This is a genomic window from Sediminibacterium sp. FW305-C-49, assembly GCF_058231085.1.
In genome coordinates, this window is sequence record NZ_JBIQXS010000003.1 from 115344 (window position 1) to 173014 (window position 57671).

General features: G+C 42.0%; 54 protein-coding genes and 6 tRNA genes (2 of these 60 cut by a window edge). 40 read left to right on the forward strand and 20 right to left on the reverse strand.

Features of this window, described 5'->3' with window-relative positions:
* Positions 1-308, reverse strand: the 5' portion of a protein-coding gene (locus ACH3Z1_RS14610; protein WP_490822730.1) for a type I restriction enzyme HsdR N-terminal domain-containing protein. Its footprint begins 130 nt before the window's first position; only the first 308 of its 438 coding nucleotides appear in the window; its start codon is at positions 306-308; its stop codon lies off the left edge, out of view.
* Between the two features lie 87 nt (positions 309-395).
* On the opposite strand from ACH3Z1_RS14610, the gene ACH3Z1_RS14615 reads away from it, so the two are divergent.
* Positions 396-1166, forward strand: a complete 771-nt coding sequence (locus ACH3Z1_RS14615) for an AMP nucleosidase (RefSeq protein WP_490822731.1) — start codon at positions 396-398, stop codon at positions 1164-1166.
* 86 nt (positions 1167-1252) lie between these two features.
* Here ACH3Z1_RS14615 and ACH3Z1_RS14620 read toward each other — a convergent pair whose 3' ends face one another.
* Both ACH3Z1_RS14620 and ACH3Z1_RS14625 read right to left on the reverse strand, forming a co-directional pair.
* Entirely contained in the window at positions 1253-1912 is a 660-nt protein-coding gene (locus tag ACH3Z1_RS14620; RefSeq protein ID WP_490822732.1) for a heme exporter protein CcmB, read from the reverse strand.
* Positions 1902-2468 (reverse strand): thymidine kinase, encoded by a 567-nt coding sequence (locus tag ACH3Z1_RS14625; RefSeq protein ID WP_490822733.1) that lies wholly within the window; start codon positions 2466-2468, stop codon positions 1902-1904. The genes ACH3Z1_RS14620 and ACH3Z1_RS14625 overlap by 11 nt, the downstream gene beginning before the upstream one ends.
* 108 nt (positions 2469-2576) lie before the next feature.
* On the opposite strand from ACH3Z1_RS14625, the gene ACH3Z1_RS14630 reads away from it, so the two are divergent.
* The 5 genes from ACH3Z1_RS14630 (at position 2577) to ACH3Z1_RS14650 (ending at position 9629) form a co-directional block, all read left to right on the forward strand.
* Complete coding sequence (locus ACH3Z1_RS14630) at positions 2577-2984, forward strand: hypothetical protein (protein WP_490822734.1); 408 nt, start codon at positions 2577-2579, stop codon at positions 2982-2984.
* Between the two features lie 94 nt (positions 2985-3078).
* The gene (locus ACH3Z1_RS14635; protein WP_490822735.1) at positions 3079-4203 is read left to right on the forward strand and encodes an efflux RND transporter periplasmic adaptor subunit; all 1125 of its coding nucleotides are present in this window, start codon (positions 3079-3081) and stop codon (positions 4201-4203) included.
* A gap of 6 nt (positions 4204-4209) precedes the next feature.
* Positions 4210-7380 carry an efflux RND transporter permease subunit gene (locus tag ACH3Z1_RS14640; RefSeq protein WP_490822736.1) on the forward strand — a complete coding sequence of 1057 codons (3171 nt, stop codon included), beginning with the start codon at positions 4210-4212 and terminating at the stop codon, positions 7378-7380.
* A gap of 11 nt (positions 7381-7391) precedes the next feature.
* Positions 7392-8834, forward strand: coding sequence for a TolC family protein (locus ACH3Z1_RS14645; protein WP_490822737.1), 1443 nt, complete (start codon positions 7392-7394; stop codon positions 8832-8834).
* Between the two features lie 75 nt (positions 8835-8909).
* Positions 8910-9629 (forward strand): DUF8457 domain-containing protein, encoded by a 720-nt coding sequence (locus tag ACH3Z1_RS14650; RefSeq protein ID WP_490822738.1) that lies wholly within the window; start codon positions 8910-8912, stop codon positions 9627-9629.
* Here the strand turns inward: ACH3Z1_RS14650 and ACH3Z1_RS14655 are convergent.
* Entirely contained in the window at positions 9602-10858 is a 1257-nt protein-coding gene (locus ACH3Z1_RS14655; protein WP_490822739.1) for a 3-deoxy-D-manno-octulosonic acid transferase, read from the reverse strand. The two genes, ACH3Z1_RS14650 and ACH3Z1_RS14655, sit on opposite strands and share 28 nt — an antisense overlap.
* Before the next feature lie 123 nt (positions 10859-10981).
* Between ACH3Z1_RS14655 and ACH3Z1_RS14660 the strand changes: the two genes are divergently transcribed.
* Genes ACH3Z1_RS14660 through rfbD form a run of 4 tightly spaced genes read left to right on the forward strand, consistent with a single transcriptional unit; the run spans position 10982 to position 15324 of the window.
* Positions 10982-12112 (forward strand): DegT/DnrJ/EryC1/StrS family aminotransferase, encoded by a 1131-nt coding sequence (locus ACH3Z1_RS14660; RefSeq protein ID WP_490822740.1) that lies wholly within the window; start codon positions 10982-10984, stop codon positions 12110-12112.
* 3 nt (positions 12113-12115) lie between these two features.
* The gene (locus tag ACH3Z1_RS14665; RefSeq protein ID WP_490822741.1) at positions 12116-13417 is read left to right on the forward strand and encodes a UDP-glucose dehydrogenase family protein; all 1302 of its coding nucleotides are present in this window, start codon (positions 12116-12118) and stop codon (positions 13415-13417) included.
* Positions 13418-13474: 57 nt separating this feature from the next.
* Complete coding sequence (locus ACH3Z1_RS14670) at positions 13475-14449, forward strand: UDP-glucuronic acid decarboxylase family protein (RefSeq protein WP_490822742.1); 975 nt, start codon at positions 13475-13477, stop codon at positions 14447-14449.
* A 2-nt stretch (positions 14450-14451) separates the two neighbouring features.
* The gene (gene rfbD / locus ACH3Z1_RS14675) at positions 14452-15324 is read left to right on the forward strand and encodes a dTDP-4-dehydrorhamnose reductase (RefSeq protein WP_490822743.1); all 873 of its coding nucleotides are present in this window, start codon (positions 14452-14454) and stop codon (positions 15322-15324) included.
* Between the two features lie 15 nt (positions 15325-15339).
* Here rfbD and ACH3Z1_RS14680 read toward each other — a convergent pair whose 3' ends face one another.
* Positions 15340-15705, reverse strand: coding sequence for a VOC family protein (locus ACH3Z1_RS14680; RefSeq protein ID WP_490822744.1), 366 nt, complete (start codon positions 15703-15705; stop codon positions 15340-15342).
* Positions 15706-15799: 94 nt separating this feature from the next.
* On the opposite strand from ACH3Z1_RS14680, the gene ACH3Z1_RS14685 reads away from it, so the two are divergent.
* Positions 15800-16306: a GNAT family N-acetyltransferase gene (locus ACH3Z1_RS14685; protein ID WP_490822745.1), complete on the forward strand. Its 507-nt coding sequence runs from the start codon at positions 15800-15802 to the stop codon at positions 16304-16306.
* Here ACH3Z1_RS14685 and ACH3Z1_RS14690 read toward each other — a convergent pair.
* Positions 16303-17178, reverse strand: coding sequence for a hypothetical protein (locus tag ACH3Z1_RS14690; protein ID WP_490822746.1), 876 nt, complete (start codon positions 17176-17178; stop codon positions 16303-16305). The two genes, ACH3Z1_RS14685 and ACH3Z1_RS14690, sit on opposite strands and share 4 nt — an antisense overlap.
* Before the next feature lie 182 nt (positions 17179-17360).
* Between ACH3Z1_RS14690 and ACH3Z1_RS14695 the strand changes: the two genes are divergently transcribed.
* Positions 17361-19268 carry a hypothetical protein gene (locus ACH3Z1_RS14695; RefSeq protein WP_490822747.1) on the forward strand — a complete coding sequence of 636 codons (1908 nt, stop codon included), beginning with the start codon at positions 17361-17363 and terminating at the stop codon, positions 19266-19268.
* A gap of 42 nt (positions 19269-19310) precedes the next feature.
* Here the strand turns inward: ACH3Z1_RS14695 and ACH3Z1_RS14700 are convergent, their stop codons facing one another.
* Both ACH3Z1_RS14700 and ACH3Z1_RS14705 read right to left on the reverse strand, forming a co-directional pair.
* Entirely contained in the window at positions 19311-19808 is a 498-nt protein-coding gene (locus ACH3Z1_RS14700) for a ferritin (RefSeq protein WP_490822748.1), read from the reverse strand.
* A 228-nt stretch (positions 19809-20036) separates the two neighbouring features.
* Positions 20037-21014 carry a GlxA family transcriptional regulator gene (locus ACH3Z1_RS14705; protein WP_490822749.1) on the reverse strand — a complete coding sequence of 326 codons (978 nt, stop codon included), beginning with the start codon at positions 21012-21014 and terminating at the stop codon, positions 20037-20039.
* Between the two features lie 134 nt (positions 21015-21148).
* Here ACH3Z1_RS14705 and ACH3Z1_RS14710 point away from each other — a divergent pair, with 134 nt between their 5' ends.
* The 5 genes from ACH3Z1_RS14710 (at position 21149) to ACH3Z1_RS14730 (ending at position 24465) form a co-directional block, all read left to right on the forward strand.
* The gene (locus tag ACH3Z1_RS14710) at positions 21149-21568 is read left to right on the forward strand and encodes an SRPBCC family protein (RefSeq protein ID WP_490822750.1); all 420 of its coding nucleotides are present in this window, start codon (positions 21149-21151) and stop codon (positions 21566-21568) included.
* 349 nt (positions 21569-21917) lie between these two features.
* A complete protein-coding gene (locus ACH3Z1_RS14715; RefSeq protein WP_490822751.1) occupies positions 21918-22292 on the forward strand; it encodes a DoxX family protein in 375 nt (124 codons plus the stop codon).
* Positions 22285-22656 carry an iron chaperone gene (locus ACH3Z1_RS14720; RefSeq protein WP_490822752.1) on the forward strand — a complete coding sequence of 124 codons (372 nt, stop codon included), beginning with the start codon at positions 22285-22287 and terminating at the stop codon, positions 22654-22656. Before ACH3Z1_RS14715 ends, ACH3Z1_RS14720 begins: the two co-directional genes overlap by 8 nt.
* Positions 22653-23048, forward strand: a complete 396-nt coding sequence (locus ACH3Z1_RS14725) for a VOC family protein (RefSeq protein ID WP_490822753.1) — start codon at positions 22653-22655, stop codon at positions 23046-23048. Before ACH3Z1_RS14720 ends, ACH3Z1_RS14725 begins: the two co-directional genes overlap by 4 nt.
* A gap of 211 nt (positions 23049-23259) precedes the next feature.
* The gene (locus ACH3Z1_RS14730; protein WP_490822754.1) at positions 23260-24465 is read left to right on the forward strand and encodes an exo-beta-N-acetylmuramidase NamZ family protein; all 1206 of its coding nucleotides are present in this window, start codon (positions 23260-23262) and stop codon (positions 24463-24465) included.
* A 415-nt stretch (positions 24466-24880) separates the two neighbouring features.
* Here ACH3Z1_RS14730 and ACH3Z1_RS14735 read toward each other — a convergent pair whose 3' ends face one another.
* Complete coding sequence (locus ACH3Z1_RS14735) at positions 24881-25546, reverse strand: hypothetical protein (protein WP_490822755.1); 666 nt, start codon at positions 25544-25546, stop codon at positions 24881-24883.
* Positions 25547-26003: 457 nt separating this feature from the next.
* On the opposite strand from ACH3Z1_RS14735, the gene ACH3Z1_RS14740 reads away from it, so the two are divergent.
* Entirely contained in the window at positions 26004-29243 is a 3240-nt protein-coding gene (locus ACH3Z1_RS14740; protein ID WP_490822756.1) for a S41 family peptidase, read from the forward strand.
* Between the two features lie 172 nt (positions 29244-29415).
* On the opposite strand, the gene ACH3Z1_RS14745 is transcribed toward ACH3Z1_RS14740, so the two are convergent.
* From ACH3Z1_RS14745 to ACH3Z1_RS14765, 5 genes are all read right to left on the reverse strand, one after another.
* Positions 29416-32571 carry a DEAD/DEAH box helicase gene (locus tag ACH3Z1_RS14745; protein WP_490822757.1) on the reverse strand — a complete coding sequence of 1052 codons (3156 nt, stop codon included), beginning with the start codon at positions 32569-32571 and terminating at the stop codon, positions 29416-29418.
* Positions 32564-33367: a hypothetical protein gene (locus ACH3Z1_RS14750; protein ID WP_490822758.1), complete on the reverse strand. Its 804-nt coding sequence runs from the start codon at positions 33365-33367 to the stop codon at positions 32564-32566. The genes ACH3Z1_RS14745 and ACH3Z1_RS14750 overlap by 8 nt, the downstream gene beginning before the upstream one ends.
* Before the next feature lie 497 nt (positions 33368-33864).
* Positions 33865-34251 (reverse strand): hypothetical protein, encoded by a 387-nt coding sequence (locus ACH3Z1_RS14755; protein WP_490822759.1) that lies wholly within the window; start codon positions 34249-34251, stop codon positions 33865-33867.
* Between the two features lie 397 nt (positions 34252-34648).
* A complete protein-coding gene (locus ACH3Z1_RS14760) occupies positions 34649-35071 on the reverse strand; it encodes a hypothetical protein (protein WP_490822760.1) in 423 nt (140 codons plus the stop codon).
* A 175-nt stretch (positions 35072-35246) separates the two neighbouring features.
* Positions 35247-36158 (reverse strand): winged helix-turn-helix domain-containing protein, encoded by a 912-nt coding sequence (locus tag ACH3Z1_RS14765; RefSeq protein ID WP_490822761.1) that lies wholly within the window; start codon positions 36156-36158, stop codon positions 35247-35249.
* 95 nt (positions 36159-36253) lie between these two features.
* On the opposite strand from ACH3Z1_RS14765, the gene ACH3Z1_RS14770 reads away from it, so the two are divergent.
* Positions 36254-36865 (forward strand): YceI family protein, encoded by a 612-nt coding sequence (locus tag ACH3Z1_RS14770; RefSeq protein ID WP_490822762.1) that lies wholly within the window; start codon positions 36254-36256, stop codon positions 36863-36865.
* Between the two features lie 361 nt (positions 36866-37226).
* On the opposite strand, the gene ACH3Z1_RS14775 is transcribed toward ACH3Z1_RS14770, so the two are convergent.
* Positions 37227-37297 (reverse strand) — tRNA-Gln (locus tag ACH3Z1_RS14775).
* 173 nt (positions 37298-37470) lie between these two features.
* The gene (gene cphA, locus ACH3Z1_RS14780) at positions 37471-40086 is read right to left on the reverse strand and encodes a cyanophycin synthetase (RefSeq protein ID WP_490822763.1); all 2616 of its coding nucleotides are present in this window, start codon (positions 40084-40086) and stop codon (positions 37471-37473) included.
* Positions 40087-40551: 465 nt separating this feature from the next.
* Here cphA and ACH3Z1_RS14785 point away from each other — a divergent pair, with 465 nt between their 5' ends.
* The 3 genes from ACH3Z1_RS14785 (at position 40552) to ACH3Z1_RS14795 (ending at position 43297) form a co-directional block, all read left to right on the forward strand.
* On the forward strand, positions 40552-41442 hold the full coding sequence (locus ACH3Z1_RS14785; RefSeq protein ID WP_490822764.1) for a cyanophycinase: 891 nt from the start codon (positions 40552-40554) through the stop codon (positions 41440-41442).
* Positions 41443-41498: 56 nt separating this feature from the next.
* A complete protein-coding gene (locus ACH3Z1_RS14790; protein ID WP_490822765.1) occupies positions 41499-42185 on the forward strand; it encodes an SGNH/GDSL hydrolase family protein in 687 nt (228 codons plus the stop codon).
* Between the two features lie 158 nt (positions 42186-42343).
* Positions 42344-43297, forward strand: a complete 954-nt coding sequence (locus tag ACH3Z1_RS14795) for a proline iminopeptidase-family hydrolase (RefSeq protein WP_490822766.1) — start codon at positions 42344-42346, stop codon at positions 43295-43297.
* 237 nt (positions 43298-43534) lie between these two features.
* Here the strand turns inward: ACH3Z1_RS14795 and ACH3Z1_RS14800 are convergent, their stop codons facing one another.
* Together ACH3Z1_RS14800 and tyrS are read right to left on the reverse strand one after the other, a co-directional pair.
* A complete protein-coding gene (locus tag ACH3Z1_RS14800) occupies positions 43535-44179 on the reverse strand; it encodes an alpha/beta fold hydrolase (RefSeq protein ID WP_490822767.1) in 645 nt (214 codons plus the stop codon).
* A gap of 122 nt (positions 44180-44301) precedes the next feature.
* Positions 44302-45585, reverse strand: coding sequence for a tyrosine--tRNA ligase (gene tyrS / locus ACH3Z1_RS14805; protein WP_490822768.1), 1284 nt, complete (start codon positions 45583-45585; stop codon positions 44302-44304).
* Between the two features lie 134 nt (positions 45586-45719).
* On the opposite strand from tyrS, the gene ACH3Z1_RS14810 reads away from it, so the two are divergent.
* Both ACH3Z1_RS14810 and hscA read left to right on the forward strand, forming a co-directional pair.
* Positions 45720-46097: an RDD family protein gene (locus ACH3Z1_RS14810; protein WP_490822769.1), complete on the forward strand. Its 378-nt coding sequence runs from the start codon at positions 45720-45722 to the stop codon at positions 46095-46097.
* Between the two features lie 172 nt (positions 46098-46269).
* Complete coding sequence (gene hscA / locus ACH3Z1_RS14815; RefSeq protein ID WP_490822770.1) at positions 46270-48126, forward strand: Fe-S protein assembly chaperone HscA; 1857 nt, start codon at positions 46270-46272, stop codon at positions 48124-48126.
* A gap of 175 nt (positions 48127-48301) precedes the next feature.
* Here hscA and ACH3Z1_RS14820 read toward each other — a convergent pair whose 3' ends face one another.
* Positions 48302-48889, reverse strand: coding sequence for a riboflavin synthase (locus ACH3Z1_RS14820; protein ID WP_490822771.1), 588 nt, complete (start codon positions 48887-48889; stop codon positions 48302-48304).
* A 157-nt stretch (positions 48890-49046) separates the two neighbouring features.
* On the opposite strand from ACH3Z1_RS14820, the gene rpsU reads away from it, so the two are divergent.
* The 13 genes from rpsU (at position 49047) to ACH3Z1_RS14885 (ending at position 55551) form a co-directional block, all read left to right on the forward strand.
* Entirely contained in the window at positions 49047-49244 is a 198-nt protein-coding gene (gene rpsU, locus ACH3Z1_RS14825; RefSeq protein WP_133475437.1) for a 30S ribosomal protein S21, read from the forward strand.
* 63 nt (positions 49245-49307) lie between these two features.
* Positions 49308-50207 carry a tyrosine-type recombinase/integrase gene (locus ACH3Z1_RS14830; RefSeq protein ID WP_490822772.1) on the forward strand — a complete coding sequence of 300 codons (900 nt, stop codon included), beginning with the start codon at positions 49308-49310 and terminating at the stop codon, positions 50205-50207.
* A 286-nt stretch (positions 50208-50493) separates the two neighbouring features.
* The gene (gene hpf / locus ACH3Z1_RS14835) at positions 50494-50793 is read left to right on the forward strand and encodes a ribosome hibernation-promoting factor, HPF/YfiA family (protein WP_490822773.1); all 300 of its coding nucleotides are present in this window, start codon (positions 50494-50496) and stop codon (positions 50791-50793) included.
* Between the two features lie 389 nt (positions 50794-51182).
* Positions 51183-51255, forward strand: a tRNA-Thr gene (locus ACH3Z1_RS14840).
* 76 nt (positions 51256-51331) lie between these two features.
* Positions 51332-51414: transfer RNA gene (locus ACH3Z1_RS14845), tRNA-Tyr, on the forward strand.
* Between the two features lie 160 nt (positions 51415-51574).
* Positions 51575-51647: transfer RNA gene (locus tag ACH3Z1_RS14850), tRNA-Gly, on the forward strand.
* Positions 51648-51692: 45 nt separating this feature from the next.
* Positions 51693-51764, forward strand: a tRNA-Thr gene (locus ACH3Z1_RS14855).
* Positions 51765-51864: 100 nt separating this feature from the next.
* The gene (tuf, locus tag ACH3Z1_RS14860; RefSeq protein WP_490822774.1) at positions 51865-53052 is read left to right on the forward strand and encodes an elongation factor Tu; all 1188 of its coding nucleotides are present in this window, start codon (positions 51865-51867) and stop codon (positions 53050-53052) included.
* Positions 53053-53156: 104 nt separating this feature from the next.
* Positions 53157-53228, forward strand: a tRNA-Trp gene (locus ACH3Z1_RS14865).
* A 159-nt stretch (positions 53229-53387) separates the two neighbouring features.
* Positions 53388-53582 (forward strand): preprotein translocase subunit SecE, encoded by a 195-nt coding sequence (gene secE / locus ACH3Z1_RS14870; protein WP_295206534.1) that lies wholly within the window; start codon positions 53388-53390, stop codon positions 53580-53582.
* A gap of 6 nt (positions 53583-53588) precedes the next feature.
* Entirely contained in the window at positions 53589-54203 is a 615-nt protein-coding gene (gene nusG / locus ACH3Z1_RS14875; RefSeq protein WP_490822775.1) for a transcription termination/antitermination protein NusG, read from the forward strand.
* Between the two features lie 96 nt (positions 54204-54299).
* Complete coding sequence (locus tag ACH3Z1_RS14880) at positions 54300-54683, forward strand: biopolymer transporter ExbD (RefSeq protein WP_490822776.1); 384 nt, start codon at positions 54300-54302, stop codon at positions 54681-54683.
* 31 nt (positions 54684-54714) lie between these two features.
* The gene (locus tag ACH3Z1_RS14885; protein WP_490822777.1) at positions 54715-55551 is read left to right on the forward strand and encodes a VOC family protein; all 837 of its coding nucleotides are present in this window, start codon (positions 54715-54717) and stop codon (positions 55549-55551) included.
* A gap of 3 nt (positions 55552-55554) precedes the next feature.
* On the opposite strand, the gene ACH3Z1_RS14890 is transcribed toward ACH3Z1_RS14885, so the two are convergent.
* Positions 55555-56010 (reverse strand): YqgE/AlgH family protein, encoded by a 456-nt coding sequence (locus tag ACH3Z1_RS14890; RefSeq protein ID WP_490822778.1) that lies wholly within the window; start codon positions 56008-56010, stop codon positions 55555-55557.
* 104 nt (positions 56011-56114) lie between these two features.
* Between ACH3Z1_RS14890 and ACH3Z1_RS14895 the strand changes: the two genes are divergently transcribed.
* The 3 genes from ACH3Z1_RS14895 to rplK form a co-directional block, all read left to right on the forward strand.
* On the forward strand, positions 56115-56510 hold the full coding sequence (locus ACH3Z1_RS14895; RefSeq protein WP_490822779.1) for a DUF3703 domain-containing protein: 396 nt from the start codon (positions 56115-56117) through the stop codon (positions 56508-56510).
* Positions 56511-56595: 85 nt separating this feature from the next.
* Complete coding sequence (locus ACH3Z1_RS14900; RefSeq protein ID WP_490822780.1) at positions 56596-57072, forward strand: DUF4920 domain-containing protein; 477 nt, start codon at positions 56596-56598, stop codon at positions 57070-57072.
* 299 nt (positions 57073-57371) lie between these two features.
* A protein-coding gene (gene rplK / locus ACH3Z1_RS14905; protein ID WP_294990403.1) for a 50S ribosomal protein L11 crosses the window boundary here: on the forward strand, positions 57372-57671 show its 5' portion. The gene runs 147 nt beyond the window's last position; only the first 300 of its 447 coding nucleotides appear in the window; the start codon lies at positions 57372-57374; its stop codon lies beyond the right edge, outside the window.

Here is a 57671-nt window from a genome sequence, read left to right on the forward strand (position 1 = left end):
TGATGAAATACTGTTTCATCAACCGGTATGTCCATCTCTTTACATTCTACCAATAACCAGGGCTGATCATTTTTATACACAAGAATATCAAAACGTTTTTTTAGTTCACCGACCATCACTTCTTTCTCTACGGCAATCAGCGAAGCAGGGTATTGTTTTACTTGTAGCAGGTATTGCAGAAAATTCTGACGCACCCATTCTTCCGGGGTAAGTCTTATCCATTTTTTTCGCAGAGGATCAAAAATATGCTCCTTACCATCTTTCATCTCCATTTTAAAAGGGTAAGAAGGGTAGACAATTTTGATCATAACGTTTGTAGGTAGAATTGATTTTTTGTATTTTAGCCAATTAACTTGTTCAAAGATACCGGACAAGCACTCCAAAATAGTTATGTTATGAAGACGAAAGCAGAAATTGTGAACAACTGGTTGCCACGTTATACGGGGGAGAAACTGGAAAATTTCGGAAAATACATTTTGCTGACCAATTTCAGCAACTATGTAACCATGTTTGCCAAATGGAACAAAGTGAAAGTAGTGGGAACCGACAGGCCGATGCAATGTGCCACTGCAAACGGCATTACCATCATCAATTTTGGTATGGGTAGTCCGGGAGCGGCAACCATCATGGACCTGCTGACTGCTATTGCCCCTGAAGCGGTATTGTTTCTGGGTAAGTGTGGTGGATTAAAAAGAAGAAACAAATTAGGTGATCTGATACTACCGATTGCGGCCATCAGGGGAGAAGGTACATCGAACGACTATTTTCCACCAGAAGTACCGGCCATGCCTGCATTCGCATTGCAAAAAGCCATTTCCACCACCATTCGTGATTATAAAGTTGATTACTGGACGGGTACTGTTTACACCACCAACCGACGTGTTTGGGAACATGATGATGCGTTTAAAGCCTATCTCACCAAAGTGCGGGCCTATGCCATCGACATGGAAACAGCTACCATTTTCACCGTAGGCTTCTTTAATAAAATACCCACCGGGGCTTTATTACTGGTAAGCGACCAACCCATGATTCCGGATGGCGTAAAAACAGAAGCCAGCGATAAGAAAGTGACGGCCGACTATGTAGAAAAACATTTGAAAATTGGAATCGACTCACTCAAACAACTGATCAATAAAGGGCAAACGGTGAGACACCTGAGGTTTTAATGTTGGATGTCGGATGTCAGATGTAGGATTTATTTTGGCTATATATCTGACATCCGACATCATACATCTGACATCATACATCTGTTTTAGTCTTTCCACAGAAAAGGAAACAAAATCACTGCGAGGGCAATAACGAGAATATCAAGCCCAACGAGCATCAGTACCATTTGCCACCAGCCGGCCTGGATTACGTCGGAGAAACCTGTTCCTGAAATCTTCATCAACAATAATAGCTGGGGAATAATCAGCGGGAAACCCATGATGGCCATCATGGCCGATTGCTGCTGTGCTTTTGCAGCAATGGCTGCCAGGAAAGTAAATACCAGACTAAGGCTGATACCACCCAAACAGGCGATGGCAGTAAACTTCAGAAAATTTTGTAAAGGATTGCCGAGCAGCAGGGAGAACACAAGTAAACTCAGCAAACTCATCACCAGCATCAGCAGCAGGTTGAAAATGAGTTTGGCCAATACAAAATCGACTGGTCCGGCAATGGAATAGAAATATAACATCCTGCCACGTCCTTCGGCAAGAAAACTTTTGGCCACTGCATTCACACAAACAAAAAGCTGTATTACCCAGAATAAACCATTCCATACAGCATCATCCGGTTGCCCCATTGATAAGTAAACCACAAAAATAGTGGATGCCACATACAGGAGTATGCCATACAAAGTGTATTGCTGGCGCATTTCCAGCAGGAGGTCTTTCTTAACAAGTGCAAGTATAGTGGTGCTACTTTTCATGGTAACATTTACGGCAACGTGGTTCGTAGGTTTCTTTTTCTCCCAGCAGCACTTGTCCATCACCCGCCACTTTCCGGTAGGAAACATTGGCAATATTGCCACATTTCATACAGATGGCGTGCAATTTGGTGATATAATCGGCAATGGCCAATAGGTTGGGCATTTGTCCAAAAGGGCGCCCGAGGTAATCCATATCAAGTCCGGCTACAATTACACGTGTGCCTCTTAATGCCAGCATTTCGCATACATGCATGATTTCTGCATCAAAAAACTGGGCCTCATCAATACCTACTACATCCACATCCTGGGCCATCAGCAGAATCGTCTGCGAGTTCTCTATTGGGGTACTTTGAATACTATTGGCATCATGACTCACCACCTGCGTTTCGTCGTAACGAACATCGATGGCAGGTTTGTAGATTTCAACTTTTAGGTTGGCAATTTTGGCCCTTTTCAGCCTGCGGATCAGTTCTTCGGTCTTGCCGCTGAACATACTTCCACAGATTACTTCAATCCAGCCTCTGCGTTCACCTGTTAAATTCGGTTCTATAAACATGTTAATGTTTTATAATCGGGCGGAGCAAATTACTTTAAACGACGCTTATTTTCATATTTTTGTTTTTACTGAATTCAGGGTAGATCCCATGAGCAAATAAAAAATTGTATGAAAGAATTTTTTAAGAAGACTATTGTCGTGCTGCTGCTTATGGGTTTTGCTAATATGGTAACCGCCCGTCCGGGCTGTCATTTTACATCCGGCTCCCTTGCCGATGATGCAGATGAATTGCGTTTTAATAAGACCGAATCATTTACAGTGCTGGAGTACATGCTGGAGACCGTACACGGGTTACCGGATAACATTCCCAATAACGAAGAATCGGGAGCACATTACAGCATTTTCCGGGTAGTTGGTAAAACAACTTTACCCAGAGTTATTATTGCTGCCCAGCGCGATAAAGCACTATCGCCGCCAGCATATATAAAAACACATACCGGAGCCTTTAATCGGTTTTATCCCTCGCCGGCACTAGGACACTTTCATGGTTTCCTCTTTAGATTAACTCCGTTCTGATCTCCTCTGTTTTATTGATTGATTGCCTGTCCTGCATTGTATAACAGTGCGGGTAAACCTGTATTTATTCCATTCACAGACATCAAATTGTACAATGAGATCATTTTTACCCCTTGTATCATTCCTGTTTTTGTTTATGATATCCTGTAAAAGCAAAAGCACCGATCAACAAAATCAGCAAACCAATACAGAATTGCCTGTTGTAGCTATACTGAAAAAAGACACCCTGTTGTTAACAGAGTATGTTTCAGAGATACAGGCTGTACGTAACGTAGAAATCCGTGCAAGAGTGCATGGGTTTCTGGAGAATATTTATGTAGATGAAGGTCAGGAAGTAAGAAAGGGACAACTCTTATTTCAGATTAACGATCTTGAATATGTAACTGAAGTGGCCAAAGCAAAAGCCAATGTATCCAATGCCATGGCAGAGGCAAAAGCTGCAGAACTGGAACTCGACCGGATAAAAATGCTGGTAGAGAAAAAAGTAATTTCATCAACTGAATATGAACTGGCTTCCGCAAAACTAAGAGCCGCAAAGGCAAAAGTGGAAGAAGCGAATGCAATACAGGCTAGCGCGCAAAATAAACTTGCACTAACAAGTATTAAATCTCCATTCGATGGTATAATTGACAGGATACCATTGAAAATTGGTAGCCTCATCGATCCAGGTGCGTTATTAACCACCATTTCAGATATACACAATGTGTTTGCTTATTTCCATGTGTCGGAAAGTGAATACCTGCGCTTCAGGAAAGAAAAAAGCAATGCCACATCCCGCGAAGAAGCCATTCAGTTGGTATTGTCTGACGGAACAGCGTATCCACAAAAAGGTCATATTGAAACCATGGATGGAGAAATCAATGAAAATACCGGAGCCATTGCATTCCGGGCGAGGTTTCCCAATCCATCAAAATTATTGAAACACGGAGCCTCGGGCAAAGTAAGACTGACAAGTATAGTCAAAGACGCGATGTTGATTCCACAGAAATCTGTTTTTGAAATACAGGATAAGAACTATGTATTTGTTGTAGGAAAAGACAATGTGGTGAAGATGCGTGGTTTTACCTATCGAAACAGAGTGGCTGATTTTTATATTGTTGAACAGGGTATACAACCCGGAGAAATGATTGTGTATGAGGGAGTGAAGAATATTCGTGATGGAATGAAGATTACTCCGCGTATGATTACCGAAGCCAACTTTATTGCTTATTCCAAATAATCAGTCATGTTCGAAATATTTATCAAGCGGCCTGTGTTGTCGCTCGTGATCTCTTTATTGATCACACTATTAGGTGTACTTGCATTGTTTACATTGCCCGTTACACAGTTTCCCGATATTGTTCCTCCGTCTGTAACCGTTACGGCTAAATATACAGGTGCCAATGCCGAAGTATGTGCCAAAGCAGTAGCTACACCACTTGAAAGAGCCATTAATGGTGTGCCTGGTATGACATATATGTCATCGGTATCGAGCAATAATGGTATTACGTTGATCTCAATTGCATTTAAAGTAGGTACCGATCCCGATCTCGCCGCTGTGAATGTACAGAACAGGGTAACTACCGTACTCGATGAGTTGCCGGAGGAGGTAATTAAGGCGGGTGTAACCACTGAAAAAGAAGTAAACAGTATGTTGTTGTACCTCAACATTATGAGTGAAGACAGTACTGCTGATGAACAGTTCATTTACAATTTTGCCGACATTAATATTCTGCAGGAACTGAAACGTATTGATGGTGTAGGTTTTGCAGAAATCATGGGTTCAAGAGAGTATGCTATGCGTGTATGGCTGAAGCCGGATCGTATGCTGTCATACAATATCTCTGCACAGGATGTTGTAGCTGCTTTGCGTGATCAGAATGTGGAAGCAGCACCGGGTAAAACAGGAGAAAGCTCCGGTATGAATCCCGGTTCATTGCAATATGTATTGCGATATACTGGTAAGAAGTCAGAAGCCATGCAGTATGAAAATATTGTAATCCGTGCCGAATCAAATGGGTCGGTATTGCGCATGAAAGACATTGCTGATATCGAATTTGGTTCCATGACTTACAGCATGGAATCAAAAACAGACGGCAGACCATCTGCTTCCATCATGCTGAAACAACGTCCGGGTTCGAATGCTCGGGATGTAATCAATAATGTAAAGAAGCGGATGGAGGAACTGAAAGAAAGTTCTTTTCCGCCGGGTATGAATTACAATTTCGCATATGATGTTTCCCGATTTCTTGATGCTTCAATAAAAGAAGTGCTGAAGACTTTAGTCGAAGCCTTTATCCTTGTATTCATCGTGGTTTTTATATTCCTTCAGGATTTCAGATCAACCCTTATACCTGCACTTGCTGTTCCCGTGGCATTGATAGGAACACTTTGTTTTATGCAGTTGCTTGGGTTTTCCATTAACCTGTTAACATTATTTGCATTGGTGTTGGCAATTGGTATTGTGGTAGACAATGCCATTGTGGTGGTAGAAGCAGTGCACGTAAAGATGAGTGAACATCATATGTCTGCCATGGATGCTACCATTGCAGCTATGAAAGAAATCAGCGGTGCATTGGTGGCCATTACACTGGTGATGTCGGCGGTATTTGTTCCGGTAGCATTTTTGTCGGGACCAGTAGGCGTATTTTATCGCCAGTTTTCGCTCACGCTGGCCATCGCGATTGTCATTTCAGGTATTAATGCGGTAACACTTACACCGGCATTGTGTGCCATCATGTTAAAGCACCAGCACCTGCCGGCAAAGAAAAACTTGCTACATCGTTTTTTTGCGGTGTTCAATAAACGATACGACAACACCTCCAACAGGTATCAGAAATTATTAAAAGCGATTGCCGGAAAACGGGTCATTACCATATCGTTGCTGATCGTGTTTTTTGTTGCAACATGGGGTGTTTCAGCTGTATTGCCTGGAGGATTTATTCCAACAGAAGATCAGGGAATGGTATACGTGAATGTAACTGCACCGGCTGGCTCAACAGTAGAGAGAACGGAGACGGTAATGAAACAAATTCAGGAATCCATTAAAGAAATAGAGGCAATTGAAAACGTATCCACTCTTTCGGGGTATAGTCTTGTAACAGAAGTGGCCGGCGCATCTTATGGCATGGCCATGATTAACCTGAAGCCCTGGATGGAAAGATCCGAATCGGTAAATGATATCATTGCACTACTGCGAAAGAAAACTGCGCATATCAAAGATGCGGACATCGAATTTTTTCCGCCACCAACGGTTCCCGGCTTTGGCAATGCGAGTGGTTTTGAAATGCGCATACTGGATAAAACAGGTTCGGGAGACCTGAAAAAAACCGCAGAAGTAGCCAATGCACTGATAGATACACTAAAGAAAACAAAAGCCATAGGAACTGCATTCACCAGTTTCGATCCGTCCTTTCCACAATACCTGATTCATGTAGATCAGGATATGGCTGCACAGAAAGGTGTAACAATTGAAAATGCAATGAGTACACTACAAACATTGATTGGTAGTTATTACGCCACCAACTTTATTCGTTTCGGACAGATGTATAAAGTAATGGTACAGGCTTTTCCGCAATACCGTTCAAAACCGGAAGACATACTTCAGTTGTATGTAAAGAACGACAGGGGAGAAATGGTATCCTATTCCACATTCATAAAACTGGAACGGGTATTTGGCCCCGAACAGTTAACGCGTTACAACATGTATACATCAGCGCTTATTACGGGCGATGCTGCTCCGGGGTATAGCAGTGGTGATGCCATCAACACGTTAAAAGAAGTAGCCGATAATGCTTTGCCGAGAGGCTATAGTTATGAGTGGTCGGGTATGACGAGAGAACAGATACTATCCGGTAACCAGGCCGTATTTATTTTTGGTATCTGCTTATTGTTTGTATACCTCATTCTGGCGGCACAATATGAAAGTTTTCTTTTGCCACTATCTGTAATTCTTTCTTTACCTGCTGGGGTTTTTGGTGCTTTTCTAGGATTAAAATTATTCGGCCTGGAAAACAATATCTATGCACAGGTAGCACTGGTAATGCTGATTGGTTTGTTGGGTAAGAATGCAATCCTGATTGTAGAATTTGCCATACTTCGGAGAAAACAGGGGCTGCGCATTATCGATGCAGCGCTGGAAGGAGCAGTATCGAGGTTGAGACCAATCCTCATGACATCATTCGCATTCATTGCCGGACTTATTCCATTGTGTATTGCATCGGGAGCGGGGGCTATGGGTAACCGTTCAATCGGAACTGCTGCTGCAGCAGGTATGCTGATAGGTACCGTATTTGGGGTAATTGTTATACCCGGTCTTTATTACCTGTTTGCTCAACTCGCAGAAAAAACAAAAAGAAAAAATAATGCAATCGTGATTGTTACAGAAGAGAATGCTGAACAATACACAGATCAATAAACCTGTTATCCATGAAACAAATACTTAAACAATATAAATATCTGTTGATCATTCCGGCGCTTATCATGCTGGGTTGTTCTGTCCCAAAGTCGACACAGTCATTAAAAGAACTGAGATTGCCTGATACTTACCGGAACAGCAAGGATACATCAGGAATGCTGAACATGAACTGGCAGTCATTTTTCCAGGATACTGCCTTACTGCAATTGATAGAAGTGGTCCTGCAAAACAATTTCGATCTGCAAAAAGCAGTGCAGCGTATCAGCCTTGCAAAAGCGCAGATGAATATTACTGCCAATGCAAGACTTCCGCAGCTCGAAGCAATGGCATCAGCAGGATTTAATAAATATGGGAAGTATACAATTGATGGTGTGGGTAATTTCGATACAAATCTTTCTCCCAATATTTCGAAAGAACAACGCATCCCATTGGTAACACCAGATCTTTTTCTTGGCTTTAGAAGCAACTGGGAACTGGATGTATGGGGTAAACTCAACGACAGAAAAAAAGCAGCTTATTCAAAAGTGCTGGCATCAGAAATGGAAAGGCAGTGGCTTGTAACACAACTGGTCGCACAGGTGGCCGAAATGTATTACGAGCTGATAGCACTGGATAGTGAAATGGAAATCCTTCAAAAGAATATTCGTTTACAGGAAGATGCGTTAAGTGTGGTGAAAATCCAGAAAGCAGGCGGAAGGGCCAATGAACTGGCTGTTCAACAATTTGAGGCACAGGTGTACAATACAAAAAGTTTTTCAGCGGTCATCAGGCAAAGTATTGTGAAAACAGAAAATGAACTTAATCAGTTACTTGGCAGACTGCCACAGCCTGTAAAAAGAAGAAACTCAGTATTCAATCTGAAACTGGGAGGGGCAGTAAAAACAGGTGTACCATCAGATTTATTGGTGAACAGACCTGATATACGGGCAGTTGAAATGAAGCTGATGGCCGCAGGTGCTGAATTGAGTGCTTCAAGAAAATCGTTTCTTCCTTCTTTGAATATCACACCTTATATCGGATTTAATTCTTTTAATATAGCGCAGATGATAACGCCAGGTTCTATTGCTTATGGATTAATTGGTAGTATGACGGGCCCTGTATGGAACCGTGGTAAACTCAAAGGAATGTTAAAAGAGGCTGAGGCACAGCGAGCTGAAACATGGTATGAATACCAGCAAACAGTGTTGAAAGCCTACCAGGAAGTGGCTACAAGTATGGGGGCCGTTGTAAATAACGAAGAAGTATATGAGTTGAAGAAAAAACAGGCACAAACCCTGGAATCGGCTGTAGTAACGGCCCGGGAACTCTATGTGACTGGTTATGCTTCTTATCTGGAAGTCATATCCGCTCAGCAGGGCTCACTCGAAAGCCAGTTGCAATCTGTTATTACATATAAGATATTGTTACAGTCGCAGATCGATTTGTATCGTTCATTAGGTGGAGGGTGGCAATAAAATGAGTGGGAGAAATACTAAACAGTACTAAAAATCGTTAGTAACTTGTGTTTCTCCCCCAAAATCATCATGCCCATGGAAAGAGTAGGCACATTGATCAATAAATTGAAAGAACAGTTTGAGCAGGATGCAGATGCTGCCAAACTCCTTGTCAATACCCGCTTATTGCTGGCCGAACTACAAACGGCTTTGCAACAGCAACCTTCCACCATCAAAAGTAAGGTCTCTGTAACGATGCCATCTTCTTATGGAAATCTGACGGCTGCGATTCAGGAAACTGAAGCCCAAAAAGAAAATAATGCTGTTATTGAACCCATTGTTGAAGTGAAAGAAGTTGCCCCTGTAGCGGTAGTTGAAACAGAAAAAACAGAAGAAGCTGCTATTCCCTGGATGATGAATATACCGGTTGAAATTCCAACCATGGTACACCAGCCCTCACAGGTTCAGAAGGAAGTGTATGAACTGAATGAATTACTGGTAGCGCAACACGAACAACCGGAATTAAACGACAGACTAAAAGAAGAAAGGTTAGAAGTAGCTACCGTATTACAAAGTGCACCCGTGCGCGACCTCAAAAAAGCAGTAGGGATCAATGATCGCTATCTTTTTGTGAATGAGTTGTTCCGAGGCGATGAGAGCATGTATGAAAGAAGCATGAAAACCATCAATGGATTTACCATTTATCCGGAAGCCCAATACTGGATAGAAAGAGAACTGAAAGTAAAACTCGGGTGGGGTGATCAATGCGAAACGGCAAAATTATTTGATCAGTTGGTAAGAAGACGCTTTGCCTGAATATATTCAATGATCATAGCTGTAGCACCCGCCTGTTCCCTTACATATGCACCTGCAATAGTTCCCGCTTCTTTTAACAGGGTTTGATTGGATAACAATTCTTTTAATTGCGCTTCCAGTTCCAAAGCATCTTCCACACTAAATGCGGCACCCGCATCCACAAGATCAATAGCTTCCTGGTATTTATCGTAAACCGGACCAAATACTACAGGCTTATTAAATACAGCGGCTTCTAATGCATTGTGTATGCCATCATCACCAAACCCGCCTCCGATATAGGCAATGGTAGCATAATGGTAAAGTTTACTCAGCATGCCCATATTATCTATGATCAATACATTTTTATCGATAGCGGCATCGGGTTGCGAGACCAGTGTGGAATAACGTATGCTATGCTGGTACAGATGTTCGCATTCTTTCAGGCGGTCTTCATCAATATCATGTGGTGCGATGATAAAACGGATATCGGTATAGGTATTGGCAAAATGATCGAGTGCTTCATCATCATCTGTCCAGGTACTTCCTGCAACGATGACCGGGTGATGGCCACAAAATGTATCGATCAGCGGTAATGCTTCAAATCTGCCTGCAATTTGTAATACCCGATCGAATCGGGTGTCACCAGCCACTGAAAAATCCTGTGTCAGTTCAATTTGTTGCAAGAGTTCATATGAATCCTTGTTTTGTAGAAACAGATGAGAGAATTTCTGCAGCATGGAACGATGAAAACTGCCATACCATTTAAAAAATGGCTGATCGGGTCTGAAAATACCCGATACCAACAGAAGTGGAATATTTCTTTGCCTGATTTCATCCAGGTAATAATACCAGAACTCATACTTTACAAAAAGTACCAGTGATGGCTGAACAATATTTAAAAAACGACTGGCATTATAGGGGCGATCCATGGGTAGGTAACAAACATGGTCGGCTACCGGATCATTTTTTCTGATCTCATAACCCGAAGGTGAAAAGAAACTGACCAGGATAAAGTATGTCGGATACTGTTGCCTTAGCGCTTCAAGAATGGGCTTGCCCTGTTCATATTCGCCTAAGGAAGAACAGTGCATCCATACCACAGGCTGCTGGTTGGTATGAAAAACCATTGACAGTTTCCGGAATTGCTGTGTTCTTCCTCGCACCCAAAGTTTGGCCTTTGGGTTATAAAAAGATAATAACCATGCGGCTTTGGGGTATATCCAGACGAATAATCGGTACAGTAAACGCAATGGCGGTTATTTATAACCACAAAATAACAACTTAAACTTCTTGTAAACCAATTCATTGATTGATTGGCGGCACAAAAAAATGAGCTTTTTTGCAGTAATTTCGCAGCCTAAAGGTTATTGCGTATGAGACCTATTCAAATGGTTGACACAAAGAGGCAGTATGAACAGATTAAGACGGAGGTAGATGCCGCTATTCAGGAAGTGTTAGATTCAGCAGCTTATATTAATGGGAAAGCAGTACAGGACTTTGCACATGGATTGAATAAATACCTCGGGGTAAAACATACCATACCCTGTGCCAATGGTACCGATGCCTTGCAGATAGCCATGATGGCATTGGGTTTACAGCCCGGAGATGAAGTAATTACACCCTCATTTACTTATATCGCTACAACGGAAGTAGTAGCGCTGTTGAAACTCACACCTGTATTTGTGGAAGTGGATCCCAGAACTTTTTGTATGGATCCCGAAGCTTTGCGTAAAGCCATTACACCCAAAACCAAAGCCATTGTTCCGGTCCATTTATATGGACATGCTGCACCCATGGAAGAAATCATGCATATTGCAAAAGAGCATAACCTGTTTGTGATAGAAGACAATGCACAAGCCATAGGGTCTGATTACAGATTTTCAGATGGAACAGTAAAAAAAACAGGGACCATCGGAACCATTGGTGCTACATCATTCTATCCCAGTAAGAACCTTGGTGCCTATGGAGATGGCGGCGCCATTTTTACCAACGATGATGTTTTGGCGCAACAGTTAAAAATGGTGGCCAATCATGGTCAGCAAAAAAGATATTACCATGAAGTAGTAGGCTGTAATTCGAGACTTGATAGTATACAGGCTGCTGTACTGAATGTAAAACTAAAAAAACTGGATGAATACAATGCCGCGCGCCAATCAGTAGCTGCTTATTACAATGATGCATTTGCGGGCAATGATAAAATCACCACACCCTATGTGGCACCATATAGTACACATGTCTATCACCAGTACACCATGCTGTTAAACGGCGTAAACAGAGATGCGTTGGTGGCTCACTTAGCAGAATACAAAATCCCATCCATGATTTACTATCCGGTTCCGGGCCATAAACAGGATATGTTCAAAAATTTTGCATTACCTGCTTATGAACTGGCAACTACAGACTGGTTAACAGAAAGGGTCATTTCCTTACCTGTACATACCGAAATGGATGCTGAACAATTGGAGTATATTACACAACAGGTATTAAATTTTGTAAACAAATAAGGTATGAAGATTGCAGTTGTAGGAACGGGATATGTGGGCCTGGTAACAGGAACCTGTTTTGCTGAAACAGGCAATAAAGTAATATGTGTTGATATTGATACGTCGAAAGTAGAAAGATTATCCAAAGGAGAAATCACCATTTATGAACCCGGGCTGGAGAAAATATTTCTGCGGAACCTGAAAGAAGGAAGACTGAAATTTACAACCGATCTGGCAGCGGGTATCAATGAAGCAGAGATTGTATTTCTGGCTTTACCCACTCCACCCGGTGCCGATGGTGCAGCCGATCTGAAATATGTTTTAGGGGTAGCAGAGGAACTCGGTAAAATATTAACCGGTTATAAAGTTATTGTTGATAAAAGTACTGTTCCTGTTGGAACTGCCGACAAAGTAAAACAGGCCATAGCCGCTAATTACAAAGGAGAATTCGATGTGGTGAGTAATCCCGAATTTTTACGTGAAGGTGTGGCAGTAGACGATTTTATGAAGCCCGACAGGGTAGTAGTAGGAACGGATTCGGAAAAAGCCAGAAAAATTATGGGCGATCTCTTTGCGCCTTTTGTTCGCCAGGGTAACCCGATTGTTTACATGGATGAACGTTCAGCGGAATTAACCAAATACGCTGCCAACTCATTTCTGGCGACCAAAATTTCTTTTATGAACGAAATAGCCCAGCTCTGTGAAAGAATGGGGGCCGATGTTGACATGGTGCGTCGTGGAATCGGAAGTGATGACCGTATTGGAAAAAGATTTTTGTTCCCGGGTATTGGTTATGGTGGAAGTTGTTTTCCAAAAGATGTGCAGGCACTGGTACGTTCAGCAGAAGAAGCCGGGTATGATTTTAAAATTCTGAAATCCGTAGAGCAGGTAAATGCAGCACAAAAACTTCATATGGCACAAAAGATTGTTCGTTATTTTAACAACGATCTGAAGGGAAAAACACTGGCGCTATGGGGGCTTGCATTTAAGCCTAATACAGACGATATCAGGGAAGCACCTGCATTGGATATGATCCGTTTTTTACTTGATAAAGGTGCTAAAATAGCTGCTTTTGATCCTGAAGCGATGAACAATGTAAAACAGGTGTTAGGTGATGCAATTGTTTATGCGGAAAATCAGTATGATGTATTGAACAACGCAGATGCATTGATTATCGCCACAGAATGGAGTGAGTTCCGTACACCCGATTTTGAAGCTATCGAAGCAAAACTTGGTAACAAAGTCATTTTTGACGGAAGAAATTTATTTGATGTAAAACAAATGACAGATATGGGTTATCACTATGAAAGTGTGGGGAGGAAATAAAATAGTCGATAGTTAATAGTTCATGGCCTGTGGACTATCTACCTACAATTACAAATTATGTCAAAAAAAAGAATACTCATTACAGGTGCAGCGGGGTTCCTTGGCTCACATCTTTCCGATCGGTTTATTCGTGAAGGGTACCATGTAATTGGGATGGATAACCTCATCACAGGCGATATGAAAAATATCGAACACCTGCTGGGGTTGCCTGATTTCGAGTTCTTTCATCACGATGTAACCAAGTTCATCCATGTACCGGGTCATCTCGATTATATTCTTCATTTTGCTTCACCTGCAAGTCCGATCGATTATTTAAAGATTCCGATTCAAACCCTGAAAGTGGGTGCATTGGGTACACATAACTGTCTTGGATTGGCCAAAGAAAAAAAAGCCAGAATACTGGTAGCATCTACCAGTGAAGTGTATGGTGATCCATTGGTGCATCCTCAAACAGAAGAATATTGGGGTAATGTAAATCCGGTTGGACCAAGAGGTGTATACGATGAAGCCAAACGTTTTATGGAATCCATCACCATGGCTTATCATACCTATCACGGTGTGGAAACAAGAATCGTTCGCATTTTCAATACCTATGGCCCACGTATGCGATTGAATGATGGAAGGGCTTTGCCTGCATTCATTGGTCAGGCCTTAAGAGGAGAAGACCTTACTGTTTTTGGTGATGGCAGCCAGACCCGTTCATTCTGTTATGTAGACGATCTGGTAGAAGGTATATACAGGTTACTGATGAGTGATTATGCGCTGCCTGTAAATATTGGTAACCCTAATGAAATAACACTGCTGGCATTTGCAGAGGAAGTATTAAAACTCACGGGCTCTTCCGTAAAAATTGTACATAAACCATTGCCGGTGGATGATCCTAAACAACGCAGACCCGATATTACGAAAGCCAGGGAAATACTGGGTTGGGAGCCTCTGATTGACAGAGCCGAGGGACTGAAAAAAACCTATGAATATTTTAAGGCATTGCCAAAAGAGGAATGGTCAAAACAACCCAAAGAATTTAATTAACGATGGCAAAACCAGTCATTCTAGTTACAGGTAAACAGGGGCAGCTGGGTTGGGAACTCACGCAACTGGCGGATGCTTATCCTCAGTTCAATTTTGTTTTTTTAGATAGAACAGAATTGGATCTTTCTGATCCGCAGTCCATACAAAAATGTATCGGGCAATACAGGCCCGCCTATTTTATTAACTGCGCTGCCTATACAGCTGTTGATAAGGCAGAAACAGAGCAGGCTTTGGCCTATCAGGTAAATGCAGAGGCACCAGGAGCCATAGCAGATGCTTGCAGAAAACAGGGTGCAACACTCATTACCATTTCTACTGATTATGTCTTCAATGGCAGGGGAACAAAACCCTATGCTACTGATGAAGCAACAGATCCTGTAAATTATTATGGGTACAGCAAGCAGGTGGGCGAGCAGTTGGCATTGACCAACAACCCCGCTACAATTATTATCAGAACATCATGGGTGTATAGTTCGCACGGTAATAATTTTGTAAAGACGATGCTGCGGTTGATGAAAGACCGCGATACATTAAATGTAGTGGCCGACCAGGTGGGTTCGCCAACTTACGCACGTGACCTGGCTACGGCAATCTTGCAGATCATTGTGCAATTAGAAAAAGGAAATAAACAGTACGGCATTTTTCATTACAGCAATGCAGGCGTTACCAACTGGAGCGATTTTGCAAGAGCGATTGCTCAACAGGCATCTCTGTCCTGTAGGGTGAACGGAATAACAACAGCAGAATATCCCACACCTGCTAAAAGACCTGCTTATTCGGTAATGGATACGAGTAAAATAAGTACGACTTACGGAATTGTTATGCGTGACTGGAAAGAAGCACTGCAGGAATGTATTTTGCAGCTTCAATATTAATTTTTTGAGACCGTATTAGCCACCCATCCACTGACCAATGGTTAACCGGTGCCCTTCCGGAAAACGGATCGCGAATTCACGCATCATCCATGGTTTGGTAGAAGGTTCATCAAAAGTGGGTACATCATTTTTCTTTAGCTCATTGTAATAAGCATCAACATCATCCACCCGCAGGTAAGCAAAATAACTATGGTCGCCAAGTTCGTTAGCAGGTGTCGCGTCCTTACATTCGCCAAGCATCATCATGCAATTATCTTTCTGAAGAAAGACCCAACCATCAGGTCGGTTGACAACACTGAATCCTATTTTTTCAAGAAATGCAACATGTACATCGAGATCATGAACTGCTAGAACATGGTGATTCTGGAGAATGACAGACATAAGCTAAGGTTTGTATAAAGTTAGCAGTATCCCAAAGACAACCGTTTGTCAATTCTATAGCAGAACCCAATGGAGAGAAATGTACTTTTATAGTATGGAAATACGCAACAGCACTCTTGCAGACATAGATACTATTTTCTGTTTATACAGGATGGCAGCCCAATACATGAAAGAAAGATTCTGGGTGCACTTCCCCGAGTTCGATAGAAATATGGTGATCAAAGAAATACAAGAAGGTCGGCAATGGAAGATGATGATTGATGGAGAACTGGCCTGTATATGGGCCATCACATTTAATGATCCGGACATATGGGAAGAAAAAGACGCTGATCCATCCATCTATATTCATCGTATAACAACTGTGCCCGAATTCAGGGGCAGGCATTTAGTGAAAGAAATTGTGAACTGGGCAAAAACATATGCAAAAGAGCAAGGAAAAAAATATGTACGCTTAGATACAGTAGGAGAGAACCAGAAACTTATTCAGCATTACCAGGAAAGCGGGTTTCGATTTCTTGGACTGGTGGAATTAAAAGACACCAGCCAGCTGCCCGATCATTACAAACTGGATAAAGTAAGCCTGTTCGAGCTGGAAGTTTAAGTTCTGGCCCATGGAGCGCCGCCATAGTGAACCAGTTTATTATTTTGTTCGAGTGTATTTAAAGCAGGTGTACTGGCAATAAGGGTATTGGCAAAATTGAGTGTAGAATCTTTCACTTCATTGGCAACATCTATTAATTCAGGAACGGCTCCCTGTAATTCCGGTGCAACATTGGTTCTTAATGCATCTTCCGTGTCATCCGCAGCATTTTCTATCCATTGCTGAATACTATAGGGTGAAACTTGCTCTCCGGCATGTGCATCAAAATCTCCGAAATTCAAATTGGCAAATTCAGCATCAACAGGAGCCCCGCCTTTAATGGCCGCACGATCATCAAACATATCTGTAGCGAGTCTTCTCAAAACCCGCATATAACGTCCTTCCAGTGTGATATGCGTGTTATTGCCTGCAGTAAAATTGGCTCTGCTGAAAGTAGGTGCAGCGTCAGTGGCAGTTTCTACTTTTTCCCTTTTTCCGGCGGCACCCGATGGCACAATATCGGCTGGTAATGCATGTTCATGAATAGATTGCGGATCACTCGTGGTACTTCTGGATAAATGCACATAATCTGATGGATCAGTAGAATCAATGATCTGCATATTTTTTTTCCAGTTAACCCCATCTTTGGCGTACAGTGTTGTTTGCCTTTCTTCTCTCTGTACAACCGGCATTTGATAGCTCTGCTGATATGAATTAGCCATGCTTTGATAAGCCATTAACTGTATTGAATTATCATTATTGTCTGCCGCTGATTGCAAATAAGGAAGCCCATTCCGGGCAGGTAAACTTAGCGACTCACTCATTGGAGCATCATCTTTTCTTGAGTGACTGTCGTTAGCAGTTTGCTGAATATTGGTTGGATGTACGTACATATTCTTCTACAACAGATAATAGAACTCATGGTAAGATAAAAAAGAGCAGTGATAGCACAAAACTTTCATCAAGAGAAGTATAAAACAATCCGCTTTCCAGGAAATCTAATAGAATGATCTAAAAACTTATTCAGTACCTTTCATAGGGATTCTATAATAACCCCGGTTTGATCATTTAGTGTATGCTACTGTATAAACCAGTTCAATTATTTTTATCAGCCTCATTCCGTGCATGCCTATTGGCAGGACTGCTGATTTTTTGCTTTCCCAATCATGTAAATGCCTGGGTATATCCTGAACACAGAAGAATATCATTGGCTGCCATTCAGCGATTATCATATGGTAACAGGTTAGTGTTAGACCGTTTATGGAGCCTGCTTCAACAGCAACATAGTACACGTTTGGCAACACTGGTTATCGATACATCCAAAGCAGGAAAGGGGCGTTTGCTCGATTATGCCGCATGGCCCGCTATTGCAGGAGACCATAGCTGTTCACCCTCCGATATGCTGAATACCATTCTCCGCTCGCAATGGATATTCAATGTAAATGAGATTGGTGTAAAACTGGGAGAGCGACTGGCAACGGCCCAAAACAGTAGCCAGCGGTCGAATTACCTGCGTAGTTCAGATATGCAGCTACTAAAAAAAGATGCACAGTATGCTACCCGCGCGGGTGTAAACAGTGTTCATTTTTTATTGCCCCGGGAACAGTCAGGAATTACACTTGACCAATACCTGCAAAGCTGTATTCAAAAAGGTGCTGCTTTAAATGCCATGGGCGTATATGCATATTTTCATCGCAGTGCCATGTTGAAAATGATGGCTTATGCACAGGAAACGGAAAATGAACCTGATAAATTATCGTTACTCATTGCAGCCATGGCAGATGAAGCATTCGCCTTACATTTTCTGCAGGATGCTTTTGCAGCGGGTCATATAGCTGGTTCATGGGGTGGCGCAGCTTTGCAGAAGGGAACGCATGATCATTACAATGAAGAAGGACTCGAAATAGAAACCTGGGCCGGGAAAAGGAAAGTAGTAAAAGGCGATGCATGGATGACTGATCAGGATATAGAACTGGCATCTCTCGCAATGAGTCAAAGTCTTTCTCAGTTATTGTCTGTTTTTACGGAACCCCGTACGCAGACAATTGGTTTTGAAATAGTAGAAAGAAAACCTGCGGATTTCAATGTCTGCACCAATCTGTCGATGCCGGAAATGAATGGCGAAACGGCGCTGATAAAAGAAATAATGCTGGTAACGCCCATACCTGGTTTATACAGCGGAGCAGGTGCATTACCTCGTTTCAGAGCAGAGATAGGACCATTTATTGGCATTAGTACATCGTTGAATGTTTCGAGTATTTCTGGTGGGTTTGGTATCGATCAAACAGAAGCCGGAGGGCTTGGTGGACTCGATGCCAATCTTCGGTTTGGTCTGGGACTGGAAGGCGTTATAAACCAGTCGGGAGATGGTTTAATGTTTATAGACCTGGGTTGGCGACAGGAATCAGCTTCTTCCAATACCATTTTTTATAGCGGGGGTGCTGTGGCAACCAATGCGTTTGCTTCTGCTATACCGGCAAGGTCGGCTTATAATATTCGCTTAAGAGTACCTTTTTTCCTGATTCCGGGTGATCTTATTTTTGCAGCCCCGATCCTGGGGCTACTGGCACCATCCGCCTATAAAAAAATGGCAATAGCGGCAGTGAATGGCGGACTTATTCCCTGGCAATCTGCTATTCGAACAAAGGTCGGTCGTTTTCAAATGGTATTGGGAAGAGAAATCGGACTTTCCTTGTATGGACTGCGTGGTGTCCGTGATTTTGTGATCCTGCCCGATAAAAATAATCAGGCGATACTGCTTGAATATCGTTCCAGCAAAATTGAAATGCCCATACTGGAGTACAGGGCCTACAGAAGTTTTTCATCTAACCAGGCCTCCAGTATTATGATGCAGTTGTATGGAGGTGTTGATATACCACACAGCGCAAAAGTAATTGCCCCCATAAATACACCTGTGCCTGAGTTAAAGTCGGTTTGGTTTGCAGGATTACGATTTCTGTTTAACTGGCGACATTATCTCTGATCGTCCTTCAACAAACTCAGGGAAGGTCATTTCTGTTTTTTATTATTTATTCTCCATCGTCATAATATCTCTGTCGAACAGGTATAATCCGCTACGGTCATCGCCCACCATTTCCAGTTTATCATTACAGTCGCGGGCCAGTTTTTCTTCTTCCATCTGTTCCATTACATACCACTGTAAGAAATTATGGGTAGCATAATCCTTTTCACTTAAGGATCGATCAACAAGTTCGTTGATACTGGCACTTACCGCGAGTTCATGTTTTAACAACTCCTCAAATGCCTGCTTGAGCGATACAAAAGTAAGAGTGGGTTGTTTGAGTTCCGGCACTATGGCAAATCCACCTCTTTCGTTGATATAATGAATGAGCTTCAGCATATGCATTCTTTCTTCTTCACTGTGTTTAAAGAAGAAAGAAGTAACACCTTTTAATCCGGGTTGAATTTCTGCCCAGCTACCCATGGCAAGATATGCCTGGGAGCTCTGAGCTTCCATCAGCACTTGTTTGTTTAAGGCCTCGGCCATTGTTTTGCTTAGCATGATCTTTTTTCTTTGAAGGTACAAAGATTAATAGATAGAATTGACGTAGTGTGAGAATGAATTAAGCCACAGATTCACAGATTAGTACTAAATAATCTGTGAATCTGTGGCTTAATTCATTCATGATCATCAATAATTTTTCAAAAAATCAGCATAAATGGAACACGGATTTTCATGATTCTTATGATTTATCATGAAAGATCATCATCATGAAAATCTGTGTTCCATTTATACCTCGGTTGTCGTTTTAATAAACCGGTTCCTGTATTCAATAGGAGTGAGTCCTGTAAGTTTCTTGAAAATATCACGGAAAGCTTTGGTGTCGGTATAGCCTACATCGTACATTACCTGGTTTACATTTTTACGTGAACCCTCAAAATGTTTTTTGGCGGCTTCTATTCTTACCCTTTGCAGGTATTCAATGGGTGAATTATTGGTAGCCTGTTTGAATCTTCTTTCAAAAGTTCTTCGCCCCGTACTGATCATATCAGCCAGTTGTTCAATGCTGAGTTTTTCCTCATAATTTTTTTCAATAAAATCCTGTACCTGTTGAATTTCTGTATCAGTATGATTGCGCTGTCCCCTGAAAATGGCAAACTGGGCCTGACTGTCGCGGCCAATATCCAGTGCGAAATATTTAGAGATCATCACTGCGGTTTCCTTATCAGAAAATTTTTCGATGAGGTAGAGCACCAGGTTCCATAAACTACTCGCACCACCACTGCTGTAAATATTTTCATATTCTGTGATGATGGCGCCGTCTTCTACTGTCACATCAGGGTATTTCTCCCTGAACTCATTGATATAGGCCCAGTGGGTAGAACATTTTTTACCATTCAGTAAACCTGTTTCAGCCAGTAAGAAAGCACCAATACAAAGACTCGCCAGGCTGGTACCTTGCTGGTACAATGTTTTGAAATAGGGTATGGCTTCGGCATTGGCTTCTATGCCTCTTGCAGTATCGCCAAAAGTGGGTGGAATAATCAACAGGTCTGTGGTTTCAACATCTTTCAGCAACCGGTCTGTTTTTATGGTGTACTCACCATTGTTGGCGGTAACATATTGGTGGAGACCTACATATTCTACTTCAAATACCGGCACTTTACCAAATGCGGTAAGAAATTCATTGGCGGTATGAAATGACCTGAACGGAGGTGTAATGGCTTCAATAACACCATATTCAGGAACAAAAACAGAAATACGCATACACTAAGATAGTAAGTAGCCACATAAAAATAGTCATTGTCGCAATCCACCCCTCAACTTGTCGTTTTCATGCATCAACTGTCTGAATTTGCTTTTACATCTTTGTGTGATCAATCAAACAAAAACTTACAACAATGCCTACAAACACAAAAATTACCATTTCAGCACCGGTAGCAGCCCCCATTCAAAAAGTATGGGATGCATGGAACAATCCTGCCGACATCAAAGTATGGAATACAGCACACCCCGACTGGCATTGCCCCAGCAGTGAAAACGATCTGCGTACAGGCGGTTCTTTCAAACACAGGATGGAAGCAAGGGATGGTAGTTTCGGATTCGATTTTGCCGGTGTGTACGACAATGTGATACCACACAAAGAAATAACCTACACCATGGGCGATGGCAGAATGGTGACTACCATTTTTGAAGAACAGGATAACCAGGTGCTGATCACCACCACATTTGATGCAGAATCAGAAAATCCCGCCGAGTTTCAGCAGCAGGGATGGCAGGCCATTCTGAACAATTTTGTACAATATGTGACCAATAAATAATCATAGAGAAAGTTAAATAAAATACACACAAAGACTTTTCATATTGACTTAGCCTTCCGGCCTTAGAAAAAAAGCGTTAAGAAATTTTCGTAATGAAGCGTTAAGCAATGGATGATGCCTGGCTTTATTACACAGATGAAGCACGGGTGCGCTCAATCACAGAACAAAAGATTGGCTTTAGACTTCATCCATTGTAGCGTAATGAAGAAAATTTTAGCTTTTTTTCGGAAGCCTTGACTTTTTTTGTTTCTTTTTTGTGTAAAGACAAAAAAGAAAACAGCAAGTAAGCTTTTAATAAAGAAGCGCAGCAATTGAGACACCTACACCAAAAATTTAAATATAAATCATCATGAAACGCAACAAAATCATTTTCTGGATCGCCACCATCATCATCCTTTTATGGGAAGGCCTCATGCCCTTATCAACCGTGCTGTTTATGCCGGAATATGTAAATGCAGGAACCAAACCGCTGGGCTATCCTGATTATTTTGCTTATGCCCTTATTGTTTGCAAAGTGCTGGGAGCCATCACCATTACTATTACAAAACTGCCGGCCAAACTGAGGGAGTGGGCTTATGCCGGACTTAGTTTCAATCTCCTGTTTGCGGTGATCAGTCATATCATAGTAGATGGTAACATCGGCTTCATACTCATGCCTGTAGCAGTAGGCGCTATTCTTTTTGTATCGTATTACTATCAACCCCAAAAACAGCTACATGACTAAAACAGATTACAAGACAATCGACCAATACCATGCAGCTTTCAGTGGCGATGTTGTTGTACGAATGGAAAAGATCAGGTCGCTGATTAAAGCAGTAGTACCCGGTGTGGAAGAATGTATCAGTTACCAGATACCCTGTTTTAAATACAAGGGCTACCTGATCTATTATGCCGCATTTGCAAAGCATATTACCTTGTCGCATCCTTTTAGCAAGGCATTTCTTGATACGTTTCGGGAAGCATTACAAGGATATAAACTAAGTAAAGCAGCTATTCAATTTCCGAATGATCAACCCCTTCCTGAAAAGATGATCAAGCGTATGGTTGTGTTCCGGAAAAAAGAGAATGAGTTAAAAGGCGGTAAATGAGTATGTCAACAGCGCATAAAGGAAGTGGTATTTTTCTCACATTCAGTGGCGATTGCAGGGAAGCATTTATGCTTTATCATTCCTGTTTCGGCGGAGAATTGGTCATTGATGCATTTACGCAACATATAGAAGGGTGTTCAGCACAACCTGTAATCAGGGCGGTATTGTATGCCCCCAAACTGGTTATACAAGGTTCCGATCTGGTATATAATGAAGGAAGAAGGGTAGGTAATTATATGGCTGTATTGATTGCCTGCAATAGCTATGAAGAAAGAACGCGTTATATAGAGCAGCTTTACGATTATAAACATACCACAGTGTTAACCAGCAGCACCGAGCCACTTGTAGAAATTATAGACAGGTTTGATGTAAGATGGATGTTTGCGATTTAGCAAATAGGATAGAACACAGATTTTCATGATTTTTATGATTGCTCATGACAGATCATAAAAATCATGAAAATTCGTGTTCTATTTAAGAAAAGAGCAGCCACAGATTCACAGATTAAGCGAACTAATCTGTGAATCTGTGGCTATATAAATAAATGCTTCATTCTAAGCCTACTTTATAATTGTACTTATATTTATCGTTCAATTGCCACATATGAAGAAATGGATATTACCACTGGTTTGCTTATTCATGATCGGTTGTCTGCAATCATTTGCTGCGGATGAAAAAACGGCCAAACCTATGCTCACCGGTGCTGAGCAGACAGAGAAATACCTGCCTCTGTTAAAAGGCAAGCGGGTAGCCATGCTGGCCAATCCTACCACCATCATTGGTAAAATACATTTGGTAGACAGTCTGCAGAAACTGGGCGTGAATATTGTAAAAGTATTTGGACCGGAACATGGTTTTCGTGGTAATGCAAGCGCAGGGGTAGAAGTATCAGATGAAAAAGATATGGCAACGGGTATTCCGATCATTTCACTCTATGGAAAGAAAAATAAACCCAGTAAAGAAGACCTGGCAGATGTGGATATCATGATCTACGATATACAGGATGTAGGTGTTCGTTTTTATACCAATATCAATGCATTGGTACGGTTGATGGATGCCTGTGTGGAAAATGGAAAGGAATTATTGATTCTCGATCGCCCCAATCCGAATGCCTATCTGGTAGATGGTCCTGTACTCGATATGAAATACAAATCGGGTATTGGTATGTTTCCCATACCCATGTCGCACGGACTTACCGTGGGTGAATTTGCGCAGATGGCCAATGGCGAAGGCTGGCTGGCCAATCAGGCAAAATGTAATCTCCGCATTATACCTGTTGCCAATTACGATCATGACATGCCATACACATTGCCTGTAAAACCTTCGCCCAACCTGAATACGCAACAGGCCATTCTATTATATCCATCCACCTGTATGTTTGAAGGGGTGTATCTGAACCATGGGCGCGGTACCATGTATCCGTTCACCGTATTGGGCAGTCCGGAGTTAAAAGGTATTTATTCTTTTTCCTATACACCCACCAGTATCAAAGGCATGGCAGAAACACCGCTGTTTATGGACCAGGAATGTTATGGTCTGGATCTGCGCAATTATGATGTAGAAAAACTCAGAAAAAGTAAAAAGATCAATATCAGCTGGATCATGGAATTGTACAAAGCACATCCTTTCAAAGAAAAATTCTTTGAGAAACTGAGTAAAGAAATGAACTCAATTGAAGTGCAGATTGGTGTGGGCGAATTCAGACAGCAGATCATCAATGGCGTTTCAGAAGAAGAAATCCGTAAAAGCTGGGAGCCGGGGTTGAGTCAGTATAAAGAGATGCGAAAGAAGTATTTATTGTATCCCTGATAAAAGTGCATCATGCACAACAGTCAATTTCCAGACCGTATTGTTACCTCGCGCCATGCTTACTTGTTTTTCCGGTAAAAAGGGTTTTTTGTTCGTACCAGGGTCGTACCAAAGCCATATTTGAGCCGGGTTATCTTCACACTTTCTTCGGGTTTTCCCGAAGCCGCTTCGGGGTTTCTTCGGGAACTCCCGAAGAACTCCCGAAGAAACCCCGAAGAAACACCGAACATGGTACGGCGATGGTGTGGAGGATCTTCCTGCAGTTACCGAAGCAGCCCCAATGTCTTATATTATGTCTTGTTCTGAGAATTTTATGGGTAAGTGGCCCGGTATTTCTCCTGGGAGACTTCTCCAGACCTATACGGGTGATACCCGTAGAAAGCGCAATAAAGGCGATTGTGTAGAAAAAATGAAATCATTCAACCGGAAATTTCCAGGGCTCCGGATGTGCATATAAAAAAAGTTTCGACTCTTTAAAGTAGTTGGCCATTTTCATGGCATCTCCCTTTGAATTTTTGGTGGTTTTTACTGTACACCATTTGAGATCGTAAAAATATTGTTCAATGAATACTGTATTCGTTTCACTGATTACTTTCTTTAAATCTGTTAAATCGTTTTCATTTTTCACTTTAACATAGAAATAATTGCCGTAACTGTTTACACAAAGATTGCCCATACTATAGCCAAAAGCATCAAGGCAATCATTGGTTTGCATGGCATAGTGTGCAAATTGCACCATGGGATTTTTTTGCAGGCGGGCAATCGTAGCTGTTATTTCTTCGCAGGTTCTGGGTTGCAAAAATTTCAGGGGTTTAATTTTATTCGTGTAGAATTTGGGCTGATAGGAAGAATCAAATTCTTTGTCGGCAATAACAAAATTCCTGATCTGGCTTTCTGTGGCGTTTGTGTCGAAAGCCACTACAATATAATGGTTGGAAAGCGGACCCAATGAAATAGTAGTATCCTGATAGTAATAGAAATCAACAAAATTACAGGAACTGGTTTCATTCAGTTTCTCCGTGTATTTGTCGCAACCTGTCAGCAGGGTAAATAGTAAAAAAGAGAATAGTGCTGCTTTCATGGTCGGGTTGGCCTTTGGCTGATGGATATCAAATTAAATAAATAGTTCAAGAGTGCAAAACTTTGTATGTTATCCGTAGTATAGTTAATAACTTACTGTCTGCGTATCGTCCCCAATGTTTACCTGCGGAGGTTGTACAAAAATTATGAAAATAAAAGTTAAGTCTGCCGACTAAAAGGACCCTTCGTCGCAAATTCGATCTGCGATCGAAATGCTCCTCAGGGTGACGGTTTGAAGTAGTATAGTTGCGATGGCGATTGGCAAAGCCAATCGCCATCGCAGTTTAGTAATACATGATTCGTCACCCTGAGGAGCATTCAGATCTTCGATCTGAAATTGCGACGAAGGGCTGATTGTAGCATCTGAGCCATATTTCTAATAGCACACACCACTAACATTTTATTTTATCCATCCCGTTCATGCAATATCTTTAGAAGTACCAAACCAAACCTGTCATATGAAGCGGTTCATCAATTTGCTCATTGCTGTATTATTTATGCAGCCCATCCTTGCCCAAAACGAAGCTTTATGGATGAGATATCCATCCATATCGCCCGACGGCAGCACCATTGTATTCAGCTATAAAGGCGACTTGTACAAAGTAAGTGCAGAAGGAGGCACCGCCACAGCATTAACCTCGCATGAAGCACATGATTACCAGCCCGTATGGAGCAGGGATGGAAAGCAAATTGCTTTTGCCAGCGACCGATTTGGCAATTTCGATGTATTTGTCATGTCGGCCAGTGGCGGAGAAGCCACCCGCTTAACGTATCATTCAGCCAATGATTATCCCTTCGATTTTTCTACAGACAATGCAACCGTATTATTTGGCAGTGCCCGGCATACGGTGAACACGAATGTGCGTTTTCCGAGGGGTAATTTATTTCTGCAAACCTATACCGTGCCGGTAAATGGCGGAAGAAGTGTGTTGGTATCTGCTACCGGAATGGAACATGCCCAATACAACCGCACAGGCACCCGTATTATTTACCAGGACAGAAAAGGAACCGAAGACCCCTGGCGCAAACACCAGACTTCCTCCTTAACCAGGGATATCTGGTTATACGATATGAAAGCCAATACCTACACACAGGTAAGCCATTTTGTGGGAGAAGACCGTGAGCCGCTGTTTAGCAGCGATGATACACATGTGTATTACCTGAGTGAGAAAAAAGGCGCGCAGAATATTTTTAAAATGTCGCTGGATGGAAAAGAAGAAAAACAAATCACCAGTTTCAAAGATCATCCGGTTAGGCATTTAACACGTTCAGATAATAACACTTTATGTTTTAGCTGGAATGGCGATATCTATGTAACGAAGAACGATGGCAATGCAAGGAAAATAAATATCAGCATCGTAAGCGATGTAAAAAACAATGCAGAACAGCTGGTGCCGGTAACGGCTACCAATGGCGATTTTGCTGTATCGCCCAATGGCAAAGAGCTGGCATTTATATTCAGGGGTGAGGTTTTTGTAACCAGTGTAGAAGGCGGTATCACCAAAAGAATTACCAATACGCCACAACAGGAAAGAATGGTTGAGTTTGGGGCCGATGGTAAAACGGTGTATTATGCAACAGAACGAAATGGCAGCTGGGATATTTATAAAACCAGTATCGTTAGAAAAGAAGAACCTTATTTCTATGCTTCAACACTCCTGAAAGAAGAAGCAGTGCTGGCCACGGATAAAGAAGAATTTCAACCCGACATTTCTCCCGATGGCAAAGAACTGGCCTACCTGGAAGACCGTAACATGGTGCGGGTCATGAACATAGCCAGCAAAGCAGTACGTACGATTCTTCCGGCCGGTATGAATTTTTCTTATGCAGATGGCGACCAGTATTTTGAATGGAGCCCCGATAGTAAATGGCTGGCCATACGCAGCAGCAAAGGACGCTATGGCAGCAGTGAAGTAGTGATGTATAAAGCAGATGGCACCGATAAAACCGGTACAGACCTTACACAGAGCGGTTTTCAGGATGGTGGCCAGGTTTTTGCTTTTGGTGGAAAAGCACTGGTATGGTCAACCGACAAATACGGTAAGCGACCACTGGCTTACCAGGGCGCCAGAGAAAATGATATATCCATTTTGTTTTTTGACCAGGATACCTACGACCGTTTCAGGCTGAGCAAAGAAGATTATGCTTTATTACAGGAGCTCGATACGAAAGTTAAAAAAGACAGTGCCTGGAAAATAAAAGATTCCATTGCCAGACAAAACTGGCAACCTGATTTTGCCAATGTGCACGATCGCAAAATAAGACTCACACCCAACTCAATGGTGATTGGTGCATTTACTTTATCGAACGATGGCAGTAAATTATGGTACACCGCAACCACTGAAAGAAATACAGATTTGTGGGAGATGAATACCAGAACGCGCGAAACACGTATTGTAACAAGGGTAGCACCCGGTGCAGGTTTTGTGGTGAGTGCCGATGGAAAATCCTTGTTCCTCAATAGTGGTCAGGGGCTGGCTAAATTTGAAACAGAATCAGCAAAAATATCACCCATCGGTATCAGAAGCGAAATGGTATTGAATGCGGCAGGTGAAAGGGCCTATATTTTTGAACATGCCTGGCGGCAGGTGAAGAAAAAATTCTATGACCCCAACCTGCATGGACTCAACTGGGACATGTATAAACAGGCTTACGCAAAGTTTCTGCCGCATATCAATAACAATTACGATTTCCAGGAATTGCTGAGTGAAATACTGGGCGAACTCAATGCCTCACATACAGGAGGCAGGTATAGTCCGCAGGCCCAGAACGCAGACCAGACAGCATCGCTGGGTATATTTGTGGATGAGTTTAGTGGGGGAGATGGACTGAAGATTACCGAGATCATCAAAAATGGTCCGCTCGATATAGCCGGCAGCAGGATAAAAGCAGGTATGCTGATAGAAAAAATAGATGGAGAAAATATCAGTTCATCTATCGACTGGGCCAGGCTCTTAAACCGAAAAGCGGGCAGTTATGTATTACTCTCTGTGTTGGATGCTGCAACCAATACCCGTTTTGAAGAAACAGTAAAACCCATCAGTTTAGCGGCTGAACAAGGTTTGTTGTATAACCGTTGGGTAAATACCATGCGTGCTATGGTAGACAAATTGAGTAATGGTAAAGTAGGTTATGTGCATGTACAGGGCATGAACGATGGAAGCTACAGAACCGTGTATGAAGAAGTATTGGGCAGAAATGCCGACAAGCAGGCATTGATTGTAGATACCCGCTTTAATGGCGGAGGCTGGCTGCATGAAGACCTTTCTAATTTTCTGGATGGCAAAAACTATATCACATTCAAACCCTATGGTTATAGTGCCGAAGGGGGAGAGCCACAGGGCAAATGGTTTAAACCCAGCTGTGTGCTCATGAGTGAAAGCAATTACAGCGATGCCCATACATTTCCTTATGCCTACCGAGCCAAAGGCATTGGTAAATTAATTGGCATGCCCGTACCGGGTACCAGCACATCTGTTTGGTGGGAAACCCAGATAGACCCCACCCTGGTATTTGGCATACCCATGATTGCGAATATTGGCGTTAAAGAGAAAAGACCCTTAGAAAATTTTCAGTTGGAACCCGATATCCGTGCCACCCTGCCTTACGATGCGCTGATCAATGGTAAGGATACACAGATAGAAGCGGCGGTGAAGGAGATGTTGAGGGTGATTGGGGGAGCGGGTAAAGATTACTGAGGGAAATTTTAAAACCGATGCTAGTTTTACTAACAGCGGTTTTTAGTTTGCATGGTTACCGCAAGTTGGAAATTTGAAAAACCAAATAAATCCTTTGGATTGTCACTTATCGCAAGGAGTAACAAGACTTCTAATACGGGGCATCTGCAAGTCGTATTTTCTAGTTTCACAACTATTGACTTTCGAGATATGCAAGATGTGTTTCTACTCTCATCAACAAGCCAATGTTTCTTTTGAAGAAGAGTTTGTCGGCTGAGTCGAAGCCCTCTCGTATGCAACTCGCAAGAATCCTAATATCCCACGGAATCCTAGCCGACGTTTTTTGTTGCTGTCTAGCTTTTGTTACAACTATTAGGGAGAGTAGGCCTAGACCAAAACTGAGCTCCGGAAGCAACCTTATAACAAAATTCCGTGCCTTAGGTAGAAAGGGAGTTGTTTGTGGCTGACCGACGTTTGGAATTAGTTCATTCAGTTGATTCAAAGGGACTCCATTTACATACTTTTTCAGTATGTTAGCTACTTGTGATAAATTGTTTACAACAGCGTCAATACTTGCTTCCGGTTTTAAACCAACCACTTTTTTTATTTGATTAATGGTGCTAGTTTTTGTGAAAACCTTCTCCAAGTAGTCTGAGTCAGATTTTAGCCACGTAAAGAAATAATCTATGTATTCAGGAATTGATTTTGATAAAAACGCTTTGGAATCCTCTTTGTTGATAGCTTCACTAAGGGCGTTAATTATAAACGGTTCCAGTCCTGTTTTGTAAGCAATATCTTTTAGCCAAGAAGGTTCTTTAGACTCATCCAGTTCATTCCGACGGTCGAGTAACTTACGGACCTGTTGACTAAATTCTTCTTCTTTTTTTTCCAATCTATATTTATAAGCAAAAAGAGAATTGTTAAACAGGTTTACAGTTTCATTATCTGCAATTTTTTCAGGTTTGAATCTGTGAAGGATATTTAATTGTTCCGAAGACAATGGTGTCGCTTCTTCTTGAAGCGAATCCAAGAAGAATTCTAAGGGGTCTTCGATACTAAGGCATTGATCGCCTTTGGAGAACACTTTGTTTCGCAAGTCCCACCAGCGATTGGAAATAGTGTTTTCTTTGATTAAAACCAGTTCTCCTGGGATAAGTATAACAGCGCCTTGTGAGGATAAGCCTGCTCTGCCAGCCCTACCAGCAGCATTCAAGAGTTCATGCGGCTTCACGGTTTGTCTTGTTTCATCGGCCTCGTCATATCTGTCGTCACCTGCGATGATTACTATTTCGGCTGGCAGGTTAATACCCTGTGCTAATGTTGCTGTAGCAACAAGTGCAATTGACCCATGCGGTTTTTTAAAGTCACTTTCTATTAGTATCCTTTCTATAGGGAGAAGCAATCCGTGGTGCATACTCACCTTTTCGTAGAAACCAAAGTAGCTATGTGTTAAATTACCTAGCTCTGCTTCAAGACTCTTTGCATAGTTTGTAGAAGAAATGTCAAGTTCCTCTAAGCCGATCGATAACCCAGACAATTGTTGTGAAATTCGCGATGCTGTTGAGTTGGCGATTTTTGGGTTGTCGACAAATACCAAAGTTTTAAGACCCATTTTCGAAAAGTGTATTGCAAGGTCGGCGGCGATCTCATTGCGATTCGGGGTCAGATCCCAGTAGTTGTTTATTCCGAGTGTAACCTGATCTTCAAGTATTGTAGTTCTGAAATAATCCTGATCGTCGGTTGTATCCCATATATTTTTTAGACTAAAAAAACATTGTGGCTCTGCTTTGACTCTTTTTTTCAGGTTCTTTGGAGGGCTTTTAGTAGTGGCTGTAGCCCTAACAATTTCTATTTCTCTTTTAAGTGCTTTTATCTCATCATCGTCAAATACTAAGCATCCGTGCAGTTGTCTCGTGGGTTTCCAATTTGATGCGAATAGAAAGCATGAGCGTTTTGTGACTTCCGTTACCCATGACCTTATTTCTTCTCCGTTTTCGACCATTGCAGATATAAGCAAATAATCAGCCTCAGGATGCATGGTAAAGAGAGAGAGAAGACAATACATAGCATCTATAGCTCTTCTGTCTTTTTTCAAATCTCTACCGCTAATAAGATGGAATTCGTCGAATATTACAAGACCAAGGTTTGAAAAATATTGAGGACTTATGTTTAACAGAGTAAGGCATCTTTCTGGTGTCATAACCTGAAATGGAAAATCATTATCCAGACCAAGCTCAGAGTACTCACTATCAAAAGTAAAATTTATTGGATTGAAATCGTCAAATAAAGACTTTAGATTTCGAGAAACCTGATCCTCTAATGCATGTGTAGGCACAAGGTAAATGGCACGCTTACCTGCATATAAGCATGAAGCTAGTTTCAATTCCGAAAGTGTTGACTTTCCGGCGCCTGTTGGGAAAGTAAGAATGGCGGAATTACCTTGATCAAGAAATGAAGAATTAGTTGCCTCTTTGTGATTTTCCCATAAATAAGGTCGTTGTGAAGCCAGTTTTTCAAGGAATGCTCTCCATAGGATAGGATCAGTAAATCGTGGTGCTGGTATATTTATGGTAGCCCTGTCATATATGTCTTCTCCTAGGATTTTTAATAATCTTGCAAGCCTATAAGGCCCCGATAAAACACTTCCTTGGTCAAAAAAAACCTGTTTTGATACTGATAGATCAATGACCTTATCAAAATGATTTTCTACACTGTTTGGTGGTTTTCCTGTGAGTTTTCGAGCCATTTCTATAATTCCCAAGCCAATTTCTCTCCACAGATAGTTGAGAGCAACTGCCTGAATTTCTTGATTTGTATTTATCTCGCTTTCTGAAAATACAAGATTACTTATACCTAGTAACCTTCCTGTTGCAAGTGCTGTTATAGATTTAATTAACAATTGCTGTACGACTTCTTCATTTGGATTTTCGGCAAAAAACTGGGCTGCTTCTGCTGCATCTGCTTGACTGTTTCCTATTAGGAATAGTATGATTGCTGCAAGATTTGGTGAAATAGCATCTATCTCTAGTGTTTTTGTGGCAGGTTGTAATATTCTTAGTTTATATATTAAACTATTTGCTGTGGCAGCAACGAATGCTATAGCCTCTTTCTGTGGATGTCTGGGATTACTGAGTAAAATAGTCTCCAAGTTATTAGTAAGCTGAAGAAGAAGATCAATACTTGACTGTAGCTCGTTATTGTCCGTAGTGATTGTGCCATCAGCAACCTGCCGCCGTAGGGTAATAACTTCTGCATATATTCTGGTAAGGATTTGGGGCAATCTTTCAGTATCTGTATCTCCGATAGAAGGGATACTCCTGATTTTTTGTTCTGTGATACTGTTATACATTCGAAGACTGTTGTTGAATAAGGAAAGCAATTACTTTTTGAGAGAATAATTCCATCCAGACTCTGATGTCATCCTTATTTATAGTAGAGGCAAATCGTCGGTGCGGGTTATCACCCAGTACACACTCATCATAGCCTTTAAACAATTTTTTTCTTTTTGGAGTAGCCTGGTATTTATCATTCCTATTTATTCCCACCCGGTATTTCCAGAATGAACGATCGTAAATATTATTTCTGTTCGCTTGGAGAACATCGCCATCATTAATAAGCTCGATCATAGCCGAAACCCTGCTCATTACCTTGTTATTCTGTTCTCCGGCTTCAAATCCTCTAAATTCTTTCCAGACATTAGGGAGGATGCTGCGTTGATTATTAGTGCATTTGTCTTCCGTAATTGTAATCGATATAATTTTAAAATTTTCGTCAAGTAACAATGCGACTCCATCTAGGCCATGTTGTGCAACAGCATCATGCGGTTGTTGACAGTAGAACCTTTTTCCTTTGTTTTCTGTCAATAGAGAAAGCCAGGAAATAATCTGAAAGATCCAGCCATCTCTTTTCTCGATATCAATTGAATCTTTACCATCCTTCTTTAGCTTTTGTATTGCCAGGTCAATATCAGAATTACTGAATGAAGGGGGAGTGGCAGCTAACTCATTGATTATGCGTTTTACATGTGTAAAATGGCCTAAAATAATTGTACCAACATAAGAGGCAAGTAAATCTTCGTCAATAATCTCGAATTCATTATCGATGACTAATGGAGAACAATCAATTGCGTTAAAACTAAATGCCATTTAAAATTTTTTGTAATGGAATGTAGATTACTAAGTTGTTTTTTACGAGTAGACTAACTGGTGAGTCTAAAGATAATAAAAAAACTAAATACAAGTAGGCATATAGTTTTGACATAAAATCTAGTATACCTGAAACTCATCTTGCAAGCGATATATCAGTTTCAAATAATCACATAATAAGTATTAAGTTCTTTGAGATACACCTTTTGGAATGTTACGAAACTTTCCAAAAGTTTTTTTTCTCCGTAGGGTTTACTTAAAGCAAAGAAGTTCGTCGAAGAGTCTCCGAGGCACGAGGGACTCTTCGTGTTACACCGCTAGGGTGTATCAATTGCTTTGAAGCTTACAGATTCTTTGCCGAATAATCGGGCAATAAAATTAATCATTAACTTTCCTGTGAGTGAGCGTTCGCAAAGTCCTCTGCGAGAGACGTTTGCGGGGAACGTTCAAAAAGGAGACACTTCGGAGATGGAAAGGGCAATAAGACAGCTAGATAGTTAGGAGAAAATATATTCTTCATAAACATCATTATCATAATTCTGATCTTTCGTTTTTGTTTTATCAAAGTAAAATTTACTTATTAATACGTGCCCTTCATTATTGATTGAAACTGTTTTCGGTAATCCTGAAAGTCTGATACTTTCTTGATAAGATTGGTTGTCAATATCTATTAAGTAAAGAACAAAGCCGGGTTCATTGTTAGGGAAACTCCATCTGATAAGGACTAATTTTTTAAAATCCTCGGTAAAGGCAAATTTATCTTGCCAACCACTTTTAGGTAAATGAAGGGCGTTAATGCCGATAAGTTCAATATCGCAAGTATTATATGGGGAACCCATGCGGATTTCTGATAGATTTGAAATTTTTACTTCAACCAAATTCATAAGACTTAATATAACATTTCTTCCTGTAAACTATACCCCCAAACAAAAATCGCCATAAGTTTTCACTTACAGCGGTTAAAAATCTAGATCGTTGCCCGACCCGGATTATCTTCTAACCGATTCCCGGAGCATCTTCATCAGCTTTCTGATATAAACAGGTGTGATACAACTTTTGGAAAGTTCAGAAGCGTTCCAAAAGTTTACTTCGCGGGTTACCTTAAAAGAAAAAGCCCCACATTTCTGAGATACAGCTTTTGGAAAGTTCCGAAACTTTCCAAAAGTTCCCGAGGCATTCTTAAAACTAAAAACTGCCATAAGCTACCACTTACAGCGGTTTTAGATTTAGATTGTTGACTTAAATGTATTTTGTCGAACCAGTTTTTATATAATTTTAAACTTATAGCTGGCCTATCGTTTTAAATTGCAACTCATAATTTTCTGCAACGCACTCAAATACACTATCCTTGAAAAAGAAAATATAATGTTTTAATTCGCGGTTTTGATCTTGATTGAGAATCACGAAGGGACGGGGAAAGTCCGTTTCCCATTTGCTATTTAAGCTGTAAAATTCCCCCCAGGGAAGTTCCGTGTATTTATATCTATATTGGTCATTATAATAGCCTTCATCATTCATACTGTTGAATGAGTATTTATGACAATTGATAAAAGTCAGTTGTGCTTTATCCCCCTCTTTGAAGTTGTCGTAAAGAAAATAATTTAAGAAAAAATCAAGTGTTACGTTATTCCTTTTAACCGATAATTCGATAGCAGGCGAATTTGGGTCAGCATTCCAGTCTGTTGTTAATCGAGTAAATTCCATGACTATAAATATACAAAACAGAAGGGGTGAGTTTAGATAATCAAAAAAGGAAAGGCTATTAATCTTTCCCTTCGTTGCCCGACCTGAATTATTTTCTAACCGATTCCCGGAGCATCTTCATCAGCTTTCTGATATAAACAGGTGAACATTGCTATTCCTTGTTACTACACCCTGTTTATATAATGGTATCATTGATCTGCAACCGGTATCCCTTACCATGTACATTTACAAGCTGTATCGACGTATCACCCTCCAGTTTTTTTCTGAGTTTTGAGATGAACACATCCAGGCTCCGTCCTACAATTACGCCTTCATCTTCCCATATTTCTTTTTGAAGCCTCTGTCTTTCAATAAGATTGCCGGTAGCATCGGCAAATATTTTCAGCAGTTTATTTTCCTTGGGCGTAAGTTCTGTTCTAATACCCGAAATAGTGATTTGCCTTTTTCCCGGTTCAAATAAAGTATCACCGATCTTCAAAACACCTGGGTTCGTATCTGCGGTTGTACCCCTCGACCGCCTTGTTCTGATGGGTCGCACAGCCAGTAACCCGATAAAAGCGAAAACAGATAATCCGCCTATCAGGTATGCTTTGGGTATAGGGGTAAAAGCCGTGTGCTGAAAACTGATGTTGATAAGGTAACAGGCACGCGGTTGCCTGCGGCCCAAACAGGGTACAATATTGTTCTGTTTTTGCTGAAAGATGCCGTAGCCAAATAAAATATCCTTACCCGAACAGTTCAGTACATTCACGATATAATCTTTTGCAAGCGGATCTTTCGCCAGTGACTGCCTGATGATCTTAACCAGGGAATCTGTTTCAAAACTAAATTCATTTTCAAACCGTATCTGGTATTCATCCGCGGCTATTTCCTGTACGGGTAATACCCTCGAAGTACTGTCGCCCGCATGCAAGAGTAGCTCATGCCCGATATTCCTCAACAGTATCTGCCGTTTGGCAAGGTCAAAATTTTCATTACCCGTAAAACCGAATGCTGCACAAATGACTGTAACTGTCAGCAGAAAAAGGAGTGGCATCAGGTAACGCCTCTTCTTTGCAGGATATATCGTATCGTCTTTTATGGCCATTACGCAGAATTTACAATGTTTACATTTTAATTTACCATATTAATAGCATCGGATACAGCAGGTGAAAGTAGTTTGCTCTTTCAAATGTAAACGCTATGATAAATAAAGTTACTACCACTCTTGTATTAATGATGCTGTTCCAGACCCTTGCCTGTACACAGCAGGTGCAGCCAGGCTGGCAACTCGATGTTCAAAAAAGCAAAGTTTTGTGGAATACCGGAAAGACGATGGGCGGTCATTACGGTTATTTCCTTTTTCAGTACGGCCATTTAGCGTTTTCAGCCAAAGGCGAACCTGAACGCGGAACCTTCTATATGGATATGAATAGCATCCGCACAACGGATAACCCCAACGAGGCAGAAGGAAAAAAGAAGGATGCAGAGTTAAGAGAAAGCGATTTTTTTGCTTCGGACCAGTATCCAATAGCGACCATGCTGGTAAATAAAATTACCCGGATCGGTTCATCTACAGACTATACGGTAGCGGGAGAGCTTACCATAAAAGGGATTACGCAGCCAATCGAATTTAAAGCTACCATTATCACAAAAAACAAGACCTGCCACATTACTGCCAATGTTCACATAGCGCGCCAGTTATGGAAAATTCATTCAAAACCACAAACGGGTGCTACTGATTTTTTATCAGGCATCAAAGAAAAACTGGTACCGGATATTCATGTTTCACTGGATATTGTGATGAATCAATAAAGCTTAACCGGCATGTTTAGCTGAGAGTGTTCCAATACTGATTTTTTACGCTCTGACGCAGTTGTTGGTCGCCTGACCACGGGTGTTCGGAAGAAAATATCCTTCGTCGCAATTTCCGATCTAAGATCGGAATACTCCTCAGGATGACGAACGAACAGGGCGAATACAGCGGATTGATTGGCGAAGCCAATTAATCCGCTGTATTTCTACTTCATTTATTAGTCATCCTGAGGAGCATTAATAACCGCAGGTTATTATCTGCGACGAAGGATATTTTCTTCCGAACACCTGTAGTCGCCTGACCAACAACTTCACGATATTAAACAATAAAAAAAGCGGAAGACTTTCATCTTCCGCTTCGTTGCCCGACCTGGATTCGAACCAAGACATACTGAACCAAAATCAGTTGTACTACCCTTATACTATCGGGCAATCCGACCCCTTCATTTCTGAATGGGGTGCAAAAATAAGGGGACAGGAGAATTGTTCCAAATTTTTTAACTAGGAGAGAGGAGGAAATAAGAAATAAGGAATAGGAAATATGAAATAGGAAATAAGAAAGGGGGGTATTCTCCTCCACTTCCTTATTTCCTATTTCCTATTCCTTATTCCTCCGCTTCTTTGAGTGCCTTAATAAGGTCCAGCGCTTCCGCCACCACATCGCACATAATGGTGATGAGCGAGCCGGGTTTGGCGGTGTTGTAGGCGTGCATAATGGCTTCTTTCTCGTTGTAAATGATGGTGAGGGGTATGTCTTTGCCCTTGGTATCATTGATGCCTTCCACCAGCAGGTTCACAATTTCTTCGGCGGTACGGCCACGCAGGTTTTTGTCCTGGCGGATGATGATTTCATCAAAACTACGGCCCGAAATACGACCCAGTTCACGGATATCTTCATCTCTGCGGTCGCCTGTACCGCTGATGATGCCCACTTTGGGGTGACCGTCCATCTTACCCACAAAATCGCAGAGCAGCTCCAGACCGGCCGGATTATGCGCAAAATCGACCAGGAACTTGAAATGTTTAAACTCAAACAGGTTCAGTCTGCCCGGGGTTTGAGAAGGAGAGGGTACAAATGTGGTTAGTGCCGTTCGAATATCTTCTATACTGATGTCTTTAAACAGGTAAGTAGCCAGTACAGCCGGTAAAGTGTTCATGATATTGTGAATGGCTTTACCACCGTAGGTAATAGGTATCTCACTCACTTTAATGACCCGAATCTTCCAGGTGCCTTTGAGGATGGAAACATAACCGTTTTCAAACACCACTGCATAACCACCTTTTTTACAATGTTCCTGTATGCGTGGGTTGTTTTCATCCATGCTGAAATAAGCCACATTACAACTGAGCCCCTTGTGCATATTGTACACCAGGTCATCATCGGCATTCAGAATGGCAAAACCATGGTTAAAAGTGGTTTCGGGTATTACGGCTTTGGCGCGGGCCATCTGTTCGAGCGAATCAATACCACCCAAACCCAGGTGATCGGCCGTAACATTGGTTACAATACTCACATTACAGTTTTGGAATGCCAGACCCGATTTTAATAAACCACCTCTGGCACATTCGAGAACGGCAAAATCAACCGTAGGATCACGCAATACAAACTGGGCACTCAGCGGACCGGTACAATCGCCCTTCATCATCATCTGGTTCTGGATATATACACCGTCGCTGGTGGTATAACCCACTTTGCGTCCGGCTGTTTTACAGATATGGGCCGTGAGACGGGTAGTGGTGGTTTTCCCATTGGTACCCGTAACGGCAATAATCGGAATACGACCATCTGAACCCTGCGGAAACAGCATATTAATAACAGGTTCGGCCACATTGCGTGGCAAACCTTCGGCCGGTTCAATATGCATACGGAAACCAGGTGCTGCATTTACTTCGAGCACGGCACCGCCGTTTTCGAAAATGGGGGCGCGCAAATCGGGCGCCATGATATCGATACCACAGATATCGAGTCCGATGATTTTGGCAATGCGTTCTGCTAAAACAATATTGATGGGATGCACTTCATCTGTAACATCAGTAGAAGTACCACCGGTGCTGAGGTTGGCAGTAGGTTTCAGCAATACCTGTTCGCCTTTGGCGGGAACGGTATCCAGCGAATATCCTTTTTCATCCAGCATTTTCTGGGTGAACTGGTCCATGGTAATTTGTGTGAGCACTTTTTCATGACCATAACCGCGACGTGGATCTTTATTGGTTTCATCGATCAGCCATTGAATGGTATGTTCACCATCGCCAATCACAGAAGCAGGTGTGCGCAATGCAGCGCAAACAAATTTGTAATTGATGACCAGCACACGAAAATCAACACCGGTAATAAATTTCTCTACAATCACCGAACGGCCATATTGTTTAGCAGCTTCAAGCGCTTTAACGGCCTGCTCCCAGGTGGTGATATTGGTGGTATTGCCCTTACCATGATTACCATCAATGGGTTTGATGACAAGTGGGTAACCATATTTGGCTACGGCTTCTTCCAAACCTGCTTCGGTACGAATAACCGTTCCTCTCGGCACCGGAATTTCAGCGGCTTCAAGCAGGTTTTTGGTTTCTTCTTTGTCGCAGGCAATATCTACCGCAATATTCGATGTGGTACTGGCAATAGTGGCACGTATACGTTTCTGGTGAACACCATAACCCAGTTGCACCAGGCTTTGTTTGTTCAGGCGGATATAGGGAATACCACGTTTGGCCGCCTCATCCACAATACAACCGGTAGAAGGGCCCAGCCTGGTATCTTCACGGATTTCACGTAAACGCTGAATGTCTTCCGACAAATCGTAAGTAGTTCCGTCTACCAATGCCTGTGCTATTTTTACAGAAGCTTTTGCGGCATATACACCAGCATCTTCTTCCATATAATTAAATACCACATAGTATTCGCCTTCTTTACCCGTGCCGCGTGTTCTGCCGAATCCGCAATTCATGCCGGCAAGCGTTTGTATTTCAAGGGCAATATGTTCGATGACATGTCCCATCCAGGTACCTTCTTTAACCCTTTCAAAAAAGCCACCGGGCTTGCCTACACTGCAACGATGCGAATACATGGAGGGAAAGAGGGTTTCGAGGCGGGATAGAAAACCGTCGATGGTATTGGTAGGTCGTTGTTCCAGTTCTTCCAGATCGAGTTTCATCTGGATCAGCTTGGGTCTGCGAACACTCCAATAGTTTGGACCACGTAATATTTTAATCTCTTCAATTTTCATACAGTTGGTTTGATTTGGCTGCTATTTATACACAGTAAATACCCATTGGGCAGGATAAGAAATATAATGTTATTTGCAATAAAGGCTTACATCCTTTTAAGCAAAATGAAACAATTGGCCTTAGAAAAAAAGCGTTAAGAAATTTACGTAGTGAAGCGTTAAGCAAAGGATGATGTTTGGCTCTATTCCAAAGATCAAGGGCAGTCACGTTCAATCATTGAACAAAAGTGCGGCCTTAGGCTTCATCCTTTGTAGCGCAACGAAGTAAATTTTAGCTTTTTTTCTACAGCCTTGATTTTTTTTGTTACTTTTTTTCATCAAGGAAAAAAAGTAAACGGAGGGTTAGCTACTACTAAAGCCGGTTTCGCACTAAAAATACCTAATCCCATTTGAAATATAGTACATTTTCGAATAAGACTTAGCCGTTGAAATCACTTATTTTTGTTAGGAACGAATTTAAAGGGCATGAGTATTCCAAAAGGCAAGCTGATCGCTATTGGCGGTGCAGAAGATAAAGGAACGGATCTGGAAAAGGGAGAAGTTCATCGTAATAACCTCAATTTTTTTGAGCTGGGTATCCTCCGCAGAATTGTGGAAGAAACAGGCGGTACCGATTCTCGTATAGAAGTCATCACCACCGCATCTACCATACCACAGGAAGTAGGAGAGAATTATGTACATGCATTCAGTAAAATTGGTTGCACCGATATTGGCGTGATGCATATACGCAACCGCGAAGATGCCATGCGTGCAGATTATGTACAACGCATCCGCAACTGCGATGCCGTGATGTTCAGTGGAGGTAACCAACTTCGATTAACAGCCATCTTCGGCGGCACCAGTTTCCTGAAAACCATTCACGATCGTTACGAACATGAAGCTTTTGTTATTGCAGGTACATCAGCCGGCGCTATGGCCATGAGCAATACCATGATCTATGAAGGCAATGCCACTCGCGCCCATTTAAAAGGCGAAGTAAAAATTACCACTGGTCTGGGTTTTATGGACAATGTAATTTTTGATTCACACTTTGAAAAACGGGGTCGTTTTGCCAGACTGGCACAGGCAGTATCGGCCAACCCATCCTGTATTGGTATCGGACTGGGAGAAGATACCGGTATGCTCATTACCCGTGGTAACAGAATGGAAGCCATTGGAAGTGGACTCGTAATCATTGTTGACGGGCATGAAATAAAACACAGTAATATGGCAGATATCCCCGAAGGAAATCCGATCACCATCGAAAACCTGAAAGTTCATTTCTGCGCCAAAGGCAATGGCTACCTGGTAAATGAAAGAACTTTTGTAGAACAGATGGGAACGGCGACGACGCCTGTGATGACGGATGTGTATTGAGAGAAGCTAATAGCTAATAGCCGTTAGCCATTGAGCATAACCCATAAGTTACAACCATGAACAAACTCATACTACTTACCCTCTTCATCGCTGCACTGTTTATTTTATCTTCTTTTCGTTCAGACAAGAAAAAGAAAGTCCTTTTTTTTGGTGATTCGATTACTGAGCTGGGTGTAAAGCCCAATGGCTATATCCGTGTAATAGAGGATATGATTCGTACAGAAGATAAGGTTACACAATATGAATTAATTGGTAAGGGAATTGGTGGTAACAAAGTATACGATCTCTACCTGCGCATGGAAGATGATGTACTGAAATTACAACCCGATATTGTGGTAATATACATTGGTGTGAACGATATCTGGCACAAAAGCATGATGGGTACCGGCACCGATTTCGATAAGTTTGGAAAGTTCTATACAGCACTGGTAAAGAAATTACAGGTGGCCGGTATTAAAGTGATCCTCTGTACACCAGCCGTTATTGGTGAAAGACACGATAGCAGCAATCCGCAGGATGGTGAACTGAATCATTACAGCAACTGGATCAGGAAATTTTCGACAGACAATCAATTGCCGCTGGTTGATCTGCGTTCCATCTTTCTCAACTACAGCAAAGCAAACAATCCCAATAACCTCGATTCAAAAATACTTACCTACGATCGTGTACACCTGAATGATGAAGGCAATAAAGTGGTGGCGGAAGCGATGTGGAAAGTGATTAAGAAAGTGAGTGGTGAGTAGTCAGTAGTGAGGGTAATTCTGCCAGCCTTGCTGGCGAAGCAGAGAGGCAGGGTTAATAATTCTGTGTTTCTCAGTGCCTTCAGTGGCATTTAATTGCCACTGAGTACACAGAAAACCACAGAGAAAGATGAATAAATTTCAATGTTCAAAAAATAATCATGAAACGTTTTTTCTACCTGATCCTCTTCTTTGCATGTGGTATCGTATATTTTAGTTGTTCAACATCAGGTAAGGAAACACTTGCATCACAGGAAGGTTTTTTAGAAGTGAATGGAGGCAAAATCTGGTATAAGGTTAGGGGTGGAAGTGGTGTACCTGTTGTAATGCTGCATGGTGGTCCCGGTTTCACGAGTTATTATCTTACGGCTTTGGCCGATTCCATTGCGAAAGATCGTCCCGTTATCATTTTCGATCAACTGGGTTGTGGCCGCTCCGATAAAATGAGCGATACCAGTCTGATGAATATGCAACATCATGTTGACCAGGTAACCGCCTTATTAAAACACCTGCATATAAACAAGTTCGATCTTTATGGTCATTCTTTTGGTACCATGCTGGCGATGGATTTTTATTTGCAACACCCGGAAAATATCCGTTCTGTTGTACTGGCAAGTCCATGTATACGCACCCGGACATGGGTAGAAGATGCAGGAATACTCATGCAGACTTTACCTGATAGTACACGTGAAGTTTTACAGGCCATGAGTAAGGGTTTGAAGACAGATTCTTTGCAACTGGCAAATGCACTTACCCTTTATTACAATAGTTTCTATAATCGCACACAACCCTTATCGCCTTATGTTGACAGTTCATTAAAAAACCAGGCACTCAATGTGTACAGGCATATGTGGGGACCAGAAGAATTTGTAGCTACAGGTAACCTGAAAGAGTATGACCGGACAGCAGATCTTAGTAAGCTGAAAGTTCCCGTGTTGTTTACCGCCGGACAATTCGATGCCGCACGTCCTGCTACAGTCATGTATTATCAAAGTCTGGTACCCGGTTCATCTTTTGCTGAAATAAAAGGAGCCGGTCATTCTACCATGACAGATAATATTGATTCAGAAATAAGAGCCATTCGACAATTCTGGAGAAGTATACAGATTAAATAGCCTTCGGGGCAAAATAGTAGGAAAGTCCGGGAGTCCGGAAGATGGAGTTCTATTCTCTATAGATAATCAAAACACATACGCAAACCTCCGTGCAACTCCGTGCTTTACTCCGTGTCACTCTGTGGTTTTTTTTACCACTGAGTTTCACAGAGTGGTGTACGGAGTTGCATGGAGGTGGTACTATTATTGTTTACATCCGGCATTAGACATCCGACATCAGCAATCTTTCTCCCCGACTCACCACTTTAACAACACCCGCTGAATATGCGCTGAAATCTCCTTTGCCTTCTGCATGATCATAAAATGATTGCCTCCTTCAATAATAATATCGGGTTGTACAAATGATAAGGGGAGTAATTTGTCGGCATTGCCGTGTATATGAAATACAGGGGCATTGATCATTTCATTCTTCCAGTTTACCAGGGCATTGATGGCCCACTGGTTAAAACCCTGTGTGGTATTGCGGATGATACTTTTTAATCGCTCTTTCTGGGCATGGGTTCTTACCCCAAAAAAGAAGCCCATCAGTCGATCGCTGTTGGCAACGGATTGAAGTGGTAAAACTTTATGCAAAGGAACATAATGGCAGACCCTGAAATAGGGGGGAAGCTCTTTGGATGTTTTAGCGCTTGAAACAAGTATGAGTTGTTGAACAGGAATAAGTTTGGCGATTTCCATGGCCATCATACCTCCAAAAGAAAGACCAATAATAATAGGGTTGGGTGTTGTAATCCGGTCAGCCATGCGTTGTGCATAAGCTTGGATGGATTCTTTCGGAAGTGGTTCCATCCAGTTTAAATAAACCCTTTCCACACCGGGTAAATCTAACCCAATGAAAACTGATTCATCGGCCCCGAGTCCTGAGAGGAAATAGATTTTCATGTTATTATTAAGTCTGAAAAACCACAGAGTTGCACGGAGTACGGCACGGAGTTACAAAGCGTTTACCACTCACTATTGACCATTGCCCATTGACCATTCACCATTGACCATTCACCATTCCCTCACTTCGCCACCACCAAATAATAATTCTTCTTCCCTTTCTGTATCAGCAAATATTTTCCCTGGAGCAGATCGGTTGCATCGAGGGTGGTTTTATCGGGAGAGATCTTTTCTTTGTTCAGCCCTACACCTCCGGATTGCCACATTTTACGGGCTTCGCCTTTACTGGGGAAAATATCCGTTTCAGCCAGAAAGCTGATCAGATCATAACCGGCCTCTAATTGTGTTTTGTTGATTTCTACAGTAGGAACGCCTTCGAGTACCTGTAATAACTGTTCCTCATTCAGACTTTGTAAAACCTCAGTGGTGGCATTGCCAAAAAGAATCTCAGAAGCTTTAACCGCAAAATCGTAGTCGGCACGGCTGTGAACAAAGCAGGTAAGTTCTTCAGCCAGCTTTTTCTGGAGTGCACGCTGATGAGGAGCTTCATCATGTGCTTTGATGAGGGCATCAATTTCTGCTACAGGTAACAGTGTAAATATTTTGATCCAGGTTTTGGCATCATCATCGCTGGCATTCAGCCAGAACTGGTAAAACTGGTAAGGAGATGTTTTTTTAGGATCGAGCCATACATTGCCCTTTTCGGTTTTACCAAACTTGCCACCATCCGATTTCCGGATGAGCGGACATGTAAAAGCAAATGCTTCACCACCTGCTTTTCTGCGGATGAGTTCGGTACCGGTGGTAATATTACCCCACTGGTCGCTGCCACCCATTTGCAGTTTGCAGTTTTTGTTTTGGTAGAGCCAGTAAAAATCATAGCCCTGTATGAGTTGGTAAGTAAATTCGGTAAAACTCATGCCGGTCTCGCCTTCCAGTCTTTTCTTCACACTGTCTTTGGCCATCATGTAGTTCACAGTAATATGCTTACCGGCATCACGAATAAAGTTCAGGAAGCTGATACCCTTAAACCAGTCATAGTTATTCAGCATTTCTGCTGCATTGGGTTTGGAGGGATCAAAATCAAGGAATTTCTCTAACTGTTTACGCACACCTTCCTGGTTAAATGCCAGTATTTCTTCACTCAACAGATTACGTTCTTCACTTTTTCCGGTAGGGTCGCCAATCATGCCTGTGGCACCACCCACCAGGGCCATGGGTTTATGTCCGGCTCTTTGTAAATGCACCAGTAATAATATAGGCACCAGGCTCCCGATGTGCAGACTGTCCGAGGTAGGGTCAAAACCAATATATCCCGAAACCATTTCCTTGTTCAGTAATTCTTCTGTGCCGGGCATAATATCCTGAATCATCCCTCTCCAGCTCAGCTCTTCTATTAAGGTCATTGCTTGTTGTTTGCGGCAAAGATAGTATTTGGTGAATGGTCAATGGTCAATGGTCAATAGAGAATCGCGAATCTTTTTTTGAATTCCTGACATCAATTCACCATTCACCATTCACCATTCACTAATTTTGCTTCATGCGAAAAGTAGGCGAAGGCACCCGAATGCTGAATTTCTTTATTGATACATTGATCATCTTTATATTGGCATTTGCCTTTAATAAGTTCTGGATGTTCCAGGTACGTTATTGGGGTTATCCCTATCTCAATTTTGGCTGGATATTTTTCGGGATGATGTTTGTCTACTACAGCTTTTTTGAAATCATCTTTCAGCGAACACCGGCTAAATGGTTCAGTTATACCATAGTGGTCAACAAACAGGGTGGGAGAGCTGCCATCTGGCGCATACTCCTGCGCAGTCTTGCCCGTATCACCATCATCGACCTCTTTTTCATCCCCTTCCTCGGCCAACCCCTGCACGATTGGGTGAGTGGAACAGAGGTAGTAGAGAAATAAGGAACGGAGAAATAGGAAATAGGAAATGAGAAAGTAGGATTTGTCCTATACTTTCTCATTTCCTATTTCTTATTCCTTATTTCTTATTTCTCCGTTTCTCCTTCGGCTTCTTTCCAAAAACGAAATCCTCCTCCCCGGTAATCGCTTACTTTTGTGGCTTATATAAACAGGTATGGCAAAGATTGGCATTAATATAGCAACCGGCAGTCTGCAGCAGGCAGAGATGATCGTGGGTATTGATCTCGGAACCACCAATAGTCTGGTGGCCATTATTCATCCGGAAAGTAAAGTGCCGGTGGCATTAAAGGAGTTTAATACCAGCAGTCTGGTACCAAGCGTGGTGCATTTCGATGCTTTTGGTAATGCCGAAGTGGGAGAAGGAGCCAGACAATACCTGGAAACAGATCCGGCCAATACCATTTTCAGCGCCAAAAGACTCATGGGCAAAAGCTACCATGATGTCGAAACCCATGCCGACTTCTTCTCTTATAAAGTAATTGACGATGATACGGAGAGCCTGGTGAAAGTACAGGTAGGGGATAAATTTTATTCACCAATTGAACTTTCTTCATTCATTCTCAAAGAGTTAAAGCAGAGAGCTGAACATATACTTAAAACGCCGGTGACCAAAGCCGTGATCACTGTGCCTGCTTATTTCAACGATGCCCAGCGACAGGCCACCAGAGATGCGGGCAAGCTGGCCGGACTCGACGTGCTGCGTATTGTAAACGAACCCACCGCTGCAAGTCTGGCTTACGGACTCGGTATGAATAAGGAAGAAGAGAAAACCATCGCAGTATACGACCTGGGAGGGGGAACATTTGACATCTCCATCCTCAAAATATCGAATGGTATTTTTGAAGTATTAAGTACCAATGGCGATACCTACCTGGGTGGCGATGACTTCGACAGAGCGATTGTTCAGTATTGGTCTAAAAAAGAAGGTATATCTGATAATGATTTGAAAATCAACAAACAACTATCTCAATCGTTAAGACTTAAAGCAGAAGAAGCCAAGAAGCATCTAAGTGCTCATGATGTTTTCAAAACCGATCTTAACGGCGATATATTGGAGTTGACTAGGGCTGAATTGAACGCGTTGGTTAGCCCCCTGATTGAAAAAACAATCCATTGTTGCCAGCAAGCCCTGAAGGATGCCGGGTTGAAAAAACAGGAGATTGATACCATCGTAATGGTAGGAGGCAGTACCCGGGTACCTGCTGTGAAAGAAGCGGTGAGTGCTTTCTTTGGCCGCCCTGTAAACGATGAGGTAAATCCTGATGAAGTAGTGGCATTGGGAGCGGCAGTTCAGGCCGATATTTTGGCGGGAAACAATACCGATTTTCTGCTGCTGGATATAACTCCCCTCAGTCTGGGTATTGAAACCATGGGTGGATTGATGGATGTATTGATTCCCCGGAATGCCAAAATACCCACCCAGGTTGGCCGGCAGTACACCACCCAGAAAGACGGACAAAGCGGGATGCGCATATCTGTTTTCCAGGGAGAGCGCGATCTGGTAAAAGACAACCGGAAACTGGCAGAGTTTAGTCTGACAGGTATTCCCGGAATGCCGGCCGGATTGCCTAAGGTAGAAGTGCAATTTTTAATTGATGCAGACGGCATATTGATAGTGAAAGCCAAAGAGTTACGCAGCGGTGTTGAGCAGAGTATTGAAGTAAAACCTCAATACGGATTAACCGACCAGGAAGTGGAACAGATGCTGCTTGATAGCATTACCCATGCCAAAGATGACATGATAACCCGTGCACTGGTAGAAGCCAGAACGGAAGGTGAACAGATACTGGAAGTAACGGAAAAGTTCATGACCAAGAATCCGGAATTGTTGTCGAAGGAAGAGGTTTTGCAGACAGCCAACGCCATGCAGGCTTTACAATTAGCTTTAACTATGGATGATAAAAACATGATTCACAATAAAATAGAAGAGTTGAATGAAATAACCAGACCCTTTGCTGAGCGTGCCATGGATCAGGCAGTGGGACAGGCGCTGAAGGGGAAAACGGTGTGAGTGGGGGAAGCGTGAATGGTCAATGGTCAATGGTGAATCGTGAATGGAAAAATTTAGTGAGTAAGCAATAACCTCAATCGAAACAAAGTCCTCCTTATTGACCATTGACCATTGACCATTGACCATTGACCATTGACCATTGACCATTGACCATTGACCATTGACCATTGATCATTCACCCCCTCTTCATCATTCTCTCAATATATTTCCCGAGTATATCAAATTCAATGTTCACAGTTGTGCCCTTGTTCACCTGTTGAATACTGGTATGCTGATAGGTATAGGGAATGATGGCTACTTTGAAACGGTCTTTGCCCACTTCGAAACAGGTAAGGCTGGTACCATTAATGGCCACAGAACCCTTTTCAATCACCAGATGTGCTGATGCTTCCGGAATCTGAAACAGGAATTCCCAGCTACCGTCTTTTTCTGTTACTTCGATGCAGGTGGCGGTACAGTCAACATGCCCCTGAACAATATGTCCATCGAGCCGGCCATTCATCAGCATACAGCGCTCGAGGTTAACGGTTGATCCAGCTTGCCAGCCCGCCAGGTTGGTTTTTTTCAGGGTTTCCTCAATAGCGGTAACCCGGTGGGTACCATCGGAAAGGGCATCAACGGTGAGACAAACGCCTTCATGACTTACGCTCTGGTCAATCTTCAACTCTCCTGAAATGGGTGATTTGATCCAGAAACTGATATTGGAGCCATTTTTCTCCAGGGAAACAATTGTTCCCATTGCTTCAATAATACCTGTAAACATGGCTGCAAGTTAAATGTCAGATGTCAGATCTCAGATGACAGATTTGAAAATCTGCCATCTGAGATCTGACATCAAAAAATTTTAAAAGTATTTGTGTATTTATGATCATACTCCTATCTTTGCACTCCTAAAAAACACCCGAGGAGGTATAATCGTTATGCTTATTATTGATTCAAAAGATTGCGAAAACATCGACAAGGCGCTCAAGAAGTACAAAAAGAAGTTCGAAAAGAGCAAAGTTCTGTTACAACTGAGAGAGCGTCAGGCATTCACTAAGCCGTCTGTTAGACGTCGTGGTGAGGTGTTGAAAGCCATCTATAAGCAGCAAATCGCTAGCGGAAAGATCGAGGGATAATCCTTCTTTCGAATCAGAATATATTCAGTAGCCTGAGTTTTGTAACTTTAGGCTACTTTTTTTATGTCCCAACCCAGGTATCCCGTCATACAACCCTTTCTCGATCATCTTCGCTTCGAGAAGCGATATTCACAACATACCCTTATTTCTTACCAGAACGACCTGGAGCAGTTTTTTGCTTACCTGGAAAGTCAGTTCGATTCGCCTGATGTTCCTGCCATTACAGCGATGTTTATCAGGAGCTGGCTGGCCGAAATGAAGGAAGAGGGGCTGGAAAGCCGTAGCCTGAACCGGAAGATATCATCGCTCAAATCATTCTTCAAGTTCCAACTCAAAAACGGAGTCATACAGCAGTCGCCCATGACTACAATTGTATCTCCCAAACTCAATAAAAGGTTGCCGGTGTTTGTGGAAGAGAAAGACATGCAAACGCTCTTCGATTATGTGGAATTTTCCGATGACTGGAAGGGTAGAACCGAAAAACTGGTATTGCAATTGTTTTATAGTACCGGCATGCGTTTAAGTGAGCTGATTCAGTTAAAAGAAAGTCAGGTAGATGATTCACTGAAACAGGTAAAAGTGCTTGGAAAAGGCAATAAGGAGCGAATTATTCCGGTATCTGCAGCGCTGGTACAATTATTAAGGGCCTATATAAAAGATAAACCGGTACAACAGGAAGAACGGGATCCAAAATTGTTCCTTACTGAAAAGGGGGAGCCGTTGCAACCCAGGCAGGTATATCGTTTTGTAAAACAGCACCTGGCCAGCGTAACGACCATTCAGAAGAAAAGTCCACATATACTCCGTCATAGTTTTGCCACCCATTTAATGAACAACGGGGCCGACCTAAATGCCGTAAAAGAGTTATTGGGGCATAGCAGTCTGGCGGCCACACAGGTGTACACCCATAATACCATCGAAAAACTCAAAGAAGTGTTTAAGAAGGCACACCCGAAGGCTTAGGGGGAAGACCGGAACTCGGAAAGTCAGAAAGCCCGGAACCAAGAGGGTAGGCATAGATGTGTTTGAGTTTGATATGTTTTTTATTGATAGGCAGGTGCTTTTCCGGCTGCTATTTCTACCTGTTTATTTTTCTTCTAAATCTTTCTAAAAATTCAGTTGTTTATTTCTTTTTTCCATTGGAAAGGTTTAACTTGTTAATCATAGAAAACGGGGTAAAACCCGGGACTAAACCCTCAGCAAATAAGTTCTTTCACATAATTTTTTCACCGATTAAACGTGAGTTGCTATGAACGTTAACATTCAAACCGTGCACTTCGATGCAGATGACAAATTGGTAGAGTATGTATCACGTAAACTTCAAAAGCTGAACACTTTTCACGACAGGATTCTGAAAGTGGATGTGTTCCTGAAGCTCGACAATGTGGTACACACCATTAAAGACAAGATTGCGGAGATAAGGGTGCATGTTCCGAGGCATGATTTTTTTGTGAAGGCCTCGTCAAAGTCATTCGAAGAGTCATTCGATTCCGCCATGGAGTCCATTGTTTCACAGATCAAACGAAAAAAAGAGAAATTAGCAGCCTAAAAAATTACCCAGCCCCGGCCCCAAAAGCCGGGGCTTTTTTTTGGCTGCAAGCCACAAGCTACTAGCTTCCAGTAGGAAAAAAAGCTAGTAGCTAGCGGCTGGCAGCTAGAAGCTTTTTTCCTCCTGTGAATAACTACCTGAAAATTTTCCAACCAAAATTTTGCTGAATTAAGTTTTCCATTACCTTTGCCATCCCAAAAACGGGTAGTTCTTTGTATTGTGTAGAATGAATGGCATGAAAAATGGCAGGGTCAATTCCCGATTTTCATCTAAGCATTTCTCGCAAACAAACAAGCCGAAGTAGCTCAGTTGGTAGAGCATCCCGATGCAATCGGGAAGGTCACGGACCTTTAAACGAAATATCAAGGAATAACTAGGTAAACAAACAAGCCGAAGTAGCTCAGTTGGTAGAGCAGCTGATTTGTAATCAGCAGGTCGCGGGTTCGAGTCCCATCTTCGGCTCAGTTCTTTTAAAATTGATGTTTTATAGGTTTGGGATAATAATACTGTTATTTCCTTTGCATAATGTATCAATTACGGGCAGATGGCCGAGTGGTTAAAGGCGACAGACTGTAAATCTGTTCTCTCACGAGTACGTAGGTTCGAACCCTACTCTGCCCACAGGACAATTTGAAAATTTGAGAATTTGAAAATTTGAAAATGATCATATTGTAGATTTTTAGTAAGTTCTTTTAAAACATTTGAAACCTGCTAATTGAAAACACGAAGTGTTTCTCCAACATTTTCAAATTTTCAAATTAACTAATTTTCAAATTTAAAAGCGGGAGTAGCTCATTTGGTAGAGCGATAGCCTTCCAAGCTATAGGTGGCCAGTTCGAGCCTGGTCTCCCGCTCATTTTTAAGTTCTTTAAAAACAACAGCTTAAAGAGTTTTAAAAAGCCGTTGTAGCTCAGTGGTAGAGCACTTCCTTGGTAGGGAAGAGGTCGTGAGTCCGATTCTCACTAACGGCTCAAGTGTAGCATGAAAAGTGATCCGCAGAGCGGATAAACAAAAAATAAACAAACGGCGAAAGCCATTAGATTTTTAAAACACAACTAAAAACCGATAAAAATGTCTAAAGAGACCTTTAAGAGGGAGAAACCTCACGTAAACGTTGGTACCATTGGTCACGTTGACCACGGTAAAACAACCCTGACTGCTGCCATTACGGACATCTTATCTAAGAAAGGTCTGGCACAGGCTAAAAAGTATGATGAGATCGATGGCGCTCCTGAAGAAAAAGAGCGTGGTATCACCATCAATACTGCACACGTAGAATATCAAACTGCAAATCGTCACTATGCGCACGTTGACTGTCCAGGTCACGCTGACTATGTGAAAAATATGATTACCGGTGCTGCTCAGATGGACGGTGCTATCCTGGTTGTGGCTGCGACTGATGGTCCTATGCCTCAAACCAAAGAGCACATCCTGCTGGCCCGCCAGGTAGGTGTACCTCGTATTGTAGTATTCATGAACAAGGTTGACCTTGTTGATGATGTGGAATTATTGGAACTGGTTGAAATGGAAATCCGCGAATTGCTGACTTCTTACGGTTTCGATGGTGATAACACTCCAATCATCCAGGGTTCTGCTACTGGCGCTCTTGCTGGCGAAGCTCAGTGGGTTGCTAAAGTAGATGAACTGATGGAAGCGGTAGATACTTACATTCCATTGCCTCCCCGCCCAATCGACATGCCATTCCTGATGTCTGTGGAAGACGTATTCTCTATCACAGGTCGTGGTACAGTTGCAACTGGTCGTATCGAGCGTGGTATCATCAAAGTAGGTGAAGGTGTTGAGATCGTAGGTCTGATGGAGTCTCCATTAACTTCTACTGTAACAGGTGTTGAAATGTTCAAAAAACTGTTGGATGAAGGTCAGGCAGGTGATAACGCCGGTCTGCTGCTCCGCGGTATTGAGAAAAAAGATATCCGTCGTGGTATGGTAATCTGTAAGCCAGGTTCTATCACTCCACACACTGACTTCAAAGGTGAAGTTTACGTATTGAGCAAAGAAGAAGGTGGACGTCACACGCCATTCTTTAACAAATACCGTCCTCAGTTCTACTTCCGTACTACGGATGTAACCGGAGAGTGTACTTTACCTGAAGGAACAGAAATGGTAATGCCTGGTGATAACATCGGTCTTACTGTAAAACTGATCCAGCCGATCGCTATGGAAAAAGGTCTGAAATTCGCTATCCGCGAAGGTGGACGTACCGTAGGTGCCGGTCAGGTTACTGAAATTATCAAATAAGCTTAAAGCCACAAGCTTTTAGCTTCAGCAAATAGGTTTTTAACTATATTTGCATACATAATCTAAAAGCTGTCTCGACTCGTCGGGATAGCTTTTAGCTTTCTACGGGCATAGTACAACGGTTAGTATAGAGGTCTCCAAAACCTTTGATCTGGGTTCGAATCCTAGTGCCCGTGCGAATAATTTGAAAATTAGGTAATTTGAAAATTTGAAAATGAAGTTGTTCGCGTTGCTTCGCAACGCTGGATAAACGATATTTTCAAACTCAAATATCATCCTTTACACAAGGAAATAATTTTCAAATTCTCAAATTCTCAAATTTTCAAATTGTACAAGTGAACAAAATCGCCACATACTTCAAAGAGAGCTACCGTGAGCTGATGGAGAAAGTGACCTGGCCAACCTGGTTACAACTCCAACAAAGCACCGTTATTGTACTGGTAGCCACCGTTATCATCACCGCGATGGTTTGGGTGATGGACTTCTCCAGCAACCAGTTGCTGAAGTTGATTTACTCATTATTCAAGTAAGAGAACATGGAAGCATCAGTAGTAGATAATAACGCTGTTGAGACCACTGAAAACAATCAGCCGGAGAATACCAAATGGTATGTTCTGCGCGTGGTGAGTGGTAAAGAGCGTAAAGTGAAAGAATACCTGGATAAAGATATTATTCGCAGCGGCTGGCAGGAAATCATCAAACAGATATTCCTCCCCATGGAGAAAGTATATAAAGTGCAGAACGGTAAAAAAGTAATGCGCGAAAAAAACTATTTCCCGGGTTATGTGATGATGGAAGTATTGAATGGTAAACTGAATGATGATATCGTTCAGCATATCAGCAATATCAGCAACGTAATGCACTTCCTTACCGATGGTAAAGGTTCTAAAGGCAATATCATTTCTTTACGTAAAAGTGAAGTAAATAAAATGCTGGGTAAAGTAGATGAAATGAACGACCAGGGTGCAACCATGAGCGAACCATTCATCATCGGCGAAACCATCAAAATCATTGAAGGTCCATTCAACGATTTCAATGGTGTGATCGAAGAAGTAAACGACGAAAAGAAAAAACTGAAAGTGACCGTAAAAATCTTCGGTCGTTCAACTCCTGTAGAACTCAATTATATGCAGGTTGAGAAACTTAGTTAAATTCCTCAACGATATTTCAAAAGGCCGTCCAACAGGACGGCCTTTTTGTTTTGTTAAAAGAGTAGTAAATTCAACCTGATAATAAAATATATTGTCATGAAAATTTCGCGCACCTCTTTACGAATGCTGGTAATTGTACTGGTAGTATTGTTTCTGGCTTCTATCTCTTTTTTTGTAATTACTAGCGAAATGTCTGAGCCTGTTGATAATACCCTGAGTGGTATTGAAGAAGCAAAGCAGGAAGACTTAAAACATTGCTTGCTGCTGGAGAAAAATGAAGCTTATTATATTGCCCCGGGTAAAAAAATCAAAATTGAATATGCTGATCTGAAACAGGAACTGACAAATAAAACAGATTTGCTACAACAGCCAACCGTCAATATTATCTGTACCAAAGAAGCCAGATATCAGCAAATTGTTTCAGTGCTGGATTTTATGGCAAAGAAAAATATCAGATCTTACCAGTTGTTAAAAATTTAAAAACGTATCTGTCTTTTAATATTAATTGAGTATGTCAAAACCCATCTATCCATGCATCTGGTTTAACAACAATGCGCAGGAAGCTGCTGCATTTTATTGTGATGTGTTTCATGATGCCAACATGCTTGAATCTAATCCCATTGTTACAAGATTCAAAGCAGGAGGGTTGGTATTTATGTTACTCAATGGTGGCCCGAAATACAAAACCACACCCGCTGTTTCCTATTTCGTGTATTGCAATGGAGAAGCTGAAATCGATCGGTTATATGCATTGCTTAAAGATGGTGGTACTGTATTGATGCCGATTGATCAATACGACTGGAGTCCACGTTATGCATGGGTGCAGGACAGATTTGGTGTAAACTGGCAGCTGGATGTGGAAGAGATCAACAACGAACAGAAAATAGTACCCAACTTATTATTTGTGAATGAAAAGAATAAGAGTGTAAGAGACGCAAGAGATTTTTACATAAAGACCTTTTCAAACAGTATGGAACTGATGGATATGCCTTATCCACCGGAAGCGGGAATGGGTAACGGAACTTTGTTGTTTGCACAATTCAAACTCAATGGCTTTATCATGAATGCCATGAGTAGTGCTATAGAACATGATTATGATTTTACACCGGGGAATTCATTTGTGGTAGAATGTGATGACCAAAAAGAGATTGATTATTTCTGGGAAACACTGGGTGCTGGCGGTCGTTACGATATGTGTGGCTGGCTGGCCGATCAGTATGGCATTTCCTGGCAGATTGTGCCATCCATTCTTGCTCAACTCATGCAGGATAAGGAAAAAGGGCCGAGGGTCATACAGGCTTTTCTGAAAATGCAGAAATTTGATATACAGGCATTGCTGGAAGCGTAATACCTATTCAAAAACATCATAAGCAGGAAGCTCCGAAATGGTCCAGCTTCCTTCTTTGATTTCCTCTTCTAATTGGCCGGGATCCCAGCCAGCATAACCAATCAGTAAACAGATATCTTTTGCTGATAAGGTCTCGTCTTTGAGGTGTGCAAGTACCTGCTGAAAATCGCCACCATAATACACGCCGTCTTTAATAGCCAGACCGCCTTCAATCAGATCCGGGCGGCGGTGTAAAAAGAAAAGATTCTCCTGGTCAACAGGGCCACCGATATAAAGTGGAATAGGTGGGTAGCTGGCAAATTCTGTCAACTCATTCAGGTTCTTCATCAAAGGCAGATGTGCAATAAACCCAACAGCGCCGTTGTCGTTCTGTTCTACAATCAGAATAGGGGTGTTTTCAAAGTTGGGATCATTGATGTCGGGTGCACTGGTGATGATTTTTCCAAAAAGGGATGACATGAATTTGGGCTTATTTGTTGAATAAAATTAACTGAAAATCTTCCAGTATCTGATAAGTTAGTTAAAAGAAGACATCCTAACTTAGTAAATCATAAAATGAGGGTATGAAATTTTATACAACCATGCCGGTATCGCTCAAACCTTTTTTCAAACAAGCTTTGGTTGATTATGCAACGGCCTTAAAGAGAAAAGAACTGCATGAAGCATGGCATCACCTGGAAAGAGCGCATGTAATCGGGCAGCGTTACCCATATCATCATAGCCTGGTACACTGGAAGATGCTGCTGTTTGGCTGCCGCATCAAAAGTATAAAAGAGGTTATTGGGCAGGTGCCGCGTTTATTGGTAGGAGGGGTAAAGTCGTTTGTTGGAACCATACCCGTTGGTAATACGGGTGGCGCCAATGTGCCGCCGATGCGATCCATGCCTGTTCAGCCTGAAATACAGGAGATATTCAGAAGAGCGGGTGTAGCTGTCCCGGGTGATTTAACAATATTATGACCAGCGGCGGTTTGTATTCCATCCGGCATTTGTATTTTTACAGTTCATCAATTGTTTATTCATTCATTGAAACTTCCCAAATAGTATGAAAAAATTATTCAGTTTAGCCATTGCGTTATGCACGTTTATGTTGGTTCAGGCCCAGCCTCCACAAGTACCTGCTGAAGCCGGTGCCAAATTTGGAAAAGCCACTACTGCCGATAATGCAGTATCTATTGACGAGTTTGTAAAAGTGATGTCTACCAAAGAAGAAGGAAAACCCCATGAAGCCAAAATAGTAGGTGTTGTAACCGAAGTTTGTCAGAAAGAAGGTTGCTGGATCAAAGTGCAATCACCTAATGGTAATATGATGGTGAAGATGAAGGATCACAAATTTGCTGTTCCGGTAGTATTGAATGGCAAAAAGATTGTTATTGATGGTGTAGCCACTCAAACCACTACTTCTGTAAAACAGCTCAAACATTTTGCCGAAGATGCTGGTAAAAGCAAAGAAGAAATCGCCAAAATCACCGAACCCAAAAAGGAGATCGTGATTCAGGCAGCAGGGATATTGGTATTGTAGGAAAGCTGCTGGCTGCTAGCTTCTAGCTTCCAGTTAAGATAGCAGTGTTAGACAACAATAAAAAGGTGGGCATTCTAATGTCTCACCTTTTTATTTATTGATTATCAATTATTTATAAGTTGTTTTACTAAAAGCTAGAAGCTAGTAGCGAGCAGCCAGCAGCTTTTCTGCTCTTTTTCTTTGAAATCCCACACCTGCTCCTTACCTTTGCCGCCCCAAAAGTTCTTTTTTCGAAAGAATGATTGAGTTTGGGAGTCCCGATAAAATCGGGACGTTATAACCAATTAAATCAAAAAGCAATGGCCAAAGAAATCACCGGCTATGTGAAGTTGCAGGTTAAAGGCGGTCAAGCCAATCCAGCACCTCCCGTAGGTCCAGCCCTTGGTTCGAAGGGTATCAACATCATGGAGTTCTGTAAGCAGTTCAATGCCAGAACCCAGGACAAAATGGGTAAAGTAGTTCCCGTTTTGATCACTGTATACGCTGATAAGTCATTCGACTTCATCATCAAAACCGCTCCGGCTGCCGTTCAGTTAATGGAAGCAGCAAAAATCCAGAAAGGTTCTAAGGAAAGCAATCGTCAGAAAGTAGGTAAAGTA

Coding starts and splice junctions, on each gene's coding strand:
- ACH3Z1_RS14615 (WP_490822731.1), top strand. CDS start 396: ATGAAGACGAAAGCAGAAATTGTGAACAACTGGTTGCCACGTTATACG.
- ACH3Z1_RS14620 (WP_490822732.1), bottom strand. CDS start 1,912: ATGAAAAGTAGCACCACTATACTTGCACTTGTTAAGAAAGACCTCCTG.
- ACH3Z1_RS14625 (WP_490822733.1), bottom strand. CDS start 2,468: ATGTTTATAGAACCGAATTTAACAGGTGAACGCAGAGGCTGGATTGAA.
- ACH3Z1_RS14630 (WP_490822734.1), top strand. CDS start 2,577: ATGAAAGAATTTTTTAAGAAGACTATTGTCGTGCTGCTGCTTATGGGT.
- ACH3Z1_RS14635 (WP_490822735.1), top strand. CDS start 3,079: ATGAGATCATTTTTACCCCTTGTATCATTCCTGTTTTTGTTTATGATA.
- ACH3Z1_RS14640 (WP_490822736.1), top strand. CDS start 4,210: ATGTTCGAAATATTTATCAAGCGGCCTGTGTTGTCGCTCGTGATCTCT.
- ACH3Z1_RS14645 (WP_490822737.1), top strand. CDS start 7,392: ATGAAACAAATACTTAAACAATATAAATATCTGTTGATCATTCCGGCG.
- ACH3Z1_RS14650 (WP_490822738.1), top strand. CDS start 8,910: ATGGAAAGAGTAGGCACATTGATCAATAAATTGAAAGAACAGTTTGAG.
- ACH3Z1_RS14660 (WP_490822740.1), top strand. CDS start 10,982: ATGAGACCTATTCAAATGGTTGACACAAAGAGGCAGTATGAACAGATT.
- ACH3Z1_RS14665 (WP_490822741.1), top strand. CDS start 12,116: ATGAAGATTGCAGTTGTAGGAACGGGATATGTGGGCCTGGTAACAGGA.
- ACH3Z1_RS14670 (WP_490822742.1), top strand. CDS start 13,475: ATGTCAAAAAAAAGAATACTCATTACAGGTGCAGCGGGGTTCCTTGGC.
- rfbD (WP_490822743.1), top strand. CDS start 14,452: ATGGCAAAACCAGTCATTCTAGTTACAGGTAAACAGGGGCAGCTGGGT.
- ACH3Z1_RS14680 (WP_490822744.1), bottom strand. CDS start 15,705: ATGTCTGTCATTCTCCAGAATCACCATGTTCTAGCAGTTCATGATCTC.
- ACH3Z1_RS14685 (WP_490822745.1), top strand. CDS start 15,800: ATGGAAATACGCAACAGCACTCTTGCAGACATAGATACTATTTTCTGT.
- ACH3Z1_RS14690 (WP_490822746.1), bottom strand. CDS start 17,178: ATGTACGTACATCCAACCAATATTCAGCAAACTGCTAACGACAGTCAC.
- ACH3Z1_RS14695 (WP_490822747.1), top strand. CDS start 17,361: ATGCTACTGTATAAACCAGTTCAATTATTTTTATCAGCCTCATTCCGT.
- ACH3Z1_RS14700 (WP_490822748.1), bottom strand. CDS start 19,808: ATGCTAAGCAAAACAATGGCCGAGGCCTTAAACAAACAAGTGCTGATG.
- ACH3Z1_RS14705 (WP_490822749.1), bottom strand. CDS start 21,014: ATGCGTATTTCTGTTTTTGTTCCTGAATATGGTGTTATTGAAGCCATT.
- ACH3Z1_RS14710 (WP_490822750.1), top strand. CDS start 21,149: ATGCCTACAAACACAAAAATTACCATTTCAGCACCGGTAGCAGCCCCC.
- ACH3Z1_RS14715 (WP_490822751.1), top strand. CDS start 21,918: ATGAAACGCAACAAAATCATTTTCTGGATCGCCACCATCATCATCCTT.
- ACH3Z1_RS14720 (WP_490822752.1), top strand. CDS start 22,285: ATGACTAAAACAGATTACAAGACAATCGACCAATACCATGCAGCTTTC.
- ACH3Z1_RS14725 (WP_490822753.1), top strand. CDS start 22,653: ATGAGTATGTCAACAGCGCATAAAGGAAGTGGTATTTTTCTCACATTC.
- ACH3Z1_RS14730 (WP_490822754.1), top strand. CDS start 23,260: ATGAAGAAATGGATATTACCACTGGTTTGCTTATTCATGATCGGTTGT.
- ACH3Z1_RS14735 (WP_490822755.1), bottom strand. CDS start 25,546: ATGAAAGCAGCACTATTCTCTTTTTTACTATTTACCCTGCTGACAGGT.
- ACH3Z1_RS14740 (WP_490822756.1), top strand. CDS start 26,004: ATGAAGCGGTTCATCAATTTGCTCATTGCTGTATTATTTATGCAGCCC.
- ACH3Z1_RS14745 (WP_490822757.1), bottom strand. CDS start 32,571: ATGTATAACAGTATCACAGAACAAAAAATCAGGAGTATCCCTTCTATC.
- ACH3Z1_RS14750 (WP_490822758.1), bottom strand. CDS start 33,367: ATGGCATTTAGTTTTAACGCAATTGATTGTTCTCCATTAGTCATCGAT.
- ACH3Z1_RS14755 (WP_490822759.1), bottom strand. CDS start 34,251: ATGAATTTGGTTGAAGTAAAAATTTCAAATCTATCAGAAATCCGCATG.
- ACH3Z1_RS14760 (WP_490822760.1), bottom strand. CDS start 35,071: ATGGAATTTACTCGATTAACAACAGACTGGAATGCTGACCCAAATTCG.
- ACH3Z1_RS14765 (WP_490822761.1), bottom strand. CDS start 36,158: ATGGCCATAAAAGACGATACGATATATCCTGCAAAGAAGAGGCGTTAC.
- ACH3Z1_RS14770 (WP_490822762.1), top strand. CDS start 36,254: ATGATAAATAAAGTTACTACCACTCTTGTATTAATGATGCTGTTCCAG.
- cphA (WP_490822763.1), bottom strand. CDS start 40,086: ATGAAAATTGAAGAGATTAAAATATTACGTGGTCCAAACTATTGGAGT.
- ACH3Z1_RS14785 (WP_490822764.1), top strand. CDS start 40,552: ATGAGTATTCCAAAAGGCAAGCTGATCGCTATTGGCGGTGCAGAAGAT.
- ACH3Z1_RS14790 (WP_490822765.1), top strand. CDS start 41,499: ATGAACAAACTCATACTACTTACCCTCTTCATCGCTGCACTGTTTATT.
- ACH3Z1_RS14795 (WP_490822766.1), top strand. CDS start 42,344: ATGAAACGTTTTTTCTACCTGATCCTCTTCTTTGCATGTGGTATCGTA.
- ACH3Z1_RS14800 (WP_490822767.1), bottom strand. CDS start 44,179: ATGAAAATCTATTTCCTCTCAGGACTCGGGGCCGATGAATCAGTTTTC.
- tyrS (WP_490822768.1), bottom strand. CDS start 45,585: ATGACCTTAATAGAAGAGCTGAGCTGGAGAGGGATGATTCAGGATATT.
- ACH3Z1_RS14810 (WP_490822769.1), top strand. CDS start 45,720: ATGCGAAAAGTAGGCGAAGGCACCCGAATGCTGAATTTCTTTATTGAT.
- hscA (WP_490822770.1), top strand. CDS start 46,270: ATGGCAAAGATTGGCATTAATATAGCAACCGGCAGTCTGCAGCAGGCA.
- ACH3Z1_RS14820 (WP_490822771.1), bottom strand. CDS start 48,889: ATGTTTACAGGTATTATTGAAGCAATGGGAACAATTGTTTCCCTGGAG.
- rpsU (WP_133475437.1), top strand. CDS start 49,047: ATGCTTATTATTGATTCAAAAGATTGCGAAAACATCGACAAGGCGCTC.
- ACH3Z1_RS14830 (WP_490822772.1), top strand. CDS start 49,308: ATGTCCCAACCCAGGTATCCCGTCATACAACCCTTTCTCGATCATCTT.
- hpf (WP_490822773.1), top strand. CDS start 50,494: ATGAACGTTAACATTCAAACCGTGCACTTCGATGCAGATGACAAATTG.
- tuf (WP_490822774.1), top strand. CDS start 51,865: ATGTCTAAAGAGACCTTTAAGAGGGAGAAACCTCACGTAAACGTTGGT.
- nusG (WP_490822775.1), top strand. CDS start 53,589: ATGGAAGCATCAGTAGTAGATAATAACGCTGTTGAGACCACTGAAAAC.
- ACH3Z1_RS14880 (WP_490822776.1), top strand. CDS start 54,300: ATGAAAATTTCGCGCACCTCTTTACGAATGCTGGTAATTGTACTGGTA.
- ACH3Z1_RS14885 (WP_490822777.1), top strand. CDS start 54,715: ATGTCAAAACCCATCTATCCATGCATCTGGTTTAACAACAATGCGCAG.
- ACH3Z1_RS14890 (WP_490822778.1), bottom strand. CDS start 56,010: ATGTCATCCCTTTTTGGAAAAATCATCACCAGTGCACCCGACATCAAT.
- ACH3Z1_RS14895 (WP_490822779.1), top strand. CDS start 56,115: ATGAAATTTTATACAACCATGCCGGTATCGCTCAAACCTTTTTTCAAA.
- ACH3Z1_RS14900 (WP_490822780.1), top strand. CDS start 56,596: ATGAAAAAATTATTCAGTTTAGCCATTGCGTTATGCACGTTTATGTTG.